Annotated in this window: 58 protein-coding genes and 1 pseudogene (2 of these 59 only partly in view); 19 read left to right on the forward strand and 40 right to left on the reverse strand. The window is 59.8% G+C overall.

What is annotated here, in order from left to right; genetic code table 11:
• The 7 genes from lpdA to sdhC all read right to left on the reverse strand — a co-directional run.
• Positions 1–1,135, reverse strand: partial view of a dihydrolipoyl dehydrogenase gene (gene lpdA, locus BVK86_RS22260; RefSeq protein WP_075948470.1) — the 5' portion only. Its footprint begins 302 nt before the window's first position; 1,135 of the gene's 1,437 nt are visible here — the first part of the coding sequence; the start codon lies at positions 1,133–1,135; its stop codon lies off the left edge, out of view.
• A 98-nt stretch (positions 1,136–1,233) separates the two neighbouring features.
• Positions 1,234–2,454 carry a 2-oxoglutarate dehydrogenase complex dihydrolipoyllysine-residue succinyltransferase gene (gene odhB, locus BVK86_RS22265; RefSeq protein ID WP_056852960.1) on the reverse strand — a complete coding sequence of 407 codons (1,221 nt, stop codon included), beginning with the start codon at positions 2,452–2,454 and terminating at the stop codon, positions 1,234–1,236.
• Between the two features lie 42 nt (positions 2,455–2,496).
• Positions 2,497–5,328 (reverse strand): 2-oxoglutarate dehydrogenase E1 component, encoded by a 2,832-nt coding sequence (locus BVK86_RS22270; RefSeq protein WP_075948471.1) that lies wholly within the window; start codon positions 5,326–5,328, stop codon positions 2,497–2,499.
• Positions 5,329–5,588: 260 nt separating this feature from the next.
• On the reverse strand, positions 5,589–6,293 hold the full coding sequence (locus BVK86_RS22275; protein WP_056852962.1) for a succinate dehydrogenase iron-sulfur subunit: 705 nt from the start codon (positions 6,291–6,293) through the stop codon (positions 5,589–5,591).
• A gap of 11 nt (positions 6,294–6,304) precedes the next feature.
• The gene (gene sdhA / locus BVK86_RS22280; RefSeq protein WP_075948472.1) at positions 6,305–8,077 is read right to left on the reverse strand and encodes a succinate dehydrogenase flavoprotein subunit; all 1,773 of its coding nucleotides are present in this window, start codon (positions 8,075–8,077) and stop codon (positions 6,305–6,307) included.
• Between the two features lie 3 nt (positions 8,078–8,080).
• Positions 8,081–8,449, reverse strand: coding sequence for a succinate dehydrogenase, hydrophobic membrane anchor protein (gene sdhD / locus BVK86_RS22285; protein WP_007919900.1), 369 nt, complete (start codon positions 8,447–8,449; stop codon positions 8,081–8,083).
• Positions 8,443–8,817: a succinate dehydrogenase, cytochrome b556 subunit gene (gene sdhC, locus BVK86_RS22290; protein ID WP_015096190.1), complete on the reverse strand. Its 375-nt coding sequence runs from the start codon at positions 8,815–8,817 to the stop codon at positions 8,443–8,445. The genes sdhD and sdhC overlap by 7 nt, the downstream gene beginning before the upstream one ends.
• A gap of 363 nt (positions 8,818–9,180) precedes the next feature.
• Here sdhC and gltA point away from each other — a divergent pair, with 363 nt between their 5' ends.
• Complete coding sequence (gltA, locus tag BVK86_RS22295; RefSeq protein ID WP_075948473.1) at positions 9,181–10,470, forward strand: citrate synthase; 1,290 nt, start codon at positions 9,181–9,183, stop codon at positions 10,468–10,470.
• 688 nt (positions 10,471–11,158) lie between these two features.
• On the opposite strand, the gene BVK86_RS22305 is transcribed toward gltA, so the two are convergent.
• The 4 genes from BVK86_RS22305 to BVK86_RS30340 form a co-directional block, all read right to left on the reverse strand.
• Positions 11,159–12,817, reverse strand: coding sequence for a cation acetate symporter (locus tag BVK86_RS22305; RefSeq protein ID WP_075948474.1), 1,659 nt, complete (start codon positions 12,815–12,817; stop codon positions 11,159–11,161).
• A complete protein-coding gene (locus tag BVK86_RS22310) occupies positions 12,814–13,125 on the reverse strand; it encodes a DUF485 domain-containing protein (RefSeq protein ID WP_056721673.1) in 312 nt (103 codons plus the stop codon). Before BVK86_RS22310 ends, BVK86_RS22305 begins: the two co-directional genes overlap by 4 nt.
• Before the next feature lie 241 nt (positions 13,126–13,366).
• On the reverse strand, positions 13,367–14,218 hold the full coding sequence (locus tag BVK86_RS22315) for a glycine betaine ABC transporter substrate-binding protein (protein ID WP_075948475.1): 852 nt from the start codon (positions 14,216–14,218) through the stop codon (positions 13,367–13,369).
• A 77-nt stretch (positions 14,219–14,295) separates the two neighbouring features.
• On the reverse strand, positions 14,296–14,424 hold the full coding sequence (locus tag BVK86_RS30340; protein WP_269458085.1) for a hypothetical protein: 129 nt from the start codon (positions 14,422–14,424) through the stop codon (positions 14,296–14,298).
• A gap of 94 nt (positions 14,425–14,518) precedes the next feature.
• Between BVK86_RS30340 and BVK86_RS22320 the strand changes: the two genes are divergently transcribed.
• The gene (locus BVK86_RS22320) at positions 14,519–16,114 is read left to right on the forward strand and encodes a glycoside hydrolase family 17 protein (protein ID WP_075948476.1); all 1,596 of its coding nucleotides are present in this window, start codon (positions 14,519–14,521) and stop codon (positions 16,112–16,114) included.
• A gap of 124 nt (positions 16,115–16,238) precedes the next feature.
• Here BVK86_RS22320 and BVK86_RS22325 read toward each other — a convergent pair whose 3' ends face one another.
• Positions 16,239–16,607 (reverse strand): hypothetical protein, encoded by a 369-nt coding sequence (locus tag BVK86_RS22325; protein ID WP_075948477.1) that lies wholly within the window; start codon positions 16,605–16,607, stop codon positions 16,239–16,241.
• A 223-nt stretch (positions 16,608–16,830) separates the two neighbouring features.
• Here BVK86_RS22325 and BVK86_RS22330 point away from each other — a divergent pair, with 223 nt between their 5' ends.
• Positions 16,831–18,129 (forward strand): serine/threonine protein kinase, encoded by a 1,299-nt coding sequence (locus BVK86_RS22330; RefSeq protein WP_075948478.1) that lies wholly within the window; start codon positions 16,831–16,833, stop codon positions 18,127–18,129.
• Positions 18,122–18,910, forward strand: coding sequence for an MlaA family lipoprotein (locus BVK86_RS22335; RefSeq protein ID WP_075948479.1), 789 nt, complete (start codon positions 18,122–18,124; stop codon positions 18,908–18,910). The genes BVK86_RS22330 and BVK86_RS22335 overlap by 8 nt, the downstream gene beginning before the upstream one ends.
• 126 nt (positions 18,911–19,036) lie before the next feature.
• Here BVK86_RS22335 and BVK86_RS22340 read toward each other — a convergent pair whose 3' ends face one another.
• A complete protein-coding gene (locus BVK86_RS22340) occupies positions 19,037–19,951 on the reverse strand; it encodes a DUF808 domain-containing protein (protein ID WP_075948480.1) in 915 nt (304 codons plus the stop codon).
• A gap of 134 nt (positions 19,952–20,085) precedes the next feature.
• Between BVK86_RS22340 and BVK86_RS22345 the strand changes: the two genes are divergently transcribed.
• Entirely contained in the window at positions 20,086–20,691 is a 606-nt protein-coding gene (locus tag BVK86_RS22345; RefSeq protein ID WP_075948481.1) for a TetR/AcrR family transcriptional regulator, read from the forward strand.
• A 112-nt stretch (positions 20,692–20,803) separates the two neighbouring features.
• On the opposite strand, the gene BVK86_RS22350 is transcribed toward BVK86_RS22345, so the two are convergent.
• Together BVK86_RS22350 and BVK86_RS22355 are read right to left on the reverse strand one after the other, a co-directional pair.
• Positions 20,804–21,262, reverse strand: coding sequence for an REP-associated tyrosine transposase (locus BVK86_RS22350; protein WP_075948482.1), 459 nt, complete (start codon positions 21,260–21,262; stop codon positions 20,804–20,806).
• Between the two features lie 197 nt (positions 21,263–21,459).
• On the reverse strand, positions 21,460–21,900 hold the full coding sequence (locus tag BVK86_RS22355; protein WP_075948483.1) for a GlcG/HbpS family heme-binding protein: 441 nt from the start codon (positions 21,898–21,900) through the stop codon (positions 21,460–21,462).
• A gap of 268 nt (positions 21,901–22,168) precedes the next feature.
• On the opposite strand from BVK86_RS22355, the gene gcl reads away from it, so the two are divergent.
• The 9 genes from gcl to BVK86_RS22400 all read left to right on the forward strand — a co-directional run bounded on the left by gcl (position 22,169) and on the right by BVK86_RS22400 (position 33,110).
• Positions 22,169–23,944: a glyoxylate carboligase gene (gcl, locus tag BVK86_RS22360; RefSeq protein ID WP_075948484.1), complete on the forward strand. Its 1,776-nt coding sequence runs from the start codon at positions 22,169–22,171 to the stop codon at positions 23,942–23,944.
• A gap of 76 nt (positions 23,945–24,020) precedes the next feature.
• Entirely contained in the window at positions 24,021–24,803 is a 783-nt protein-coding gene (gene hyi / locus BVK86_RS22365) for a hydroxypyruvate isomerase (protein WP_007971414.1), read from the forward strand.
• 150 nt (positions 24,804–24,953) lie between these two features.
• Positions 24,954–25,844: a 2-hydroxy-3-oxopropionate reductase gene (locus BVK86_RS22370; RefSeq protein ID WP_075948485.1), complete on the forward strand. Its 891-nt coding sequence runs from the start codon at positions 24,954–24,956 to the stop codon at positions 25,842–25,844.
• 148 nt (positions 25,845–25,992) lie between these two features.
• A complete protein-coding gene (locus BVK86_RS22375) occupies positions 25,993–27,267 on the forward strand; it encodes a glycerate kinase type-2 family protein (protein ID WP_075948486.1) in 1,275 nt (424 codons plus the stop codon).
• Positions 27,264–28,679: a pyruvate kinase gene (pyk, locus tag BVK86_RS22380; protein WP_075948487.1), complete on the forward strand. Its 1,416-nt coding sequence runs from the start codon at positions 27,264–27,266 to the stop codon at positions 28,677–28,679. The genes BVK86_RS22375 and pyk overlap by 4 nt, the downstream gene beginning before the upstream one ends.
• A 115-nt stretch (positions 28,680–28,794) precedes the next feature.
• Positions 28,795–29,709, forward strand: coding sequence for an urea transporter (locus tag BVK86_RS22385; RefSeq protein ID WP_075948488.1), 915 nt, complete (start codon positions 28,795–28,797; stop codon positions 29,707–29,709).
• Between the two features lie 21 nt (positions 29,710–29,730).
• A complete protein-coding gene (locus BVK86_RS22390) occupies positions 29,731–30,555 on the forward strand; it encodes an ion transporter (RefSeq protein ID WP_075948489.1) in 825 nt (274 codons plus the stop codon).
• A 92-nt stretch (positions 30,556–30,647) separates the two neighbouring features.
• Positions 30,648–31,643, forward strand: a complete 996-nt coding sequence (locus BVK86_RS22395; RefSeq protein ID WP_075948490.1) for a sulfate ABC transporter substrate-binding protein — start codon at positions 30,648–30,650, stop codon at positions 31,641–31,643.
• 261 nt (positions 31,644–31,904) lie between these two features.
• On the forward strand, positions 31,905–33,110 hold the full coding sequence (locus BVK86_RS22400; protein ID WP_075948491.1) for an MFS transporter: 1,206 nt from the start codon (positions 31,905–31,907) through the stop codon (positions 33,108–33,110).
• Positions 33,111–33,202: 92 nt separating this feature from the next.
• On the opposite strand, the gene BVK86_RS22405 is transcribed toward BVK86_RS22400, so the two are convergent.
• Complete coding sequence (locus BVK86_RS22405; RefSeq protein ID WP_075948492.1) at positions 33,203–33,607, reverse strand: type II toxin-antitoxin system HicB family antitoxin; 405 nt, start codon at positions 33,605–33,607, stop codon at positions 33,203–33,205.
• A complete protein-coding gene (locus tag BVK86_RS22410) occupies positions 33,607–33,819 on the reverse strand; it encodes a type II toxin-antitoxin system HicA family toxin (RefSeq protein ID WP_075948493.1) in 213 nt (70 codons plus the stop codon). Before BVK86_RS22410 ends, BVK86_RS22405 begins: the two co-directional genes overlap by 1 nt.
• Before the next feature lie 180 nt (positions 33,820–33,999).
• Between BVK86_RS22410 and BVK86_RS22415 the strand changes: the two genes are divergently transcribed.
• The 3 genes and pseudogenes from BVK86_RS22415 to BVK86_RS22425 all read left to right on the forward strand — a co-directional run bounded on the left by BVK86_RS22415 (position 34,000) and on the right by BVK86_RS22425 (position 36,006).
• Positions 34,000–34,887, forward strand: coding sequence for a LysR family transcriptional regulator (locus tag BVK86_RS22415; RefSeq protein WP_075948494.1), 888 nt, complete (start codon positions 34,000–34,002; stop codon positions 34,885–34,887).
• 78 nt (positions 34,888–34,965) lie between these two features.
• Positions 34,966–35,433: a helix-turn-helix domain-containing protein gene (locus tag BVK86_RS22420; protein ID WP_075948524.1), complete on the forward strand. Its 468-nt coding sequence runs from the start codon at positions 34,966–34,968 to the stop codon at positions 35,431–35,433.
• Positions 35,430–36,006: pseudogene (locus tag BVK86_RS22425) on the forward strand (PIN domain-containing protein). Before BVK86_RS22420 ends, BVK86_RS22425 begins: the two are co-directional and overlap by 4 nt.
• Positions 36,007–36,024: 18 nt before the next feature.
• On the opposite strand, the gene phnP reads toward BVK86_RS22425, so the two are convergent.
• The 23 genes from phnP to ccmA all read right to left on the reverse strand — a co-directional run bounded on the left by phnP (position 36,025) and on the right by ccmA (position 54,122).
• The gene (gene phnP, locus BVK86_RS22430) at positions 36,025–36,774 is read right to left on the reverse strand and encodes a phosphonate metabolism protein PhnP (protein WP_075948495.1); all 750 of its coding nucleotides are present in this window, start codon (positions 36,772–36,774) and stop codon (positions 36,025–36,027) included.
• Entirely contained in the window at positions 36,765–37,334 is a 570-nt protein-coding gene (phnN, locus tag BVK86_RS22435; RefSeq protein ID WP_075948496.1) for a phosphonate metabolism protein/1,5-bisphosphokinase (PRPP-forming) PhnN, read from the reverse strand. Before phnN ends, phnP begins: the two co-directional genes overlap by 10 nt.
• Positions 37,334–38,479 (reverse strand): alpha-D-ribose 1-methylphosphonate 5-triphosphate diphosphatase, encoded by a 1,146-nt coding sequence (locus BVK86_RS22440; RefSeq protein WP_075948497.1) that lies wholly within the window; start codon positions 38,477–38,479, stop codon positions 37,334–37,336. The genes phnN and BVK86_RS22440 overlap by 1 nt, the downstream gene beginning before the upstream one ends.
• The gene (phnL, locus tag BVK86_RS22445; RefSeq protein WP_075948498.1) at positions 38,469–39,188 is read right to left on the reverse strand and encodes a phosphonate C-P lyase system protein PhnL; all 720 of its coding nucleotides are present in this window, start codon (positions 39,186–39,188) and stop codon (positions 38,469–38,471) included. Before phnL ends, BVK86_RS22440 begins: the two co-directional genes overlap by 11 nt.
• Positions 39,189–39,216: 28 nt before the next feature.
• Entirely contained in the window at positions 39,217–40,023 is an 807-nt protein-coding gene (phnK, locus tag BVK86_RS22450) for a phosphonate C-P lyase system protein PhnK (protein ID WP_075948499.1), read from the reverse strand.
• Positions 40,020–40,889: an alpha-D-ribose 1-methylphosphonate 5-phosphate C-P-lyase PhnJ gene (locus BVK86_RS22455; RefSeq protein ID WP_075948500.1), complete on the reverse strand. Its 870-nt coding sequence runs from the start codon at positions 40,887–40,889 to the stop codon at positions 40,020–40,022. Before BVK86_RS22455 ends, phnK begins: the two co-directional genes overlap by 4 nt.
• Entirely contained in the window at positions 40,882–41,958 is a 1,077-nt protein-coding gene (locus tag BVK86_RS22460; RefSeq protein WP_075948501.1) for a carbon-phosphorus lyase complex subunit, read from the reverse strand. Before BVK86_RS22460 ends, BVK86_RS22455 begins: the two co-directional genes overlap by 8 nt.
• Positions 41,958–42,548, reverse strand: a complete 591-nt coding sequence (gene phnH / locus BVK86_RS22465) for a phosphonate C-P lyase system protein PhnH (RefSeq protein WP_075948502.1) — start codon at positions 42,546–42,548, stop codon at positions 41,958–41,960. The genes BVK86_RS22460 and phnH overlap by 1 nt, the downstream gene beginning before the upstream one ends.
• Positions 42,548–42,997 (reverse strand): phosphonate C-P lyase system protein PhnG, encoded by a 450-nt coding sequence (phnG, locus tag BVK86_RS22470; protein ID WP_075948503.1) that lies wholly within the window; start codon positions 42,995–42,997, stop codon positions 42,548–42,550. The genes phnH and phnG overlap by 1 nt, the downstream gene beginning before the upstream one ends.
• An 11-nt stretch (positions 42,998–43,008) precedes the next feature.
• The gene (gene phnF, locus BVK86_RS22475) at positions 43,009–43,713 is read right to left on the reverse strand and encodes a phosphonate metabolism transcriptional regulator PhnF (RefSeq protein WP_075948504.1); all 705 of its coding nucleotides are present in this window, start codon (positions 43,711–43,713) and stop codon (positions 43,009–43,011) included.
• A 36-nt stretch (positions 43,714–43,749) separates the two neighbouring features.
• Complete coding sequence (phnE, locus tag BVK86_RS22480; protein WP_075948505.1) at positions 43,750–44,532, reverse strand: phosphonate ABC transporter, permease protein PhnE; 783 nt, start codon at positions 44,530–44,532, stop codon at positions 43,750–43,752.
• A 132-nt stretch (positions 44,533–44,664) separates the two neighbouring features.
• Positions 44,665–45,675 (reverse strand): phosphonate ABC transporter substrate-binding protein, encoded by a 1,011-nt coding sequence (gene phnD, locus BVK86_RS22485; protein WP_075948506.1) that lies wholly within the window; start codon positions 45,673–45,675, stop codon positions 44,665–44,667.
• A 43-nt stretch (positions 45,676–45,718) separates the two neighbouring features.
• Positions 45,719–46,552, reverse strand: a complete 834-nt coding sequence (gene phnC / locus BVK86_RS22490) for a phosphonate ABC transporter ATP-binding protein (RefSeq protein WP_075948507.1) — start codon at positions 46,550–46,552, stop codon at positions 45,719–45,721.
• A 195-nt stretch (positions 46,553–46,747) separates the two neighbouring features.
• The gene (locus BVK86_RS22495; RefSeq protein WP_075948508.1) at positions 46,748–47,158 is read right to left on the reverse strand and encodes a hypothetical protein; all 411 of its coding nucleotides are present in this window, start codon (positions 47,156–47,158) and stop codon (positions 46,748–46,750) included.
• Positions 47,159–47,171: 13 nt separating this feature from the next.
• On the reverse strand, positions 47,172–48,374 hold the full coding sequence (gene ccmI, locus BVK86_RS22500; protein ID WP_075948509.1) for a c-type cytochrome biogenesis protein CcmI: 1,203 nt from the start codon (positions 48,372–48,374) through the stop codon (positions 47,172–47,174).
• Complete coding sequence (locus BVK86_RS22505) at positions 48,371–48,841, reverse strand: cytochrome c-type biogenesis protein (RefSeq protein WP_075948510.1); 471 nt, start codon at positions 48,839–48,841, stop codon at positions 48,371–48,373. Before BVK86_RS22505 ends, ccmI begins: the two co-directional genes overlap by 4 nt.
• On the reverse strand, positions 48,838–49,374 hold the full coding sequence (locus BVK86_RS22510; protein ID WP_075948511.1) for a DsbE family thiol:disulfide interchange protein: 537 nt from the start codon (positions 49,372–49,374) through the stop codon (positions 48,838–48,840). Before BVK86_RS22510 ends, BVK86_RS22505 begins: the two co-directional genes overlap by 4 nt.
• The gene (locus BVK86_RS22515) at positions 49,371–51,359 is read right to left on the reverse strand and encodes a heme lyase CcmF/NrfE family subunit (RefSeq protein WP_075948512.1); all 1,989 of its coding nucleotides are present in this window, start codon (positions 51,357–51,359) and stop codon (positions 49,371–49,373) included. Before BVK86_RS22515 ends, BVK86_RS22510 begins: the two co-directional genes overlap by 4 nt.
• A 3-nt stretch (positions 51,360–51,362) precedes the next feature.
• The gene (gene ccmE / locus BVK86_RS22520; protein WP_075948513.1) at positions 51,363–51,818 is read right to left on the reverse strand and encodes a cytochrome c maturation protein CcmE; all 456 of its coding nucleotides are present in this window, start codon (positions 51,816–51,818) and stop codon (positions 51,363–51,365) included.
• Positions 51,815–51,991, reverse strand: coding sequence for a heme exporter protein CcmD (gene ccmD / locus BVK86_RS22525; protein WP_008055370.1), 177 nt, complete (start codon positions 51,989–51,991; stop codon positions 51,815–51,817). The genes ccmE and ccmD overlap by 4 nt, the downstream gene beginning before the upstream one ends.
• Positions 51,988–52,743: a heme ABC transporter permease gene (locus tag BVK86_RS22530; RefSeq protein ID WP_075948514.1), complete on the reverse strand. Its 756-nt coding sequence runs from the start codon at positions 52,741–52,743 to the stop codon at positions 51,988–51,990. The genes ccmD and BVK86_RS22530 overlap by 4 nt, the downstream gene beginning before the upstream one ends.
• 78 nt (positions 52,744–52,821) lie before the next feature.
• Positions 52,822–53,490 carry a heme exporter protein CcmB gene (ccmB, locus tag BVK86_RS22535; protein WP_007980754.1) on the reverse strand — a complete coding sequence of 223 codons (669 nt, stop codon included), beginning with the start codon at positions 53,488–53,490 and terminating at the stop codon, positions 52,822–52,824.
• Positions 53,487–54,122 carry a cytochrome c biogenesis heme-transporting ATPase CcmA gene (gene ccmA / locus BVK86_RS22540; RefSeq protein ID WP_075948515.1) on the reverse strand — a complete coding sequence of 212 codons (636 nt, stop codon included), beginning with the start codon at positions 54,120–54,122 and terminating at the stop codon, positions 53,487–53,489. Before ccmA ends, ccmB begins: the two co-directional genes overlap by 4 nt.
• Positions 54,123–54,320: 198 nt before the next feature.
• Between ccmA and fliK the strand changes: the two genes are divergently transcribed.
• Positions 54,321–55,895: a flagellar hook-length control protein FliK gene (gene fliK / locus BVK86_RS22545; RefSeq protein WP_075948516.1), complete on the forward strand. Its 1,575-nt coding sequence runs from the start codon at positions 54,321–54,323 to the stop codon at positions 55,893–55,895.
• Positions 55,892–56,166, forward strand: partial view of an EscU/YscU/HrcU family type III secretion system export apparatus switch protein gene (locus BVK86_RS22550; RefSeq protein ID WP_075948517.1) — the 5' portion only. Its footprint extends 55 nt past the window's final position; the window shows 275 of its 330 coding nt (coding positions 1–275); the start codon lies at positions 55,892–55,894; its stop codon lies off the right edge, out of view. Before fliK ends, BVK86_RS22550 begins: the two co-directional genes overlap by 4 nt.

Consider the following 56,166-nt stretch of genomic DNA (forward strand, 5'->3'; position numbering starts at 1 on the left):
CAACGCCTTCAGCTTTCAAGGCCTGCTCGGTTTTACCAACCCACGCGATTTCCGGGTGAGTATAAATAACCGAAGGGATCAAATCATAGTTCATCTGGGCCTTGTGGCCCTTGATACGCTCGACAACCATGATGCCTTCTTCGGACGCCTTGTGCGCCAGCATCATGCCGCGAACCACGTCACCGATGGCGTAGACGCCCGGTACAGTGGTAGCGCAGTGATCATCAACGTGCACGAAACCGCGCTCGTCCAGGGTCACGCCACAGTCGGCAGCCAACAGATCAGTGGTCACCGGACGGCGACCAACGGCTACGATCAGCTTGTCGAACGTGATGTTCTGTTCGCCGTTGGCATCGGTGTAGTTCACAACGACTTCGTCGCCGTTCACTTTCGAGCCAGTGACGCGAGCGCCCAGCTTGATGTCCAGACCCTGTTTGGTCAGGGTCTTCAGCGCTTCCTTGGAAACGGCTGCGTCGGCGGCCATCAGGAAGGTGTCCAGGGCTTCCAGGACAGTCACTTCTGCCCCCAGACGCGACCAGACCGAACCCAGTTCCAGACCGATTACGCCAGCGCCGATCACGCCCAGACGCTTAGGTACGGATTGGAATTCCAGAGCGCCAGTCGAATCGACGATCACATTCTGGTCAACCGGAGCGGGTGGAATGTCGATCGGACGCGAACCTGGAGCCAGGATGACGTTTTCGGCTTCGATGATTTCTACCGAGCCGTCTGGCTTGGTGACTTCAACTTTCTTGCCGGCCAGCAGTTTGCCGTGCCCCTGGATCGAGGTCACACCGTTGGCTTTGAACAGGGTCGCAACGCCGGAGGTCAGGCCTTTGACGATGTTGGCTTTACGGCCAACCATTGCCGGCACGTCCATGGTCACGCCAGCGTGATTGATACCGTGGATCGCGAAACCGTCCTGGGCTTCGTGGAATTTCCACGAGCTGTCCAGCAGGGCCTTGGATGGAATGCAGCCGACGTTCAGGCAGGTACCGCCCAGCGCCAGTTTGCCTTCCTTGTCGGTGTACTTCTCGATGCAAGCAGTGCTGAGGCCCAGTTGGGCAGCCTTGATGGCAGCCACATAGCCGCCAGGGCCAGCGCCGATCACTACTACGTCAAATTTCTGCGACATTCAAAAAATCCTCTTTTGCGAAAAGCTTCAAGCCGCAAGCTGCAAGCCAGGCTGCGGGTTTTCCGACGGCCCGGGCTTGCAGCTCATGGCTGCTTCTATCAGATATCCAGCAACAGACGAGCCGGATCTTCCAGCAGGTTCTTGATGGTCACCAGGAAGGTCACAGCTTCTTTGCCATCGATCAGACGGTGATCGTAGGACAGAGCCAGGTACATCATCGGACGGATAACGACCTGGCCGTTGATGGCCATTGGACGCTGGATGATGTTGTGCATGCCCAGGATAGCGGCTTGTGGCGGGTTGACGATCGGGGTCGACATCATCGAACCGAAAGTACCACCGTTGGTGATGGTGAAAGTACCACCGGTCATTTCGTCCATCGACAGTTTGCCGTCGCGGGCTTTCTTGCCGAAGGTGGCGATGCCGCCTTCGATTTCAGCCAGGCTCATCAGCTCGGCGTTACGCAGAACCGGTACTACCAGGCCGCGATCGCTGGAAACTGCAACGCCGACGTCAGCGTAGCCGTGATAAACGATGTCGCCGCCGTCGATCGAAGCGTTGACAGCCGGGAAGCGTTTCAGCGCTTCGGTGGCCGCTTTCACGAAGAACGACATGAAGCCCAGGCGCACGCCATTGTGGGACTTCTCGAACAGATCCTTGTACTTCGAACGCAGAGCCATGACTTCGGTCATGTCGACTTCGTTGAACGTAGTCAGCATCGCCATGTTCGACTGAGCTTCAACCAGACGCTTGGCCACGGTGGCACGAACGCGGGTCATCGGTACGCGCTTCTCGATGCGGTCGCCAGCGGCGAACACAGGAGCGGCAGCCGAAGGTGCAGCAGCCTTGGCAGGCGCGGCAGCCGGAGCGGCTTTCTTGGCGGCAACAGCTGCTACCACGTCTTCCTTGGTCACACGACCGCCTTTGCCAGTGCCGGCAACGGAAGCGATGTTGATGCCGTTTTCTTCAGCCAGCTTGCGAGCAGCCGGTGCAGCAACAGGATCGTCTTCGCCTTCGGCAGCCGGGGCAGCAGCTTGTGCAGCGGCCGGAGCAGCAGCGGCCGCCGGGGCAGCAGCAGCGCCGCCGGCTTCGATGGAGCCCAGGACTTCGTCGGACAGAACGGTGTCGCCTTCGTTCTTGACGATAGCGCCCAGCACGCCATCAGCAGTGGCCAACACTTCCAGCACAACCTTGTCGGTTTCGATGTCGACGATCAGGTCATCACGCTTTACAGCGTCGCCCGGTTGTTTGTGCCAGGTGGCAACGGTGCCATCGGCAACCGATTCCGGGAAAGTGGGGGCTTTGATTTCGATAGCCATTATCTGTGGGTCCTTAAATTCGGTTTCAGGTGCGCGAAGGCGTTAAACAGTAAAGGCGTCTTGCAGCAGTTTTTCCTGCTGCTCAGCGTGCATCGATGCATAACCGCATGCCGGTGCAGCAGAAGCCTCACGGCCCGCGTATTCGAGTACGAGAGACTTGTCGAGGTTGCTGATGCTGCGACGCATGTGGTGTTGGCTGCAGTACCACGCACCCTGGTTCATCGGCTCTTCCTGACACCAAACGGCAGCTTTGACGTTGGTGTAAGGAGCCAGGACGTCTTTCAAGTCGTCCTCAGGGAATGGGTACAACTGCTCGATACGCACGATGGCGATATCGTCACGGCCTTCGGCACGGCGTTTTTCCAGCAGGTCGTAGTAGACCTTGCCGCTACACAGCACAACGCGCTCGACCTTTTTCGGGTCCAGGGCATCGATTTCCGGGATCACGGTCTGGAACGAACCTTCGGCCAGATCTTCCAGGGTCGAAATGGCCAGTTTATGACGCAACAGCGACTTCGGAGTCAGAACGATCAATGGCTTGCGCAGTGGGCGAATCACCTGACGGCGCAGCAAGTGATAAATCTGAGCCGGCGTGGTCGGTACGGCGACCTGAATGTTGTGCTCGGCGCACAGTTGCAGGTAGCGCTCCAGACGAGCCGACGAGTGCTCCGGACCCTGACCTTCATAACCGTGCGGCAGCAGCATGGTCAGACCGCAGAGACGGCCCCACTTGTGCTCGCCACTGGTGATGAACTGGTCAATAACCACCTGAGCGCCGTTGGCGAAGTCGCCGAACTGGGCTTCCCAGATCACCAACGCATCCGGCGTGGTGGTCGAGTAGCCGTATTCGAATGCCAACACTGCTTCTTCGGACAGGAACGAGTCGTACAGATCGAAACGTGGCTGGCCGTCGAACAGGTTCTGCAGCGGGATGTAGGTGCCCGCGTCTTTCTGGTTGTGCAGGACAGCGTGACGGTGCGAGAACGTACCGCGACCGATGTCCTGACCCGTCATGCGAATCGGGTGACCTTCGAACGCCAGGGTCGCGTACGCCATGGTTTCGGCGTAACCCCAGTTGATCGGCAGGCCGCCGGCTTGCATCTTCTGACGGTCTTCGTAGATTTTCGAGACCTGGCGCTGAACCACGAAGCCTTCCGGGATTTCCAGCAGCTTGGCGGACAGTTCCTGCAAGGTCTTGAGGTCGAAGCGAGTGTCGTGACGCGCAGTCCAGGCGTGACCCAGATACGGACGCCAGTCCACGAACAACTCTTTGTTCGGCTCTTTGACCAGGCTTTTCACTACGTGCAGACCGTTGTCCAGCGCGTTGCGGTATTCGTCGACTTTCGCCTGAACACGCTCTGCGTCGAGCACACCGGCCTGGGTCAGATGATCGGCATACAGCTCACGGGTAGTGCGCTGCTTGGTGATCTGCTGATACATGATCGGCTGGGTGCCGCTTGGCTCGTCGGCCTCGTTATGGCCGCGACGACGGTAGCAGACCAGATCGATCACCACGTCACGCTTGAACTGCATGCGGTAGTCGATGGCAAGCTGGGTCACGAACAATACGGCTTCCGGGTCATCACCATTCACATGGAGGATCGGCGCCTGGATCATTTTCGCAACGTCGGTCGCGTACTCGGTGGAACGCGAGTCCAGCGGGTTGCTGATGGTGAAACCGACCTGGTTGTTGATCACGATGTGCACAGTACCGCCGGTTTTGAAACCGCGGGTCTGCGACATCTGGAAGGTTTCCATCACCACACCCTGACCTGCGAAAGCAGCGTCACCGTGGATGGAGATCGGCAGAACTTTCTCACCGGTAGGGTCGTTACGACGATCCTGACGGGCACGGACCGACCCCTCGACCACTGGCGATACGATTTCCAGGTGGGACGGGTTGAAGGCCATGGCCAGGTGAACTTCACCGCCGGTGGTCATCACGTTGGACGAGAAGCCCTGGTGGTATTTAACGTCACCGGAACCCAGTTCGACCTTTTTCTTGCCTTCGAACTCGTCGAACAACTCGCGCGGGTTCTTGCCGAAGGTGTTGACCAACACGTTCAGACGGCCACGGTGGGCCATGCCGATAACGATTTCCTTGGTGCCGTAGGAACCGGAACGCTGGATCAACTCGTCGAGCATCGGAATCAGGCTCTCGCCGCCTTCCAGACCGAAACGCTTGGTACCCGGGTATTTGGTGCCCAGGTATTTTTCCAGGCCTTCACCGGCAGTCACGCGCTCAAGCAGATGGCTCTTGATGTCGGCGGAGTACGTCGGACGGCCGCGCACGCTTTCCAGACGCTGCTGGAACCACTGGCGCTGCTCGGAATCGGTGATGTGCGTAAATTCAGCGCCGATGGTGCGGCAATATGTCTGCTGCAACGCTTCGTGAATTTCGCGTAGGCTCGCTTCCTCTTTGCCGATGAACAGGTCGCCGGCACGGAAGGTCGTATCAAGATCGGCATTGGTCAAGCCGTAATGATTGATCGACAGGTCTGCAGGTGCAGGACGCTGCCACAGCCCCAGCGGGTCAAGCTGGGCTGCCTGGTGGCCACGCATACGGTAGGCCTGGATCAATCGCAGCACTTCAACTTGCTTCTTCTCGTGCTCACTGCTCACGCTGCCGGCGGAAACCGGTTGGGCGCGGCGCTGGTTCTTTGCCAGCAAGACGAAATGATCGCGAATTGTGGAGTGCGAAACATCGGTGGCAGAGTTGCCGTCAGCAGGCAACTTCTGGAAGTAGGTGCGCCACTCTTCTGGCACAGCGTTAGGGTCGTGCAGGTAGAGCTCGTAGAGCTCTTCCACATAGGCAGCGTTACTACCGGACAGGTAGGCGCTGTTCCACATGCGCTGCATCACGCTTTCTTGCATGCTTGGTCACCCTCGGTTAGGGGAACACCACCGGCGTCGACACCGAGCAAACTTGCAGAAGTCCGAATGCAGCGACCAAAACAAGCCACCTAGGATCACGCTGATAGTCCGGGTACCAGCCCGGATGCCCCTGCTTGTCTCATTTCTTCAAAATAAGAGCGGCAGCCTTATAAGCTGCTGCTCAGGTTAAAACTACGGCGCCGGTTGAAGCCTGCGCCGCAGCATCTACGGTACAGCGGTCTACGGGTACAGCAGCTGAATCACACGCCGCTTTGCAGCAACATGTTACGAATGTGACCGATGGCCTTAGTCGGGTTCAGGCCTTTCGGACATACGTTGACGCAGTTCATGATCCCGCGGCAGCGGAATACGCTGAACGGGTCATCCAGCGAAGCCAGTCGCTCGGTCGTCTTGGTGTCACGGCTGTCTGCCAGGAAGCGGTACGCTTGCAGCAAAGCAGCTGGCCCCAGGAACTTGTCCGGGTTCCACCAGAAGGACGGGCAAGAGGTCGAGCAGCAAGCGCACAGGATGCACTCGTACAGACCGTCGAGCTTTTCGCGCTCTTCAGGGGACTGCAGACGCTCGATGGCCGGAGCCGGCGTGTCGTTCTGCAGGAATGGCTTAACCTTCTCGTATTGCTTGTAGAAGATGCTCATATCGACGACCAGGTCACGGATAACCGGCAAACCTGGCAGAGGACGAACGATCAACTTGTTACCTTTTACAACAGCAGACAGCGGCGTGACGCAGGCCAGGCCGTTCTTGCCATTGATGTTCATGCCATCGGAACCGCATACGCCTTCACGGCAAGAGCGACGATAAGAGAAACCTTCGTCCTGCTCTTTGATCAGGGCCAGTACGTCCAGCACCATCAGGTCTTTACCACCGGTATCGACCTGGAATTCCTGCATGAACGGCGCGGCGTCCTGATCAGGGTTGTAACGATAAACGCTGACTTGCAACATGGCGGCCACCCTTAATAAGTCCGAATCTTAGGTTCAAAAGTCGGAACAGTCTTCGGCGAGAAGTTCACAGCACGCTTGGCCACGCGCTTGTCACCCGGGAAGTACAGGGTGTGGCACAGCCAGTTTTCGTCGTCACGATCTTCGAAGTCTTCACGGGCGTGAGCGCCGCGGGACTCTTTACGAACTTCAGCAGCAATGGCGGTAGCTTCAGCTACTTCCAGCAGGTTCTGCAGTTCCAGAGCCTCGATACGTGCGGTGTTGAACGCCTGCGACTTATCGTTGATCTTGACGTTGGCGATGCGCTTGCGCAGGTCAGCCAGCTGGGCAATACCCTTCTGCATGTATTCGCCGGTACGGAATACACCGAAGTAGTTCTGCATGCAGTTTTGCAGTTCGCGACGCAGGGTAGCCACGTCTTCGCCTTCTGTACGCTCGTTCAGAGCGGACAGACGCGCCAGGGCAGCTTCGATGTTGGCGTCGGTGGCGTCATCGTATTCGATGCCGTCGGTCAGTGCTTTTTCCAGGTGCAGGCCGGCAGCGCGACCGAATACCACCAGGTCGAGCAGCGAGTTGCCGCCCAGACGGTTGGCACCGTGAACCGATACGCAAGCCACTTCGCCCACTGCGAACAAGCCTGGGATGATTGCGTCTACGCCGTCGGCGTCCTGAGTGATCGCCTGGCCATGAATGTTGGTGGCAACGCCGCCCATCATATAGTGGCAAGTCGGAACAACAGGAACCGGAGCAACCACCGGGTCAACGTGTGCAAACGTCTTGGACAGTTCGCAGATGCCTGGTAGACGGCTGTGCAGCACTTCCTCGCCCAAGTGGTCGAGTTTGAGCATTACGTGGTCGCCATTCGGACCGCAACCGTTACCGGCAATGATTTCCTTAACCATCGAACGGGCAACGACGTCACGACCGGCAAGGTCTTTGGCGTTCGGAGCATAACGCTCCATGAAACGCTCGCCGTGCTTGTTGATCAGGTAACCACCCTCACCACGGCAACCTTCTGTAACCAGTACACCGGCACCGGCGATGCCGGTCGGGTGGAACTGCCACATTTCAATGTCTTGTACCGGCACGCCGGCACGCAGTGCCATACCAACGCCGTCACCGGTGTTGATCAGGGCATTGGTGGTCGAAGCGTAGATACGACCTGCACCGCCGGTAGCCAGTACGGTGGCCTTGGCGCGAATGTAGGTGGTTTCACCAGTTTCGATGCAGATGGCGATAACGCCGACGAATTCGCCTTGAGCGTTTTTCACCAGGTCAACCGCGTAGTACTCGTTCAGGAACGTGGTACCGGCTTTCAGGTTGCCTTGATAAAGGGTGTGCAGCAGAGCGTGACCGGTACGGTCGGATGCCGCGCAAGTACGCGCAGCTTGGCCGCCTTTACCGTAGTCCTTGGACTGACCACCGAACGGACGCTGATAGATGCGGCCTTGCTCGGTACGGGAGAACGGCAAACCCATGTGGTCCAGTTCGAAAACTGCGGCCGGGCCTTCCTGACACATGTATTCGATAGCGTCCTGGTCACCGATGTAGTCGGAACCCTTGACGGTATCGTACATGTGCCAGCGCCAGTCATCGTTCGGGTCAGCCGACGCGATGGCGCAGGTGATGCCGCCCTGGGCGGATACAGTGTGCGAACGAGTCGGGAAAACCTTGGTGATCACGGCAGTCTTGTGACCGCCCTGCGCCAGTTGCAGCGCAGCGCGCATGCCGGCACCGCCACCACCAATAATGATGGCGTCGAAAGAAATCGTTGGAATGTTAGCCATGAATCAGATACCCCAGAGAATCTGCACACCCCAGACGAAGTAAGCGAACATCGCAATGCCGCATACTGCCTGGAAAAGGAAACGTACTGCAGTCGCGGACTTGCCCAGCGCCATCGGCGTCAGGTAGTCGGTCGCGATGGTCCACATGCCGACCCAGGCGTGAGCGCCCAGGGCCACAAGGGCCAGCAGACTGAAGATACGCATCCCGTTGTGGGCGAACAGGCCGTGCCATTGGTCGTAGCCAATGCCCGGGTTCGCAGCGAGGTATCCGATCAGGAAGATAAAATAAGCCGCGAGAACGACCGCAGACACACGTTGCGCCATCCAGTCATAAAGACCGGAACGCGAAAGGTTCGTAACGCTGGTTACCATATCCAAACTCCTGCCAGAACGATCAACACCACGGAAACGGCGATGATAATTTTCGAGCCCAGGCGGCCGCCTTCAAGCGTCTCACCGATGCCCATATCCATGATCAAGTGGCGCACACCGGCTACCAGGTGATAGAGCAGAGCGGACAGGAGGCCCCATGCTACGAACTTGGCCAGCGGGCTGGTCAAGCATGCCTTCACCTCGGCAAAACCTTCCTCGGAACCCAAAGACTTGCCCAATGCATAAAGCATGAAGCCAAGGCCCAGGAAGAGAATGATGCCGGAAACACGGTGAAGAAACGACGTAACGCCGGTGATGGGGAGTTTGATGGTCCTTAGGTCTAGGTTTACAGGTCGTTGGCTTTTCACGGCTTTTTTTTCACACTGAAGAGCCCCTAACAATCAGGGCAAAGTTGTTGGGGAGTGCACTGGTCAGGTAACCACCACCCTGGGATGCGACCCCCAATAAAGCAGGCCCAAAAGCCCTTGGCGGTCGGTGGCCGAGTATAGACAGTTAGGCTACTAATGACAACGCAAAGACCTAACCCAAACAGCGGATTGCGCAACGGACATAAAAGGCGTAAATGGCAGGCAATTTCGAGAAAAAAGTACGGTTAAAGCCTTCTGGAGCAAGACTTTAGGCAAATTGACATTCGAATTTATCTCACTATAGTGGTGCGGGCCCTGCGTGGGGGGTCTGTCTGATGATTTCAAGCATAAATAGGAGGCCACATGGCTGACAAAAAAGCGCAGTTGATCATCGAGGGCGCAGCCCCCGTCGAGCTGCCCATTTTAACCGGCACCGTTGGTCCCGATGTTATCGATGTTCGGGGCCTGACGGCCACGGGCCGTTTCACCTTTGACCCAGGTTTCATGTCGACCGCCTCTTGCGAATCGAAGATCACCTATATCGACGGCGACAACGGCATCCTGCTGCACCGCGGCTACCCGATCGAACAGCTGGCTGAAAAGTCGGACTATCTGGAAACCTGCTATCTGCTGCTCAACGGCGAACTGCCGACTGCAGAACAGAAGGCCCAGTTCGTCAGCACCGTGAAGAACCACACCATGGTTCACGAGCAGCTGAAGACCTTCTTCAACGGCTTCCGTCGCGACGCTCACCCGATGGCCGTGATGTGCGGCGTAGTCGGCGCCCTCTCGGCGTTCTATCACGACTCCCTGGACATCAATAACCCGCAGCATCGCGAAATCTCCGCGATCCGCCTGGTTGCCAAGATGCCAACCCTGGCAGCGATGGTTTACAAGTACTCCATGGGCCAACCCATGATGTACCCGCGCAACGACCTGACGTACGCGGAAAACTTCCTGCACATGATGTTCAACACCCCGTGCGAGATCAAACCGATCAGCCCGGTACTCGCCAAGGCCATGGACCGGATCTTCATCCTCCACGCCGACCACGAGCAGAACGCATCGACTTCCACCGTGCGCCTGGCAGGTTCTTCGGGTGCCAACCCGTTCGCCTGTATTGCCGCCGGTATCGCCGCACTGTGGGGCCCTGCCCACGGCGGCGCCAACGAAGCCGTTCTGACCATGCTCGATGAAATTGGCGATGTTTCGAACATCGACAAGTACATCGCCAAGGCCAAGGACAAGAACGATCCGTTCAAACTGATGGGCTTCGGTCACCGCGTTTACAAAAACCGCGACCCACGCGCCACCGTGATGAAGCAGACCTGCGACGAAGTGTTGAAGGAACTGGGCATCCAGAACGATCCGCAACTCGAACTGGCCATGCGCCTGGAAGAGATCGCCCTGACCGACCCGTACTTCATCGAACGCTCGCTGTACCCGAACGTCGACTTCTACTCGGGGATCATCCTCAAGGCGATCGGCATTCCAACCAGCATGTTCACCGTGATCTTCGCCCTGGCGCGGACCGTTGGCTGGATCTCCCACTGGAAAGAAATGCTCTCCAGCCCGTACAAGATTGGCCGTCCGCGCCAGCTGTACACCGGCTACGAGTCGCGTGACATCACCAAGCTGGAAGACCGCAAGTAAGATCAGTCTTGCTGTAGCGTGTTGAGTTGCACCGGGAACGGCCTCTATTTATATAGGGGCCGTTTTTGTTTGTGCGCTTTTTTTGGTGGTGTACATATCCGTTTTTGCGGTAATGGCGACCATTGGTTTCGCTCTTACAACGAGTTACTTGGAAAAACGGAACGCCGCCCGGCCCCAAGTAATCAAGGGCTCTTGCCCCTTTCGTTCGGTGCCTCGCCAAGGCTCGGCATGCCCTCGCTCTTCACCACTCATCAGGCCGAGCGTTAGCTCGCCTGCAGCTCTTGATCTTGATCCACCCGCCCCATCGGGAGGCTGATTGGAGGTGTTCATCCGGGGATGGGCGCGCAGCGCCGTTCGACGCAGTCGAACTCATCGCATGTAGGTACCAGCGAAGCCAACCGGAGGGCGATGCCCCCGGATGAATGCCGGAGCGAAGGAACCCCAAGCCCAGGCGAGGGGCCGGACGCTCGGGGCGAGCGCTTTTTTTGCTTACTTTTTTTGAGGCGCTTGTTAAAAAAGTGAGTCGCCGTAAGGGCGAAACCCTAAGCCGCCGTTACCGCAGGAATGGATATGTACGCGATCAACAAAAAACCGGTCGGCTGACCGATAACCGCCCAATAAAAAATGCCCCGATCTTCCGACCGAGGCATTTCTGTTCAACACAAATTACACAGACAAACTCTAAGCCTTAGTGCGAAACCGCCCCACTCGCCCCCAACCCAGTCTGCGAACGAACAAACTGCGGGAAGAACAGTGCGCGTTCGTTATCAGCCGCAGTCGACTTGTCGGTAATCGAGAAGAACCAGATCCCGACAAAGGCAATGATCATCGAGAACAGAGCTGGATACTCATACGGGAAGATAGCCTTCTCGTGATGCAGGATCTGCACCCAGATGGTCGGACCGAGGATCATCAAGCCAACAGCACTCACCAGACCCAACCAGCCCCCGATCATCGCACCGCGGGTGGTCAGCTTTTTCCAGTACATGGAAAGCAGCAGCACCGGGAAGTTGCAACTCGCCGCGATGGAGAACGCCAGGCCCACCATGAACGCAATGTTCTGGCTTTCGAACAGAATACCCAGGCCGATCGCCAGCACCGCCAGCGCGATGGTGGTGATTTTCGAAACGCGGATCTCATCCTTCTCGTTGGCCTTGCCTTTCTTGATCACGCTGGCGTACAGGTCGTGAGACACCGCCGAAGCACCGGCCAGGGTCAGACCGGCAACCACTGCCAGGATGGTCGCGAACGCTACCGCCGAGATGAAGCCCAGGAAGATACTGCCACCGACCGCGTTGGCAAGGTGCACCGCCGCCATGTTGTTACCGCCCAACAGTGCGCCAGCCGCATCTTTGAAGGCCGGGTTGGTGCTGACCAGCAAGATCGCGCCGAAGCCGATGATGAAGGTCAGGATATAGAAGTAGCCAATGAAACCGGTTGCGTACAGCACGCTCTTGCGGGCTTCTTTTGCGTCACTCACGGTGAAGAAGCGCATCAGGATGTGCGGCAGGCCAGCAGTACCGAACATCAGTGCCAGGCCAAGCGAGAACGCCGAGATCGGATCTTTCACCAAACCGCCCGGGCTCATGATCGCTTCACCTTTGGGGTGAACCTTGATCGCCTCGGAAAACAGCATGTTGAAGTCGAAGTTGACGTGTTTCATCACCATCAGCGCCATGAAGGAAGCGCCGGATAGCAGCAGGACAGCCTTGATGATCTGCACCCAGGTGGTCGCCAGCATGCCGCCGAACAATACGTAGGCGCACATCAGGATACCGACCAGGATCACCGCGACGTGGTAGTCGAGACCGAACAGCAGCTGGATCAGCTTGCCGGCACCGACCATTTGAGCGATCAGGTAGAACGCCACCACCACCAGCGAACCGCAAGCGGACAGCGAGCGAATCTGGGTTTGCCCGAGGCGATAGGACGCTACGTCGGCAAAGGTGTATTTACCCAGGTTACGCAGGCGCTCGGCGATCAGGAACAGAATGATCGGCCAGCCCACCAGGAAGCCGATCGAGTAGATCAGGCCATCGTAGCCGGAGGTGAACACCAGCGCGGAAATACCCAGGAAAGACGCCGCGGACATGTAGTCACCGGCAATCGCCAGACCGTTCTGGAAACCGGTGATCTTGCCACCCGCCGCGTAGTAGTCGGAGGCCGAGTTGTTTTTCTTGGACGCCCAGTAAGTGATGTACAACGTTGCGCCGACAAACGCCACGAACATGAGGATCGCAGCGACGTTCAGCGGTTGCTTTTGTACGGCGCCGGTCAGGGCATCTGCCGCCCAGGCGCCAGGTGCGAAAGCTGCGATGCTCAAAAGAGCCATTAGACGCCGGATCATTGCTGAGCCTCCTTGAGAATCGCATTGTTCAGGTCGTCGAATTCGCCGTTGGCGCGTCGCACGTAAATGCCGGTCAGGATAAAGGCCGACAGAATCAGCCCGACACCAATCGGTATGCCCCAGGTAATCGATGACTCAGGACTGATTTTCGCCCCCAGCACATGCGGCCCGTAAGCAATCAAAAGGATGAATCCGGAGTAAAGCCCTAGCATGATCGCCGATAGAATCCAGGCGAATCGTTCCCTCTTGCTAACCAGCTCCTTGAAGCGCGGGCTGTTTTGAATCGAGAGGTAAATGCTGTCGTTCATTGTTTTTATCCTCGCAGCACAGATTAAGTTGGAACGGTATCCACTCTATGCGGCTGCGGGGCAGGTTCCAGACGACCTTAGTATTAGAACGACATGACGTAGTTGCCAAAATCCAGCAAGAATAAATAAATGTGGGAGCGAGCCTGCTCGCGAAGGCGTCAGGTCAGGAGACATCTTGGTCAACTGACAGACCGCTTCGCGAGCAGGCTCGCTCCCACAGGGTCAAGCGTGCTCTATGTAATTACTTGATCCAGTCAGCCACGCGGTCCGGGTGCTTGGCGACCCAATCCTTCGCTGCTGCATCAGGCTTGGCGCCTTCCTGGATGGCCAGCATGACTTCACCGATTTCGTCTTTCGAGGCCCACTGGAAGTTCTTCAGGAACTTGGCCACTTCCGGCGCCTTGGTGGCCAGTTCTTTGCTGCCGATGCTGTTTACAGTCTCAGCCGCGCCATACACGCCTTTCGGGTCTTCGAGGAAACGCAACTTCCACTTGGCGAACATCCAGTGCGGCACCCAACCGGTCACGGCAATGGATTCGTTCTTTTTCTCGGCACGGGTCAGCTCGGCAATCATGCCGGCGCCGGAACTGGCCTTGAGCTGGTAGCCGGTCAGGTCGTAATCCTTGATGGCCTGCTCGGTCTTGAGCATCACGCCTGAACCGGCGTCAATGCCGACGATGCGTTTTTTGAAACTGTCATCGGTCTTCAGGTCTTCAAGCGATTTGGCTTTGACGTAATCCGGCACGATCAAACCGATTTTTGCGTCTTTGAAGTTCGGACCGTAGTCGACAACCTGATCCTTGTTCTTGGTCCAGTAATCGCCGTGGGTCACTGGCAGCCAGGCCGATAGCATGGCGTCGAGCTTGCCGGTGGCCACACCCTGCCACATGATCCCGGTGGCGACGGCTTGCAGCTTCACGTCGTATCCGAGCTTCTGCTTGATTACCTCGGCCGCAACGTGAGTCGTCGCGACGCTGTCGGACCAGCCGTCAACGTAACCGATGCTCAGGGTCTTGCTGTCGGCATTGGCGAATGTCGAGCCAATCGCGAGTACCAGTGCGGCACCTGCGCCTAAAAGTCGTCGCATCTTCATCGTTACTTCCCCGAAAGTGCTGCGCTCGACGGGTGCCGAGTCGCGTCAACGTATTGTTATGGTGCACAGCGTCCCCATCACGCCTCACCGCAAACCCGATCGATCATCAGCGCGATATCAACGAGGATACTGACGCCTTTGATAATCAACCTGACGCTATCAGCGACCTGCTCTGCCAGCGACCTCAAGGCATCGAGAAACGACATCAGAACGCCATTAACCCGGAGGGCGACAAACGCACCGGACAATCCGCCCGAACTTTGCATGTCAAAATTATGCGAGCCACCAGGCACGGGACAAATGCAGGTAACATGCGCCGCTTTGCTCCCAGACGGCCTGATCATGCCCGCGACATCACGCTTTCCTTTTTTTGCTTATCTATTCGCCTGCCTGCTGGGGCTTTTTGCCCTTTGTGGCTTTTGGTACGGCATCGGTAAACCAGTGACCCTGCCGGACGTCGCCAGCGCGACACATAAGTTGCAATGCGCTTCCTACACCCCGTTCGACAAAGACCAATCGCCATTCGACGTGCCCTTCAACCTGCGCCCCGAGCGCATGGACGCGGACCTCGCGCTGCTGTCCAAAAGCTTCGAATGCATCCGCACCTACTCAATGACCGGCCTTGAAGCCCTGCCCGACCTGGCGCGCAAACATGGCTTGAAACTGATGATCGGTGCCTGGGTCAACAGCAACCCGGTGGACACCGAAAAAGAAGTCGACCTGCTGATTGCGTCGGCCAACGCCAACGCCGACGTGGTGACCGCCGTGATCGTCGGCAACGAAACACTGCTGCGCAAAGAGATCACCGGGCCACAATTGGCTCGACTGATCAACAAGGTGAAAAGTCAGGTCAAGCAGCCTGTCACCTATGCCGACGTCTGGGAGTTCTGGCTCAAGCACCCGGAAATCGCCCCGGCTGTGGATTTCCTGACCATCCACTTGTTGCCGTACTGGGAAGATGATCCGTCGAACATCGATGCCGCGCTGCAACACGTGGCCGAAGTGCGCCAGGTGTTCGGCAACAAGTTCGCGCCCAAAGACGTGATGATTGGCGAAACAGGCTGGCCGAGCGAAGGCCGCCAGCGCGAAACCGCCCTGCCGAGCCGGGTCAACGAAGCCAAGTTTATTCGCGGTTTCGTCACCATGGCCGAGCAGCAAGGCTGGCACTACAACTTGATCGAAGCCTTCGACCAGCCGTGGAAACGCGCCAGCGAAGGTGCAGTGGGCGGTTACTGGGGATTGTTCGACGCTGATCGACAGGACAAGGACGTGCTGGCCGGTCCGGTGACAAACGTGCCGTACTGGTCGCAGTGGCTGGTGGTTGGTGGCTTGATCTTCCTCGGTACGCTTATGCTGGGCGGCCGCGTTCGCAACACCCGCGCAGCCTTGGTTCTACCGTTGTTTGCCGCCGTGGCTGCATGCTTTCTCGGCGTATGGGGCGACCTTGCCCGCGTCACCACGCGCTTCACCAGTGAATGGTTGTGGGTGGCATTGCTGACGGCGCTGAACCTGTTGGTGCTGGTGCACGCCGCACTGACGCTGAGCCCTCGTTCAGGATGGCGCGGGCAGGCTTTCAATGCGCTGGAGCGCCGAGCGGGCTGGCTGGTGGCGGTGATCGGGTTTGCTGCTGCGGTGAGCATGCTGGAACTGGTGTTCGATCCGCGTTATCGCAGCTTCCCGAGTGTGGCGTTCATCGTGCCAGCGCTGGTGTATCTGTGCCGCCCGGTGAGCGCACCACGTCGGGAAATTGCGCTGCTGACCTTCATTATTGGAGCGGGCATTGCGCCGCAGTTGTTCCAGGAAGGGTTGCAGAATCAGCAGGCTTGGGGTTGGGCGTTGGTGAGTGGGTTGATGGTTGTTGCGTTGTGGCGCTGCCTTCGAATTCGCAAGGCTTAACCGCTCAGCGAAGCTAATGGCCTCATCGCGAGCAGGCTCGCTCCCACAATAGATCTTCAGTGAACGCAATTCCTGTTCGACGTAGATCAAAGGTGGGAGCGAGCCTGCTCGCGAAAGCTGACTCTCAGACGCTACGAGGCGCCCTGACCAACCGCAACCCCGCAATCACCACCGCAAAAACAGCCAGCGTCGTGTTGTACAACGCCAGTGCCGGGAACCCGATCGCCAGCGCCAGCACCGCCAGCCACCACCCTGCCCGTCCCGGTAGCACGAAGCCGATCACTGCAGCAGCCAGTGCGCCATAGCCGAGAATCTTGAAGTGAATCATCAGACCCAGGTTCGAACGAACCTGGCATTCCCAGCGGCTTGCCTCATCCACGCAGATACCGACCCACTGCGCATCTTCCATGAAGCCATACCGCGCGCCATAACTGGCGGCCAGCCATAGCGGCAACAAAACGAGCAGCAGAATCACAGACAGACGGCGGGACATGAAGCACTCCAATAAACGAAAAACGGCGGCCAGCTTAATCCCCCACCAGTCTTACGCAAGCGATAACAACTGTTAACTGGTCATTCAATCGCTGCAAAGTGTATCGTCCAGCTACTATTACCTCGAATTCAGCCTGTTTGGTGCCGTTGCGTGGCACTTTGGCGCAAATCCAGTGGTCATAGCCTGCGAACTTCATTCGGCACCTTATCTAAGGGATCTAGTCATGCTCCGTTCCTTGCGCTTCGCCGCCCTGTTTGGCGGCCTTATATTGAGTGCGTCCGCACTGGCGGTCGACATCGACGCCGCCAGTTATGGCTATCCCTTGACCAACCCGTTCGAGGCAACCATTGCCACGACGCCACCGGATTTGCGCCCGGAACTGCCCCTTGACGACGACATCAATCAGTCGGATCGCAGCATCACCTTGCGCCCGGAGCGAGCCTTCGAACTGCCGGACAACTTTTGGGCGGTAAAGAAACTCACCTATCGCATCGCCACCCAGGACAAAGCGGCGCCGCTGATTTTCCTGATCGCCGGCACGGGCGCACGCTATGACAGCAGCCTCAACGAATACCTGAAAAAGCTCTACTACAAAGCCGGCTACCACGTGGTGCAGTTGTCGTCGCCCACCAGCTTCGACTTCATCAGCGCCGCTTCACGTTTTGCGACCCCGGGCATCACCAAGGAAGATGCCGAAGACATGTACCGGGTGATGCAATCCGTGCGGGCACAGAACCCCAACGTGCCAGTCACCGATTACTACCTGACCGGTTACAGCCTCGGCGCACTGGATGCCGCTTTCGTCGCGCACCTGGACGAAACCCGCCGCAGCTTCAACTTCAAGAAAGTGTTGCTGCTCAACCCACCGGTCAATCTCTACACCTCGATCACCAACCTCGACAAGCTGGTGCAAACCGAGGTCAAGGGCATCAACAACTCCACCACGTTCTATGAGCTGGTGCTGAACAAGCTGACGCGCTACTTCCAGCAGAAAGGCTACATCGACCTCAACGATGCACTGCTTTATGACTTCCAGCAATCCAAGCAGCACCTGACCAATGAACAGATGGCCATGCTGATCGGCACCTCGTTCCGCTTCTCGGCGGCCGATATCGCCTTCACGTCGGATCTGATCAACCGTCGCGGGCTCATTACTCCACCGAAAACCCCGATCACCGAGGGCACCAGTCTCACGCCGTATCTCAAGCGTGCTCTGCAGTGCGATTTCGACTGCTACATCACTGAACAAGTGATCCCGATGTGGCGCGCCCGCACCGACGGCGGCAGCCTGCTACAACTGATCGACCAGGTAAGTTTGTACGCCCTGAAGGATTATCTGCGCGACAGCCCGAAAATTGCCGTCATGCACAACGCCGACGACGTGATCCTCGGCCCCGGCGACCTCGGTTTCCTGCGCCAGACTTTCGGCGATCGCTTGACCGTTTACCCGCTGGGCGGCCATTGCGGCAACCTTAACTACCGCGTCAACAGCGACGCCATGCTGGAGTTCTTCCGTGGCTAAATACCTCCTGCTTATCGCTGCGTTACTCTGTGCAGGCGTCGCCAATGCCGACAACAGCAAAGCCAACGCCCCGGTCGTCATCGATAATGACGGTTTCAAGGAACCGTTGAGCAAGCTCAAATTCAACCCGGGGCTGGATCAGCGCGAGTTCGAACGCTCAACGCTGAGTGCGCTGAACGTCTACGACCCACTGGAAGAGTGGAACCGTCGCGTTTATCACTTCAACTACCGGTTCGACCAATGGGTGTTCCTGCCAGTGGTCGACGGCTATCGCTACATCACGCCGAGCTTTTTGCGCACCGGCGTCAGCAACTTCTTCAACAACCTGGGTGACGTGCCGAACCTGCTGAACAGCCTGTTGCAGTTCAAAGGCCAGCGTTCGATGGAAACCACGGCACGGTTACTGCTGAACACCACCATCGGCATCGCCGGCCTGTGGGACCCGGCTACCGCCATGGGCCTGCCGCGCCAAAACGAAGACTTTGGCCAGACCCTGGGCTTCTACGGCGTTCCGGGCGGTGCCTATTTCGTGCTGCCAATTCTCGGCCCGTCCAACCTGCGAGACACGGGCGGTTTGTTGGTCGACTACAGCGCCGAGAACGCAATCAACTTGCTCAATGTGGCCGAAGTCAGCTCCAACCATCCCGAGGTCTGGATTCTGCGAGGCGTCGACAAACGCTATCAAACGAGCTTCCGCTACGGCCAACTGAACTCGCCGTTCGAGTACGAGAAGGTGCGTTACGTGTACACCGAGTCGCGCAAGTTGCAGATTGCCGAGTAATTCGACTACACAAAAAAACTGTGGGAGCGAGCCTGCTCGCGATGAGGCCATCACATTCAACACCTGTGTTGACTGTTACACCGCTATCGCCAGCAGGCTCGCTCCCACATTGGTTATTGGTGGTTCTTAGCCTTTCAGGGCTTTCCAGATTTTGCTGACTGCCAAAACCCCAGCCAACACCACCGCCCCCGCCAAAATCCCCGCTACCCCATTGAGCAACGTCGGCACGATAAACCCGGCGCCGCCCGCCCCTGCGCTGACACTTTCGATCCAGTGATGCACCACCGGCACGCCGTGGGTCAGGATACCGCCGCCCACCAGGAACATCGCCGCCGTGCCGATCACCGACAGGCTTTTCATCATGTACGGCGCTGCGCGCAAAATCCCGCTGCCGATGCTTTTGGCCACTGGCCCCGGCTTCTGGGTCAGCCATAACCCCAGGTCATCGAGCTTGACGATGCCTGCCACCAATCCATAGACGCCAACGGTCATGACGATTGCGATACCCGACAGTACGACGACTTGCTGGGTCAACGCCGAGTCCGCCACGACACCCAGGGTGATGGCGATGATTTCTGCCGAAAGAATGAAATCGGTGCGGATCGCGCCCTTGATCTTGTCCTTCTCGAACGCCACCAGATCCACCGCCGGGTCCGCTACCGCCTCGACCAGTTCGGCATGCTCGGCCTGATCTTGCGCCTTGCTGTGCAGGAATTTGTGGGCGAGCTTCTCGAATCCTTCAAAACACAGGTAAGCTCCGCCCAGCATCAACAACGGCGTGACCAGCCACGGGATGAACGCGCTGATGGCCAGTGCCGATGGCACCAGAATCAGCTTGTTGATGAACGAGCCCTTGGCTACCGCCCAGACCACGGGAATTTCCCGATCGGCACGCACGCCGCTGACCTGTTGGGCATTGAGCGCCAGATCATCGCCCAGCACGCCGGCAGTCTTCTTGGCGGCCATTTTGGTCATCAACGCCACATCGTCCAGGACGGTGGCGATGTCGTCGATCAGCACCAGCAAACTGCTTCCTGCCATGAATCGGGTTTCCTTCTTGAGTGAATGCGGTGCAGCATAGCGTGGCCGAGCGTCGCATGGAGCATTCTTGAGCGCTGTCGAAAGCCGGTGCTACCATGCGCAACCGCCAGAACAGGCAAGGAACCCCCTGGTTTATGAGCACCATCCGCGAGCGCAACAAACAACTGATCCTGCGTGCCGCCAGTGAAGAATTTGCCGACAAGGGCTTCGCTGCGACCAAAACCAGCGATATCGCAGCCAAGGCGGGATTGCCCAAGCCCAACGTCTACTACTATTTCAAATCCAAGGAAAACCTCTACCGCGAGGTCCTGGAAAGCATCATCGAACCGATCCTGCAGGCCTCGACGCCGTTCAACCCCGACGGTGTGCCCGGCGAAGTGCTGAGCGGCTACATCCGCTCGAAAATCCGCATTTCCCGCGACCTGCCATTTGCCTCCAAGGTGTTCGCCAGCGAAATCATGCACGGCGCCCCGCACCTGAGCACCGACCTGGTCGAACAACTCAACAGCCAGGCCAAGCACAACATCGAGTGTATCCAGACCTGGATCGACCGCGGCCAAATCGCCCCGATCGACCCCAACCACCTGATGTTCAGCATCTGGGCCGCGACCCAGACCTACGCCGACTTCGACTGGCAAATCACCGCCATCACCGGCAAGGCCAAGCTGGATGAAGAGGATTACGAAGCGGCGGCGCAGACGATTATCCGGTTGGTGTTGAAGGGGTGTGAGCCGGACTGAATTACCGAGGTGGATTTATCGCTAGCAGGCTAGCTCCCACAGGGGATTTATGTACACCATGGATCCAGTGTGGGAGCTAGCCTGCTAGCGATGAAGGCAACACAATTTCAGTTCAAACCCAAATGGCATCCCACAGCGGATAGTCGCCCAGTTTTTCAACCAAACCTGCCCGCAACGGGTTGGCCACGATATATCGAGCCACCTTCACCAGCTCTTCTTCCCTTCTTAAGGCCCGGTCATGAAAGCCTTTTTGCCAGAGAGTGACCTTGCGGCCAGTAAACTGATTTACCGCTTTGGTACTCATCGATTTGGTCCTCTGCATGAGGTCACACAATGATCCCTGTTGTAACTCGACCAACCAATGAAAATGATCGGGCATGACGACCCAAGCCAGTGAGTTAGCGAAACCTTGGTCCTGAGCGCAGCGAAATTGATTGACCACTGCTCTCCCCGAGTTGAAGTCTTTGAATATCGGCTCTCGGTCACGTGTATTGGTAGTTATCAGGTAAATGCGGTTGGATTCGGCATAGCGGCCGATGCGCAAGCGATTTGAGGCGGGTAGATCAGGCATTCCTTTGCCCTTGCATGATTAATTCATGAGTAAGGCTAGTCCTGATATTCCCCAATGGAGGGACAGACATTTAGCGGGATGTGTCTGGGAGATAGCCATCGCTAGCAGGCTAGCTCCCACACTGGATCTGCGGCGTTCACAAATCCCCTGTGGGAGCCAGCCTGCTGGCGATGGCTATAGATCAATCAATACAAAACTTAAGCCACAACCCCCGCATCCGCCCTCAACCCCAACGCTTCAATCGCAGTGATCGCGCATTGCTCATCAACATCCGACAGATCCCCGCTGATTCCCACCGCCCCCAGCACATTCCCCGCGTGATCGCGGATCAACACGCCGCCCGGTGCCGGCACGACACTGCCCTGCCCCAGGCTATTCAATGCGGCGATGAAGGCCGGGCGTTGTTGGGCATCCAGTGCCAGCAGGCGCGAGCCCTTGCCCAGAGCAATGGCGCCCCAGGCTTTGCCGATGGCGACCTGCGGGCGCAGCAGGCTGGCGCCATCTTCGCGTTGCAGGGTAATCAGATGTCCGCCGGCATCCAGCACGGCGATGGTCAAGGGGGCTGCGGAGATTGCGCGCCCTGCGGTGATGGCCTCGTTGACCAGGTTGACTGCGACTTTCAAGGTTAAAGCGCTCATGGTGCCGTCCTCATTTTGTTTTTCGGAAAGCCGTGGGACTGCGCCGTTGTGCCGCAGTCCGATGCAACAAATAGAACACAATGAATTATTTTTTTGTATACAATAATTCTCGAAAAGCGCCACATGCGACGAAAAGCCACAGTAGATTGGGCTTCCGACGAATGAAACGACCGCTTGAGAAAATGGATTGACCTGCGCCGTCCGCCGTGAATACACTCTGCGCAAAGCCACTTGTATACAATTACAAAACGTAAAGAGGCACAAAACCATGAGCAAAATGAGAGCAATCGAAGCCGCCGTTCTGGTGATGCGCCGTGAAGGGGTTGATACCGCTTTTGGCATCCCGGGTGCCGCAATCAACCCGCTGTACTCCGCCCTGCAAAAGGTCGGCGGCATCGATCACGTACTCGCTCGCCACGTTGAAGGCGCCTCGCACATGGCCGAGGGCTACACCCGCACCAAGGCCGGCAACATCGGCGTGTGCATCGGCACTTCCGGCCCTGCCGGCACCGACATGGTCACCGGGCTCTACAGCGCCTCGGCCGATTCGATTCCAATCCTCTGCATCACCGGCCAGGCACCCCGCGCCCGTATGCACAAGGAAGACTTCCAGGCTGTCGACATCACCAGCATCGTCAAGCCAGTCACCAAGTGGGCAACCACCGTTCTGGAACCGGGCCAAGTGCCCTACGCGTTCCAGAAAGCTTTTTATGAAATGCGCTCCGGCCGTCCAGGCCCTGTGCTGATCGACCTGCCGTTCGACGTGCAGATGGCTGAAATCGAATTCGACATCGACGCTTACCAGCCACTGCCGCTGGCCAAACCGACCGCCAGCCGCGTTCAAGTCGAGAAGGCTCTGGCCTTGCTCGATCAAGCCGAGCGCCCATTGCTGGTGGCCGGTGGCGGCATCATCAATGCCGACGCCAGCGACCTGCTGGTCGAGTTCGCCGAGCTGACCGGTATCCCGGTCATCCCGACCCTGATGGGCTGGGGCACGATTCCGGACGATCACCCGCTGATGGTCGGCATGGTTGGCTTGCAGACGTCGCACCGCTACGGCAACGCGACCCTGCTCAAATCGGACGTAGTGCTGGGCATCGGTAACCGTTGGGCCAACCGTCACACCGGTTCGGTCGACGTGTACACCGAAGGCCGCAAGTTCATTCACGTCGACATCGAAGGCACGCAGATCGGCCGCGTGTTCACACCGGACCTGGGCATCGTGTCCGATGCCGCTGCCGCGCTGACCGTGTTCATCGAAGTCGCTCGCGAATGGCAAGCCGCCGGCAAGCTGAAAAACCGCAGCGCCTGGCTGCAAGACTGCCAGCAGCGCAAAGCCAGCCTGCAGCGCAAGACTCACTTCGACAACGTGCCGGTCAAGCCGCAGCGCGTTTACGAAGAGATGAACCAGGTGTTCGGCAAAGACACCTGCTACGTCAGCACCATCGGTCTGTCGCAGATTGCCGGCGCGCAGTTCCTGCACGTCTACAAGCCGCGTCACTGGATCAACTGCGGTCAGGCCGGCCCGTTGGGCTGGACCATTCCGGCAGCGCTGGGCGTGGTCAAGGCCGATCCGAACCGTAAAGTCGTGGCCCTGTCGGGGGACTATGACTTCCAGTTCATGATCGAAGAATTGGCAGTGGGCGCGCAGTTCAAGCTGCCGTACATTCATGTGGTGGTCAACAACTCGTACCTGGGTCTGATCCGTCAGGCACAGCGCGGTTTCGACATGGACTACTGCGTGCAGCTGTCCTTCGACAACCTCAACGCGCCGGAACTCAACGGTTACGGTGTCGACCACGTCGCAGTTGCCGAAGGCCTCGGTTGCAAGGCACTGCGTGTGTTCGAACCGGCTCAGATCCAGCCTGCCCTGCGCAAGGCCCAGGAGCTGATTGAAGAGTTCAAGGTGCCCGTCATCGTTGAGATTATTCTGGAACGGGTGACCAACATTTCCATGGGCACCGAGATCAACGCCGTCAACGAATTCGAAGACCTGGCGCTGGTCGGCAACGACGCACCGACCGCGATTTCGTTGCTGGATTAATTGCTTGATCGCTCCCCTGTAGGAGCCGGCTTGCCGGCTCCTACAGGGGAAGCTCACACATAATTGGGAGACCACCATGCCGCGTTTCGCAGCCAACCTGTCCATGCTGTTCACCGAACAGGACTTTCTTGCCCGTTTCGAAGCGGCCGCCAAGGCCGGTTTCAGTGGTGTCGAATACCTGTTCCCGTACGACTTCAGCTCCGCCGAAATCAAGGCCAAGCTCGACGCCAACGGTCTGACCCAAGTGCTGTTCAACCTGCCGGCCGGTGACTGGGCCAAGGGCGAACGCGGTATCGCGTGCCTGCCGGACCGCGTTGAAGAATTCCGCGCCGGCGTCGACCTGGCCATCGCTTACGCGCAAGTGCTGGGCAATACCCAAGTCAACTGCCTGGCCGGTATTCGTCCGCAAGGCTTTGACGACGCCACCGTCGAGAAAACCTTCGTCGCCAACCTCAAATACGCGGCCGACAAATTGCAAGCGGCGGGTATCAAACTGGTGATGGAAGCGATCAACACCCGTGACATTCCAGGCTTCTACCTGAACAACACGGCGCAAGCCCTGTCGATTCGCGAGCAGGTCGGCAGCGCCAACCTGTTCCTGCAATACGACATCTATCACATGCAAATCATGGAAGGCGACCTGGCCCGCACCCTGCAATCGCACCTGGGCGAGATCAACCATGTACAGCTCGCGGACAACCCGGGGCGTAACGAACCAGGCACCGGTGAAATCAACTACCGCTTCCTGTTCGAACACCTGGACCGCATCGGTTACCAGGGCTGGGTCGGTTGCGAATACAAGCCGCTGACCACCACCGAAGCGGGCCTCGGCTGGCTGAAAACCCACAACGCGATCTGACACAAATCCTGTGGGAGCGAGCCTGCTCGCGAAGAGGCCGGCACATTCAACATCTATGTTGCCTGGCACACCGCTATCGCGAGCAGGCTCACTCCCACAAAAAGCAGTTCCCTATTTGCTTGAGCAAGACAAAAACAAGAGGATTTTCTCATGGCTAAAATCGGATTTATCGGCACCGGCATCATGGGCCACCCAATGGCGGCGAACCTGCAGAAAGCCGGTCACAGCCTGTTCCTGTCGGCGCACCACGATGCCGCCCCTGCTGACCTGGTTGCCGCTGGCGCCGTTGCCCTGGCGAACCCGCAAGAAGTTGCCCAGGAAGCCGAATTCATCATCGTCATGGTGCCGGATACCCCGCAGGTCGATGACGTGCTGTTCCGCGCCGATGGCATTGCCGCCGGTATCGGCAAAGGCAAAGTGGTGATCGACATGAGCTCGATCTCGCCAACCGCCACCAAGGCCTTCGCCGCCAAAATCAACGAAAAAGGCGCCCAGTACCTCGACGCGCCAGTGTCCGGCGGCGAAGTCGGCGCCAAGGCGGCGACCCTGAGCATCATGGTCGGCGGCGATGCCGATGCCTTCGAACGCGCACTGCCGCTGTTCCAGGCCATGGGCAAGAACATTACCCTGGTCGGTGGCAACGGCGACGGTCAGACCGCGAAAGTGGCGAACCAGATCATCGTGGCGCTGAACATTCAGGCTGTGGCTGAAGCACTGTTGTTCGCTGCGAAAAACGGTGCCGATCCAGCCAAGGTGCGTGAAGCGCTGATGGGCGGTTTCGCTTCGTCGAAGATCCTCGAAGTGCACGGCGAGCGCATGATCAAGGGCACCTTCGATCCAGGCTTCCGCATCAGCCTGCACCAGAAGGACCTGAACCTGGCCCTGCAAGGCGCCAAGGAACTGAACATCAATCTGCCGAACACCGCCAACGCCCAGCAAGTGTTCAGCACCTGCGCGGCTATCGGTGGCAGCAACTGGGATCACTCGGCACTGATCAAAGGCCTGGAGCACATGGCGAACTTCTCGATTCGCGATAAGTAAGTCCTGCCGCAAAACCTGTGGGAGCTAGCCTGCTAGCGATGAAATCGACGCGGTGTGTCTGATAGACCTCAGTGCCTGAATCGCTAGCAGGCTAGCTCCCACAGAGGTTCTAGCCGTTCTCCAATAACAAGAATTCCGGGAGCCCGCCATGTCGGTCGATCCGCAACAACTGCTGCGCGAGCTGTTTGCCACAGCCATCGACGCGGCCCATCCGCAGCAAGTCCTCGAAGCCCATCTGCCTGCCGACCGCAGCGGTCGCGTCATTGTCATCGGTGCCGGCAAAGCCGCCGCGGCCATGGCCCAGGTGGTCGAGCGCTGCTGGCAGGGGCAAGTATCCGGTCTGGTGGTGACCCGTTACGGTCACGGCGCCCCGTGCGAAAAAATCGAAGTGGTCGAAGCCGCGCATCCGGTGCCTGATGCTGCCGGTCAAGCCGTGGCCAAACGGGTATTCGAACTGGTCAGCAACCTGACCGAAGACGACCGCGTGATCTTCCTGCTCTCGGGTGGGGGTTCGGCGTTGCTCGCCCTGCCCGCCGCCGGCATCACCCTGGCCGACAAGCAATCGATCAACAAAGCCCTGCTCAAATCCGGGGCGACCATCGGCGAGATGAACTGCGTGCGCAAGCACCTCTCGGCGATCAAGGGCGGCCGTCTGGGCAAAGCCTGCTGGCCTGCCACTGTGTATACCTATGCGATTTCCGATGTGCCGGGCGACCTCGCCACGGTCATCGCCTCCGGCCCCACCGTGGCCGACCCGAGCACGTCCGCCGAAGCACTGGCGATCCTCAAGCGCTACAACATCGACGTGCCGGCCTCGGTGCGCACCTGGCTGCAAAGCCCGGAATCGGAAACGGTCAAACCTGGCGATCCGAGCCTGGCCCGCAGTCATTTCCAGTTGATCGCCAAGCCTCAGCAATCGCTTGAAGCGGCAGCGGTGAAGTGCCGTCAGGCGGGCTTCAGTCCACTGATCCTCGGCGATCTGGAAGGTGAATCCCGGGACGTGGCGAAAGTCCACGCGGGCATCGCGCGGCAGATCGTCCTGCACGGCCAGCCGCTGGCAGCGCCCTGCGTGATTCTTTCCGGCGGGGAAACCACCGTCACCGTGCGTGGCAATGGCCGTGGCGGACGCAATGCCGAATTCCTGCTCAGCCTGACCGACAGCCTCAAGGGCCTGCCCGGTGTCTACGCGCTGGCCGGTGACACCGATGGCATCGACGGCTCCGAAGACAACGCCGGCGCGATCATGACCCCGGACAGTTACGAGCGTGCCGCCGCCCTTGGCCTGAGTGCCAGCGACGAACTGGACAACAACAATGGTTACGGCTACTTCGAGGCGCTGGACGCACTGATCGTCACCGAGCCGACCCGCACCAACGTCAACGACTTCCGCGCCATTCTGATTCTCGAGAGCCCAAAACCATGACGCCTGATAAAAAGGTCAAAATCCTCGCCACCCTCGGCCCTGCCACCGACGGAATAGATGACATCCGCGAGCTGGTACTGGCCGGGGTCAATATCTTCCGCCTGAACTTCAGCCACGGCGATCACGCCGACCATGCCCAGCGCTATCAGTGGATTCGTGAAGTCGAGCGCCAGCTCAATTACCCACTGGGCATTCTGATGGACCTGCAAGGCCCGAAACTGCGGGTTGGCAAGTTCGCTGAAGGCAAGGTGCAACTGGTACGTGGCCAGGCCCTGCGCCTGGACCTGGATGCCACACCAGGTGACGAGCGCCGGGTCAACCTGCCGCATCCCGAGATCATTGCTGCGCTGGAGCCAGGCATGGACCTGCTGCTGGACGACGGCAAGCTGCGCCTGCGCGTGGTCACCAAGTACGCTGACGCCATCGACACCACGGTGCTCAACGGCGGTGAACTGTCGGATCGCAAAGGCGTGAACGTGCCACAAGCCGTGCTCGACCTCAGCCCGCTGACCGCCAAGGATCGTCGCGACCTGAGCTTCGGTCTGGAACTGGGAGTGGATTGGGTGGCGCTGTCATTTGTGCAGCGTCCGGACGACATCCGCGAAGCCCGCACGTTGATCGGCGACAAAGCGTTTTTGATGGCCAAGATCGAGAAACCATCGGCCGTTGAGCAACTGCGCGAGATCGCCGAGTTGAGTGACGCCATCATGGTCGCTCGTGGTGACCTGGGTGTGGAAGTGCCAGCCGAAAGCGTGCCGCAGATCCAGAAAAACATCATCAGCACTTGCCGCGAACTCGGAAAACCGGTGGTGGTGGCGACGCAGATGCTGGAGTCCATGCGCTTCTCTCCGGCCCCAACCCGCGCCGAGGTCACCGATGTGGCCAACGCCGTGGCCGAAGGTGCGGACGCGGTGATGCTGTCGGCAGAAACCGCGTCCGGCGAATACCCGCTCGAAGCCGTGCAGATGATGAGCAAGATCATCCGCCAGGTGGAAAACGGCCCGGACTATCAGGCGCAACTGGACGTCAGCCGGCCGAAAGCCGAGGCCACCGTTTCCGATGCCATCAGCTGTGCGATTCGTCGTATCAGCAACGTGCTGCCGGTGGCGGTATTGGTGAACTACAGCGAGTCGGGCACCTCGAGTTTGCGCGCCGCACGTGAACGCCCGACGGTGCCGATCCTCAACCTGACGCCGAACCTGCAAACCGCGCGCCGCCTGACCGTGGCGTGGGGCGTGCACTCGGTGGTCAACGATCGCCTGCGTCAGGTTGATGAAGTGTGCTCGACGGCGCTGGAGATCGCTCAGGCCCAGGGCATGGCGCAGCGTGGCGATACGTTGTTGATCACCGCGGGTGTGCCGTTTGGGCAACCGGGGTCGACTAACTCACTGCGTATCGAGACGTTGATCTAGAGCGCCCACCGGCCTCATCACCAGCAAGCCGGCTCCTACAGGGACAGCGTATTTCTGTAGGAGCTGGCTTGCCAGCGATGCAGGCGACCCGGTTCCACTGAATTTTAGAACTGCCATGCCTGCCAACCACTTCAACACCCACTGCCCCGACTGGGCGGAAGCTTTGCTCAACGGTTTCAGTCAAATATTCCTCCAGCGCAATCCGCTGTGCGGCCTGCTGTGCCTCGGCGCCATCCTGTTTACCGCGCCTGCGTTGCTCGGCGGTGCATTGCTCGGCGGTGTCGCCGGACTGCTCACCGCGCAACGCCGCCACTATGCCAAGGCTGATCGCCAAGCCGGACTTTTCAGCTACAACGGCGTCCTGCTGGGCCTGTTGCTGAGCCTGTATTTTCCCTGGTCGGCAATGATGCCGCCGCTGATTCTGGCCGCCGGCGGCCTGAGCGCGATGATCACGCAACAGTGGCTCAAACGCGTGCGCATCAGCCAATACCTGCCGGCCTGCACCGCGCCCTTCGTCGTGCTGGGCTGGTTGCTGCTGTGCTTCGCCGAGCCCTCGAATTCAGCGCATCTGATCGAAGTCAGCGCGCTGAACATCCTCGCCGCGCCGCTGAAAAGTATTGGCCAGGTGATGTTCCTCGGTCACCCACTGGCCGGTGCGATGATTGCCGCCGGATTGCTGATCGCTGACCGCCGCGCATTCTTTTGGGCATTGCTGGCAGCGATCGCGGGCATGGGCTGGAGCCTGTTGCATCAGGACTTCTACAGCGCCTTGATCGGCCTCGGCGGCTATAACGCGGTGCTCGCCGCCCTCGCCCTCAGCTCACAACGCCAGCAGCCGTGGTTGCCGCTGGTCGGCATTGCCTTGGCACTGGTGCTGACACCGATGTTTGCCGCCATCGGTCTGCCCACGCTGACCGCGCCATTCATTCTCACCTGCTGGCTGGTTCGCAGTGCGGTGCAACTGTTGACCAAGGCCACGATCACCCGTACGCCTTGCACTCTTGAGGAGAATCAACCTAGGCTGCGCTGATCATTGAGTCAGGCGTTATCCATGGACAGCAGCAAAAATTGGCGTGAAGAGCTTTACGTCATGATTTTCCAGAGCGACACCAAGGCCGGCAGGCGTTTCGACGGGATTCTGCTGTTGATCATCCTCGCCAGCCTGGTGATCGTGATGCTCGACAGCATCGACAGCATTCACAAAAACTACGCCGATGTACTCGCCTACATCGAATGGGGTTTTACTGTCATCTTCCTCGGCGAATACATCCTGCGCCTCTACTGCTCGCCCAAGCCCTTGCGCTATGCCTTCAGTTTTTATGGACTGGTGGACTTACTGGCGATCGTGCCCGGAATCCTCGCGCTGTATTACGCCGATGCGCAGTACCTGCTGATCATCCGCATCATTCGGATGCTGCGGATTTTCCGCGTGCTCAAGCTCAGCCCTTACCTCAAGCAAGCCAATTATTTAATGTCGGCGCTGCGGGGCAGCAAGCAGAAGATCGTGGTGTTTCTGGTCAGCGTCTGCACCCTGGTGACGGTGTTCGGCACGCTGATGTATGTGATCGAAGGCCCGGAGCACGGCTTCACCAGCATTCCCAAAGGCATCTATTGGGCTATCGTGACCCTGACCACCGTGGGCTTCGGCGATATCGTGCCGAAGACGCCGCTGGGCCAGGTGATTTCGTCGTTGGTGATGATCACCGGTTACTCGATCATCGCGGTGCCCACCGGGATTTTCACCGCTGAACTGGCCAATGCCATGCGCGGTGAACAGCTGCAACACGACTGCCCGGTGTGCCGGAAAAACAGCCACGAACACGGCGCCGCTTTCTGTTCCCGGTGCGGTAACGCACTGTTCAAAAAACTGGAATAAGCAAAGTCCTTTTTAATCTTTAAAGGCCTATGCAAGCCCGGCTATAGTCGCTGGCAAATTGCCTCATTTTTAGATAGAACAAGGAATTCGCAGTGAAAAAACTCTTTGCCGCCTCACTTCTGGCCGCTGGCCTGGCCCTGACCAGCGTGGCTCACGCTGCACCGACCTTGCTCAACGTTTCCTACGACGTAATGCGCGATTTCTACAAGGACTACAACACTGCGTTCCAGAAACATTGGCAAGCCGAGCACAACGAAAACATCACCCTGCAGATGTCTTTCGGCGGCTCCAGCAAACAGGCGCGTTCGGTCATCGACGGCCTGCCGGCTGACGTGATCACCATGAACATGGCCACCGACATCAACGCCCTGGCGGACAACGGCAAACTGATCCCGGACAACTGGGTCACCCGCCTGCCGAACAACAGCGCGCCCTTCACGTCGGCCACCGTGTTCATCGTCCGCAAAGGCAACCCCAAAGCCCTGAAAGACTGGCCCGACCTGCTCAAGGACGGCGTGCAAGTCATCGTGCCGAACCCGAAAACCTCGGGTAACGGTCGCTACACCTACCTGTCGGCGTGGGGCTATGTGCTGAAAAACGGCGGCGACGAAAACAAGGCAAAAGACTTCGTCGGCAAGCTGTTCAAGCAAGCACCCGTACTGGATACCGGTGGCCGTGCCGCTACCACGACGTTCATGACCAACCAGATCGGCGACGTGCTGGTGACCTTTGAAAACGAAGCGGAAATGATCGCCCGCGAATTTGGCCGCGACCAGTTCGAAGTCATCTATCCAAGCGTCTCCGCCGAAGCAGAGCCACCGGTATCGGTCGTCGACAAAACCGTCGACAAAAAAGGCACCCGCGCCGCCGCCGAGGAATACCTGAAATATCTGTGGTCGCCGCAAGGCCAGGAAATCGCTGCCGCCAACTACCTGCGCCCGCGTGACCCGGCCGTGCTTGCCAAGTACACCGACCGCTTCCCGAAAGTGGACTTCCTGTCGGTGGAGAAAACCTTCGGTGACTGGCGCACCGTGCAGAAAACCCACTTCAATGATGGCGGGATTTTCGACCAGATTTATGCAAACTAAGTAAAACGGTTGATTGCCTGCAGGAGCCGGCTTGCTGGCTCCTGCAGGTTTCAACGTCTGTTTCGCAACACGCTATCGAACAAAATGTCAGTGAATGTATCATCGGCCTCGCTTCTTCTGAGATAACACCGATCGGCTGACGCCACGCACGTTCGCCACTCATTCCGCAATGGAATGACTGCTATCACTCCAATCTCTCTTCCGCCGTTTCGACCAGGCCATTAGCCTGCGCGCATTCCATTCTGTACAGCGAGACACGTTATGAACCCAGCGACTCAGGTGCCCCACGGCGCCGCGACAATGACCCGAGGCATGGTGCTGCTGTTCGCCTTTTGCTGCGGCGCTATTGTGGCCAACATCTACTATGCGCAACCGATCATCGGCCTGATCGCGCCTGACATCGGCCTGACCAACACCATGGCCAGCCTGATCGTTTCGCTGACCCAGATCGGCTATGCGCTGGGTCTGTTTTTCCTGGTGCCGCTGGGTGATCTGCTGGAGAACCGCCGGCTGATGATCATCACCACACTGGTGGCGATTGCCAGCTTGCTCGGCGCGGCATTCACCGACCAGCCGAATGTGTTCTTGCTGATCTCGCTGTTGGTGGGGTTCAGTTCGGTGTCGGTACAGATATTGATTCCATTGGCTGCGCACCTGGCGCCGGAGGAATCCCGTGGCCGGGTCGTCGGCGGGATCATGGGCGGATTGTTGCTGGGGATTCTGCTGGCGCGTCCGGTGTCCAGCGTCATCGCCGATCATTTCGGCTGGCGCGCAATGTTTGTGATCGCTGCAGTGTTGATGGCAGCCATCAGCATCGTCCTGGCGGTGACCATCCCCAAGCGCCAGCCTGATCACAGTGCGTCGTATAGCCAATTGCTGGGCTCGTTGTGGACGCTGTTGCGCAAGCAACCGGTGTTGCGCCAACGGGCGTTTTATCAGGGTTGCATGTTCGCCACGTTCAGCCTGTTCTGGACCGCCGTGCCGCTGGAACTGGCGCGCAATCACGGCTTGTCGCAAAGCCAGATTGCGATCTTCGCCCTGGTGGGAGCCATCGGCGCCATCGCCGCACCCATCGCCGGTCGCCTGGCCGACGCTGGCCATACCCGTGTCGCCTCGCTGCTGGCGCTGCTGTTCGCCAGCCTGAGCTTTTTGCCCGCCTTCATCCACCCGGTCTACAGCGTCATCGGCCTGGCCGTGACCGGCGTGGTGCTCGACTTCTGCGTGCAGATGAACATGGTCCTCGGCCAACGCGCGGTCTACGCCCTCGACGCCAAAAGCCGCAGCCGCCTTAATGCGCTGTACATGACCAGCATCTTCATCGGCGGCGCATTCGGCTCTTCGGTGGCCAGCCCGGTGTACGAACACGGAGGCTGGTTGTGGATCGTGATTGTCGGCAGCGCTTTTCCGCTGTTAGCGTTGCTACGATTCCTGAGTGTTTCGCAGAAGGCTTCACTGGCGACGGCCTGACTGAAAAAGCTTCGCGAGCAGGCTCGCTCCCACAGGGTTCAAGAAGGACCTGTGGCAGCGAGCCTGCTCGCGATTGCGCTGACGTTTAACATTTACTGCCGAACCAGCTTCTCCATGGCCGCATCCGCCAGGAAGGACGAGCGGCTTTTGACATTGTGCTCACGCACATATCGATCGATGCGCTGGATCACATAGCCGGGCAGCGTGACGTTCACCTTCTCGGTCTTGCCCATGTAGGGCGAGATGTCCAATTCCAGCATCCCCCAGCCCATGTCGGCAAATTCCGGATTACCACGATGCACCGCCGCTGAAGTCGGCATCGGAATCGTATCGCCGTCCGCCGCGATCTCCTGCAGCATGATGTGAGCGATCTCGACCGCTGCGTTGTAAGCATCTTCAAAGGTATCCCCGGCCGTCACCGCACCAGGAATATCGGGGATCTGGATACCGATGGCAGTGTTCTCGTCGCCCCATTCGATACAGATTGGATATTGCATTATGGATCTCCTGCGTAACTGGCTGTCGGGCAGTACAGCCCGGCTCGCCTCCTGATGCTTTTGACCGTCCCGATGGGTAAATCCTTTTTCGGATGAGGAACGGGAATCGTGTACGGGTTGTAACGGTGAGTGAAGATGTGATGACTGCCAGTGACCCGATCCAGGGTCCAACCCGCCTCTATCAATTCCTTGATCAATACCCTGCTCTGCACCACCCGCCTCCTTGCTTCGGCTCAAACAAAAATAACTCTAGAGTTATCTTTACTCAAGCACAAAAATCCATAGCACGACGTTCGGTTGTATTGCAGCGTGTGATGAAGCGATGCTGAAGGCGATCTGCGGCTTGATCTGAGAACATCGCTTCCACACTGGATTTTTACTTGGGATTGCAAATGGACCGCCTTGGCGCAATGGAAACCTTCGTCTACGTGGTGGAAACCGGTTCGTTTTCCGCGGCGGCCCGACGCTTGAATATCGGCCAGCCGGCCGTGTCGAAAACCATCGCGCAACTCGAATCGCGGCTGGCGGTGCGACTACTGTTGCGCTCGACGCGCGGCCTGACGCCCACCGAGGCCGGGCTGGCGTTTTTCGAGCGGGCCAAACGCGCCCTCGAAGAAGCCGACGAGGCCGACAACGCCGCTCGCGGAGCGGCCGGCGGACTGACCGGCAACCTGCGCATCTGCGCTGCCGTGACCTTCGGCCGGATGCATATCGTGCCGCACCTTGGGCCATTTCTTGAGCAGAACCCGGCGCTGAACATCGACCTGATGCTCGATGATCGCAACGTCAATCTGGTGGAAGAAGGCGTCGATATCGCCCTGCGCATGGGCACCCTGAGCGACTCTGGACTCACCGCCCGCAAGATCTCCGAATGCCGGCGCGTGGTACTGGGTACGCCGGCGTACTTCGAAAAATACGGAGAACCCACCTGCCCCGCAGACCTGAGCAAGCATCAAGCGATCGTCTACACCCTGGGCGGCCATGCCAACTGGCTGTTCCAGAAGGCTGGAGAGGAGCAATCAGTGACCATCAACGGCCGGATCCGCATCAGCGCTGCTGAAGGAGTTCGTGCAGCCGTGCTGTCCCACCAAGGCCTGACCATGGCCTCGGAATGGATGTTCGCCCCGGAACTCGCCAGCGGTGCGGTCCGGGAAGTCATGAGCGAATGGACCCTGCCGAATCAGGACCTGTGGGCCGTGTTCCCCACCGGCAGAATGGCCAGTGCCAAGGCACGGGCGTTTGTGGAGTATGTGCAGGGGTTGTTGGTGAAGGAGGCGTGAGTGACGTTTCGTTTATTGCGAATTTCGATTAATTCGCATAGCCTGATGGCGTCGATTATTCAGAATATTGGAACCGCCATGTCGACAGCCATTCATCCACCGATCCATTTGCCTGCAGAACACGAGGTACAAATTGCCAAGGCAGGACAGCACGCGCTCGCAGCTTATCTCTGCACCCAAATCGAAACCCAGCGCATCCAGATTTTCGACAAGCAAAATGAAGCTCACAACGTCGAACTACCGACCTCGGCACTGCGGATGCTGGTCGATATCCTCGCTGAGTTAGCGGCGGGCAATGCCGTCAAAGTGGTTCCGGTCCACGCAGAACTGACCACACAGGAAGCGGCGGACTTGCTCAACGTCTCACGCCCGCACCTGATCAAACTGCTAGAGTCCGGCGAACTCTCCTACCACAAAACCGGCAAGCACCGACGTGTGCGTTTCGCCGATTTGATGGACTATAAAACCCGGCGCAATGCAGCCAGCGAGCAGGCAATGATGCGACTCGCCGAGCAGGCACAGGCGTTAAGGAAAGGATACGAGTGAGGCACTCCGCTTTTACCGCTGTATATGACGCTTGCGTGCTTTACCCTGCGCCCTTGAGAGACTTTCTTATGTGGCTTGCGCTCTCCGGTCGGTTTCGGGCGAAATGGTCGATGAAGATACACAATGAATGGAAACGCAATCTGCTGAAAAACCGACCGGACCTGACGATAGAGCAACTGAATCGAACATCTGAACTGATGGATGTGGCCGTTCCAGATGCATGTGTCACAGGTTATGAAGAACTGATTGCAGGACTAACGCTACCCGATGCCGATGACCGACATGTTCTGGCGGCAGCCATCCGCTGCGACGCGAGCGTTATCGTCACGTTCAATCGCAAAGATTTTCCCTGCTCGGCTTTGGGAGTTTATGACATCGAAGCCCAGCACCGCGATGAATTCGTTAGCAACCTCTTTGACCTGGATCCTGCCGGCAGTGGTCTCTGCGGCTCAACGCCAACGAAAACAGCTGAAGGTGCCGCCCATGGATATCAGCACTTACCTCGACCTTATGTTTCGACAAGGTTTGGTTCAGTCAGCCAAAGCGCTGAACGATTACCGACCGATGCTTTAAGAAGAGACACCGAGGCCACTACAACACACACCCATCAAACCCGACACTGACATTCCCCGGCAACTCCATCCGATGCGCCATCAACCACGTATCGAAAGTGTGCCCCACGTGGGTCAACACCGCCGATTGCGGCTTGAGCTCTTCAATGCACTGCAAAGCCAGGTTCAGGTCGTTGTGGTTACGCGGTGTCTGGGGTTGTGGCGGCATCGAGCAGTCCAGCACCAGCAGGTCCAGCGCTTGACGCTGCAACCACGCCGTGGTGTCAGGTGGCAGGCCCATGGTGTCTGTCAGGTAGGCGATGCGTCGCCCATGGCCTTCGAGCAGATAGCCGAAGGTGGGTTTTGAATGCTGTAACGGCAGCGCGGTGACATTGAGTGTGCCGAAGGCGCGGGTTTCGAAGCTGTCGAACGGTTGGCTGAAATCAAGGATGCCGGGGTGTTTGTAGAGATCGGCCAGGCCTTCCGGATCGACCGGCCCGTGCACTGGAATCACCAGCCCCTGCCCCCAACGCAGGTGCAGCAGGCCTTGGGCGTGATCGGCGTGGTAGTGCGTCTGCAAAATGCCGTTGAAGCTGCGCGGTGCAAAGCGCTCGGTCAGGTCTGGCAGGCCGCTGTCGATCAACCAACGCTGGTCGCCGCACTCGACCAGCGCGCAGCACGGTTGACGTCGCCAGCGCTCGTCGATGCGTGAGCGCGTACAAGCCGCGCACTCACAGCCATAGACCGGCACCTGCCGCGCATCACCGGTACCCAACAACGTCAGGCGCATGCTGATTGCTCGTCGATGCTGGCGAGCAAGCGTTGCACCGTATTCTCCAGTGCACCGGAGTTGTCGAGCACCAGCAGCGTGGAATCGTTGTCGGCAAGGACGCGTTTGTTGAAGCGGTCATTGCGCGCCAGCCGCGCATCAATTTCCGCCACGGACTCCCGACCTCGCGCCAGCAAACGCTCGCACAACACGGCCTGGTCAACGGTCAACAACACCACCAGCATGTGCGGATAGCGCTCGCGGGCGTAGTGCAAATGCCCGCGCGAGCCATTGACCAGCACATCATTACCCGCAGCCAGCCAGTCGTCGATTTCCCGCGGGATGCCATAGGACAGGCCATTGGCATGCCAGCTCAGGGCAAACGCGCCCTGAGCCTCCATGTCGGCGAACTGCTGCGCGCTGACGCCCAGCGCCGCCTCGCCGACCGCTTCCGCCGAACGGGTGATGACCCGTCGCACGATGCGGCAGCCGCGTTCGGCCAAGCGCCCGCGCGCGGCATCCAGCAGGCTGTCCTTGCCCGAACCGGAAGGCCCGATGAGATAGATCAACCTGGCTGCCATCAAAACACCCTCGTCGCTTGTCGCCATACTTGTCGGACCACTGGCAAACCCTCCTGACTGCGCGCCTGCACCAGGTCGGCACGCAACCCCGGGGCAATCTCGCCGCGATCAATCAAACCAGCCGCCCGGGCCGGGTTCAGGCTGACCATGCGCACCGCCTCGGCCAAGCCGATCCGCTCGCTCTGCGCAGCCAGCGTAAATGCCGACTGCAACAGGCTCGCCGGGTAGTAGTCGCTGGACAGAATATCCAGCAAGCCCAGGGCAGCCAGGTCAGCGGCGGCCACGTTACCCGAGTGCGAACCACCGCGCACGATGTTCGGTGCGCCCATCAACACTTTCATGCCGTGGTCGCGACACCCCTTCGCCGCTTCGACCGTCGTCGGAAACTCGGCGATGGTCATGCCGTAGCGCGCCGACTCTTCGACGTGCGCCAGCGTCGCGTCATCGTGACTGGCCACCGACAGGCCAAGGGCCAGGCAGTGCTCGACAATCGCCGCGCGATACCGGTCGCTGTAGGTGCGCGAGTTGGCCATCTGCAACGTGATGAACTCATCCATCTGCGTCGTCGTCAGGTGGTATTTGCCCATGTAGTACTCACGGTACTTGGATTGGAGCACGAACTGGCGCTGACCCGGCGAGTGGTCCATCACCGACACCAGTTGCACCAGCGGGTTTTCCACCAGATCGCGGAACACGGTCAGGGTGTCCGGATGGCACAACTCGCAACGCAGGTGCAGACAGTGTTCGGCCCGGGTCAATCCGGCGCTGGAAGCTTTGGTAATGGCGTCGAGCATCGCCGGCAGTTTCTGCATGCGATTGCCCTTGGGGTTCACGTCGCCGATGGACACCGCATCGAAGACCGTGGTGATACCCGCCGCGACGATCTGGGCGTCATGGCTGAGCACCGCCGGCACCGACGGCCAATCGACGCCGGGACGCGGGGTCATGTGGCGCTCCAGGTTGTCGGTGTGCAATTCCACCAGACCGGGCAGCAGGTAATCACCGTTGAGGTCCAAGGCCTGAGGCAAACGGCTCGGGCCTTCGTTGACCTCGGCGATCACACCGTCGCGCAGCAACACGTTGCCGTAGAACACCCGGTCAGCAGTGACCAGTTGCGCATTGCTGAGGATCTGTTCAACGGGCATCGGCGTATTCCTCTTGGCTGACTGCAGCGGGGGTCATGTCGAGCTGGCGATCGGCAACCGCGTCGCGGGCGATGCGGTCGTGGAAGATGCCGATCAGCGCGGCACCGGCGGCTTTGGCTTCGTTCATCAGTTCCAGCACCACCTGACGATTGTTGTCGTCCAGCGACGCCGTTGGTTCGTCGAGCAACATCACTGGCCACGCGACCATGAACCCGCGGGCGATGTTGACCCGCTGCTGCTCGCCCCCGGAGAACGTGCCGGGCGCCAGCTGCCAAAGGCGTTGCGGTATGTTCAGACGGCTGAGCAACCATTCGGCGCGCGATTGCGCGAGCTGTTTCGACCAGCCACGGGCCAGGGCAGGCTCCATCACCACGTCCAGGCACGCCACGCGCGGGATCACCCGCAGGAACTGGCTGACATAGCCCAAGGTGCGCTGGCGCACTTGCAGGATGTCCCGGGGTTCAGCACCCACCAGCTCCAGCCATTGTCCATCGTGCTGCACGCGGATACTGCCGCCGGCCGGCAGATAGTTGCCATACAAGGTGCGCAGCAACGTGCTTTTGCCGGCACCGGACTGGCCGTGCAGCACCAGGCATTCGCCGCCCGCCACACTGAAATCCACCCCGCGCAGCACGTTGAGGACCACGCCGTTCTGCTGATGCAGGGTGAAGGTTTTCGAGAGGTCACGGACCTCGATCAACGTATTCATCGCTCGGTTTCCACAGTTGGACGGGGCTTCACGGCTGCAACACCGAAGACACCAGCAGTTGCGAATAAGGGTGCTGCGGATCGTCGAGGATCTGGTCCGTCAGCCCGGTTTCCACCACCCGCGAGCGGCGCATCACCATCAAGCGATCGGCCAGCAAACGCGCCACCGCCAGGTCGTGGGTGACGATCACCACCGCCAGATCGAGCTCCCGCACCAGGCCGCGCAACAGGTCGAGCAAGCGCGCCTGCACCGACACATCGAGGCCGCCGGTCGGCTCGTCCATGAACACCAGACGCGGGCTCGACACCAGGTTGCGGGCAATTTGCAGACGCTGCTGCATGCCGCCAGAAAAGGTCCGGGGCAAGTCGTCGATGCGTTGCGGATCGATTTCCACCTGGCTCAGCCAGTCGAGTCCGGCACCGCGCAATTGCTGGTAATTGCGTACGCCTTGGGCCATCAAGCGCTCGCCGATGTTGGCCCCGGCGGACACGCCCATGCGCAAACCGTCACGCGGGTTCTGTTCGACGAAGCCCCACTCGGTTCGCAGCAAGGTGCGGCGTTCGGCTTCACTGGCGCTGTAGAGGTCCAGCCATTGGTCCTGTTTGTCGCGGTAACCGATGCGGCCGCGTTGCGGCGGCAGGCGTCCGCTGAGCAGCGAGAGCAACGTGGATTTGCCCGAACCGGACTCGCCGACAATCCCCAGGACTTCACCTGGGTACAAATCAAAACTGACGTCCTGGCAGCCCTTCTCCGGACCGTACAACAGCGACAGGCCGCGCACTTGCAGCAAGGGTTCGGTAGACACGGACAACTCGTTTTTCAATGCCTGGTTCATTGGCCTTGCTCCTGCTGGCTGACGCGCTGGGCGCAGTAATACGTGTCGGAACAGACGAAGCTCTGGGTGCCGGCATCGTCGAGAATCAACTCGTCGAGGAACGATTCGCGGCTGCCACAAATGGCGCAGCACTCGTCCCACGTCTGCGCTTCGAAGGGGTGATCCTCGAAGTCGAGGCTGGTGACTCTGGTGTACGGCGGCACCGCGTACAGACGCTTCTCGCGACCGGCGCCGAACAGCATCAATGCCGGACTCATGTCGAGTTTCGGGTTGTCGAATTTAGGGATCGGCGACGGATCCATCACGTAGCGCTCGTCGACCATCACCGGGTAGGCATAGGCCGTGGCGATGTGGCCGAAGGTGGCGATGTCCTCGTAGAGCTTGACGTGCATGACCCCGTAATCGTTGAGGGCGTGCATGGTCCGGGTCTCGGTTTCCGACGGTTCGATGAAGCGCAGCGGCTCGGGAATCGGCACTTGGTAAACCATGATCTGATCAGCGTGCAGCGGCGTTTCCGGAATGCGGTGGCGGGTCTGGATCACCGTCGCATCCGGGGTGCTTTCAGTCGTGGCGACGCCAGCGGTGCGGGCGAAGAAACGGCGGATCGACACAGCGTTGGTGGTGTCATCCGCGCCCTGGTCGATGACCTTGAGCACGTCGTCGGCGCCGAGAATCGCGGCGGTCAATTGCATGCCGCCGGTGCCCCAGCCGTAAGGCAGCGGCATCTCGCGACCGCCGAACGGCACCTGATAACCGGGAATCGCCACGGCCTTGAGCAAGGCGCGGCGGATCATGCGTTTGGTCTGTTCGTCGAGGTAGGCGAAGTTGTACGCTGCGTCGCGCACGGGGGCCTTAAGGTCATTCATGGCTTTGGCCCTCGGCAGGCTTGCGCAGTTTGCGGATCAGTTCCAGTTCAGCCTGGAAGTCCACGTAGTGAGGTAATTTGAGGTGCGAGACGAAACCGGAGGCTTCGACGTTGTCGCAGTGCATCAGCACGAATTCTTCCTGCTGCGCCGGCGAGACGATTTCTTCGTTGTACTCATCGGCACGTAGCGCACGGTCGACCAGCGCCATGCCCATGGCCTTGCGCTCGGCATGCCCGAAAGCCAGGCCATAACCGCGCGTGAACTGCGCCAGCTCCGTGGCCGAGCCGACGAACTGGTTGACCATCTCGCATTCGGTGACTTCGATGCTGCCCAGATTGATTGGAAAACCCAGCTCTTCAGGCTCGATCCAGACCTCGACATCGCCGATGCGAATCTCCCCGGCGAACGGATGATTGCGGCCATAGCCACGCTGGGTCGAGTAACCCAACGCCAACAGGAAACCTTCGTCGCCGCGGGCCAACGCTTGCAGGCGCTGGGCACGGCTGGCAGGGAACTCCAGCGGCTCGCGAGTGATGTCCGCGACCGATTCGCCGTTGTCGGACTCGTTCTTGATCAGGCCTTCCCTGGCCAGCAAACCCAGCACTCGAGGGCACGGTTCAAGGCTGGCATTCGCCGTCGTTTGCGGCCCCGGGTACTCACCTTCGGCAAGCAGCGCAAAGTCCAGCAGGCGATGGGTGTAGTCGAAGGTCGGCCCCAGCAGTTGCCCGCCCGGTACATCCTTGAACGTGGCAGAGAGGCGTCGGCTGAGCTGCATGTCTTGCGTGTCGATCGGCAGGCTCGGGCTGAAGCGCGGCAACGTGGTGCGATAAGCGCGCAGCAGGAAAATCGCTTCAACCATGTCCCCGGCCGCTTGTTTTATCGCCAGCGCGGCCAGTTCTTCGTCGTACAGCGAGCCTTCGCTCATCACCCGCGCCACTGCCAGCGGCAGTTGTTGACGAATCTGCTCGACGCTCAGCTCAGTGACCGACGTATCGCCCCGGCGTTTTTTCGCCAGCAGACGGTGTGCATTGTCGATGGCCTGTTCGCCACCCTTGACGGCTACGTACATCAGGCACGCTCCTCTGCGATGCGGGTGCTGCGCGGCAAACCGATCAGGTCATGGCCGGCAGCGAAAAACAGGTCCAGGCCCCGCGGGAATTCATTGCGGCGTTCACGCTCGGCCCAAAAGCCATCGGCCACCGGCAGCGCCACGCCGTGTTCGGTTTCGATCCCCGGTCCGCGCCACAGCCGCCCTGCCCCGCCGTCGAGCGTTGGCAGTTGAACCAGCAGGGTGCAGGACTGGTCCGGAAAACGATCGTTGCCGTGATCGAAGCCGCTCAGGTCGAACAGATCGTCGGCGCCAAGCAAGGCGAACCGTGCTTCTTCGCGCCTGATGGTCAGCGGGCAGCCACAGTGAAAAGCCAGGTTGGCGCGGATCAACGGGGTGTCGAAGGTCGGCGCCAGCCACAGCGGCGTGTCGCCATCCAGCAGCGCCAGGCACAAGGCGTAAGTCGCGGGCTCCAGCCCTTCGAGGCTCGGCGACGCTTGCAGCGTCTGGATCAAACCGGGACCGGCCAAGGCTTTCAGTGCCGCGCGAAAACCGCGTTGGGCATCCAGCACCGGGTCGGCGAACGCTGGTTGCAACAGCTGTGCGCTCATCAGTTTTCTCCTCGCACGAGGGTGAAGAATTCAACTTTGGTGGCGGCGGTTTCCGCCTCTTTTTGTGCCCGGCGTTCGGCCTGCGCGTGCGCCAGCGGCGTGATCATTTCCGTCAGCCAGTGACGCTGTTGCGCGCCCTGCAAATGCGCGTCGGCCAGGGCGGCGAGTTCGGCGTGGACCTTGTCGCGTCCCGCCAGGTAGCTGTAGCCGGTACGGCCATCGGCCAGGCGCACCACGCAACGGGTCACGCTCATTTCGCCGACGTTGAACGGCGCACCGTTGCCGCCCATGCGCCCACGCACCAGGGACATGCCGATTTCCGGGGCGCGAATCAGTTGGTACTCGATGTCGCGCAGTGCAGCTTCATGGGGCTGCAATTCATCGCGACGGGCGCGGGCCAGCACGCCGATCCAGTGCTGGCGTTCGGTGTGAGGAACAGGGTTTTGCATGGCGCTCTCCATCAGGTGACAACCTGGTACTGGAAGCGATCGGAACGGCTGGTGGACTGGGCAAGCTCCACCGCACGGCCATCGCGATCGCGGGAAAGGGTGAACACACTCAGCGCCGGCAAATGCCGGGGCATCATCAAAAGCGCGGCTTCTTCGCGGTTGGGCAGGCGGGCGCCGATCAGACTTTGGGTGCGGGTCAGGGGCATGTCCCGTTCGCTGAGGTACTGGCGCAGCGAACCACCGATGTAGTCCGCCAGCAGCGGCGCATGGCTGGCGCAGTAACGATGGCGGATCAGGCTGACCGGTTGGCCGTCGAGCTTGCGCAAGGTCTGCAGCTCGATCATCGGCGCCATTTCGGCGAGGCCCAGATGCTGCGCCTCTTCACGGCTGGCGAAGCAGTACCGGCGCTTGAGCAGCACGGCCTCGACGCCCAAACCCTGGGCTGAGAGCGACTGGCTATAGGCACTGTCAGCGGCCATTGGGTAAATCAGTGGCCGTTCCAGAACTTGCGTGCCTTTGCCCTGGCGGCGCAACAGGCTACCTTCGAACACCAGCTCATCGATGGCACGGCGCAAGGTGTGGCGGTTGACGCCGAAGCGTTCGGCCAACTGCACCTCGGCCGGCAGGAAGTCTCCGGCGCGGTAGTCACCCAGTTCACGACGCAGGATGTCGGCGAGTTCGCGGTACACCGGTTCATCTTGTCTAGACAACTGCATGCTTTAAAAAAGCGCCCGCAAGCACCCCTCCGAAAATCAGATGAACTGCTTGCGCAGGCGTTGCGACAGGATGTCGATCAGGCTGACGACGACGATGATCACCAGCAGCACCGCACAGGTCTGAACAAACTGGAAGGCGCGGATGTTCTCCCACAGGATCACGCCGATCCCTCCGGCACCGACCATGCCCACCACTGTCGCCGAGCGCACGTTGGCCTCGAAGCGGTACAAAGCGTACGAAACCCACAGCGGCATCACTTGCGGGATCACGCCGTAGATCACTTCTTGCAGCGCGCTGGCACCGGTAGCGCGAACGCCTTCAACCGGGCCTGGATCAATCGCCTCGACCGCTTCGGCGAACAGCTTGGCGAGTACGCCGGTGGTGCTGATCCACAGCGCGAGCACGCCGGCAAACGGGCCGAGGCCGACCGCCACCACGAACAACATGGCGAACACCATTTCGTTGATCGAACGGAACGCATCCATCACCCGGCGCAGCGGTTGGTGAATCCACCAAGGGGTGATGTTTTCCGAGCAGAGGATGCCCAGCGGCACCGAGCAGACAATCGCCAGCACCGTGCCCCACAGGGCGATTTGTACGGTGACGATCATTTCCTTGAGGTACGAGCGCCATTCATGGAAGTCAGGCGGGAAGAAATCGGCGGCGAACGTCGCCATGTTTCCCGAATCGCGGTACAGCGCCATCGGATTCATTTCAGCGCCGTGCCAGGCCCAGGCGAGCAGGACCAGAAACAGGCCCCAACCGGCGTACTGCGGCCAGCTACGTTTGCCGACGGCTTCAGCGTGGAGAGTGGTCATGTGGGTTCTCTGAAAAAGTTATGCCGAGTACAAAAAACTGTGGGAGCGAGCCTGCTCGCGATGAGGCCGGCACATGCACCTGCGATGTCGACTGACACATCGTCATCGCGAGCAGGCTCGCTCCCACATGGATCAACCGGCGTTGGCGGTCTTCTTTTCGCTCTTCTCGAGCAAGGTGATGCGCTCTTGCAGCTTGGCCAGTTCGGCGTCGATGTCGGCCAGCTTCTTGGCCTTGTCCGCCGCCTCAAGCTTGGTGTCGGCGCTGATCGTGGTGCGCTGCTTGAACAGCTCCAGCTGACGGATCGGCAACAACTGGTCGTCGTTCGATTTCAGGAACTTGCCCAGCTGCATGCCGGCAAGCACGGCCTTCTCGGCGTCGGTGTCGCCGTAGCTGAAGATGAAGTCGCGGATCTTCTGCTTCTCGCTGTCGCTCAGCGCCTTGCTCCACACCAGCGGGTCGGCGGGGATCAGCGGCGACTTCCAGATCACTTTCAGCAGCGCGGCCTTATCCGGTTGGGTGACTTCCAGACGATCCCAGCTTTCGGTGTTGAAGGTCGCCACATCCAGTTGCCCTTTGGCCACGCTCAGTGCGTTGACTTCATGGCTGGAGTTGAGGGTGCGCTTGAACGCGGTAGCGGCATCGACATGGTTCTTGGCGAACACGTAGTAGCCCGGCACCAGATAGCCGGAAGTGGAGTTCGGATCGCCGTTGCCGAAGGTCAGGTTCTTGGCGTTTTTCAGCATGTCGTCCACGGAGTTGATCGGGCTGTCCTTGCGCGCGATCAACACGCTCCAGTAACCGGCGGCGCCACTGGCGGCTGCGGTCTGGGCGAAGATTTCGCCGTTGGAACGGTCCACCGCTTCAATGGCCGCCTTGTTGCCCAACCAAGCAACGTCGACCTTGTTGAAGCGCATGCCCTGGATCAGGCCGGCATAGTCGGACGCGAACGTGGCGTTGATCTTCAGGCCGGTTTTCTTGTGCATGTCATCCAGAAACGGCTGCCAGATGCTCTTGAGATTCTGCGAGGACTCGGTGGACATGATGCCGAAGTTGATGGCTTTTTCTTCAGCCTGGGCGGTGCCCATTACGCAGCTGGCAAGCAGTGCTGCACCAGCAAAAACACGACCGATACGGTTCAACATGGAAGGCTTTCCTGAGGGTGAACGGTTGGGAATTGAGGGATGGTTATGCGCGGGCCAGTACCAGCCGGGGCGTGGCTTCGTTGGCGCGGATGTGGTCAGAACACATCAGGCTGGTGTCGATGTCGGCACCATACAAATCGTTGAGGAACTGACCACTCAGTTCGCTGGCGCGACCATCGAAATGGATACGTCCGCCCTTGAGTGCCACGGCGCGCGGGCAATAACGGGTGGCGTAGTCAACTTGATGCAGGGTCACCACCACGGTCTTGCCGTCACGGCGGTTGATGTCGGCGAGGATTTCCATGACCTTGCGCGCTGACTCGGGGTCGAGGGAGGCGATCGGTTCATCCGCCAGAATCACTTCGGCTTGCTGGGTCAGCGCTCGGGCAATGGCCACGCGTTGCTGCTGACCACCGGACAGAGTCGAAGCACGCTGTGCCGCCAGATCAGCCAGGCCGACCCGATCCAGGGACTCCAGGGCGAACCGTTTTTCTTCGGCATTGAACAGCCCCAAATTGCCACGCCAGCGCGGCATGCGCCCCAGGCAACCGAGCAGCACGTTGTCGAGTACGCTCAAACGGTTGACCAGGTTGAACTGCTGGAAGATGTAGCCGATGTCGGCACGCAAGCGGCGCACCTTGCCGTTCAAACGGCCAGACGCCTGCACTTCGCGGCCGAGTACCTTGACGCTGCCGCCGTTGTTTTTGTCGCAACAGGCCAGGCCCGCGAGATGGCGCAGCAGCGTGGACTTGCCGGAGCCGGACGCGCCGATCAGCGCGACCATTTCACCGGCCGCGATGGTCAGTTCGAGGTCGACCAGTGCGGTTTTGCGCGCAAAGGTCTTGTTCAGATGATCGACATGGATAGCTGCGTTCATGGGCTTCTCTGTCTGGTTGAACAGCCGTCCGTGGCTGCATATGAGTTCAACCGACTTTAGGCACCAGGCATGTCAGCCCTATGACTCGCACAAGTCGCTGGAATAACTGTTTGATGAAGGTTTTGTGAAAGGTTGAGCGGTGGACCAATACGTCAGCACCCACAAAAAAGGCGACCCCGAAGGTCGCCTTTTGCATCACTGCCCGAACTGCCGCCCCAAACCACCCGGCACGCCATGAATATCCGTCTCCTCCCAGGGCCCCTTCGGACTGATCGAACGGCTCCAGCCATTATCCCAACGGTAATAGGTACGCTGGCGGTAGAACGTGTTCGGTTGATCGTCGAGCACATAGACACCCATTTTAGGGTCCCAGTGACTATTGCCCCCCGGCGGCGGCGCAAAACTCGCAGAAGTCCGCGGCAGCGGTTTGGCAGGCTTGGCCGGAGTGGTCGGTTTGCTCGGCGCAGTCGAGGGAGCAGGCTTGGTGCTCGGCTGCGACGGGGGAATCGGTGGCCGCGTCGGTTGCTCCACAGGAGGCCGTTGGACCGCACAAGCGCTCAGCCCTAAAACAACGCTGAGCAAGGTGATACGAGCGATGGCGGTCATGATGGCGTTCCTGTTATTTATCCGGGCTGTCGATGGTCAGTGTTTGCGGCGCGGTAGTGTTGCTGGCCAAAGGCTGGCTGCGACCGATCCACTCGCCAGCCGTCGGTTGGCCAGCGCGGGAGATGCGCGCAACCAGTTGGACTTCAGGGAAGTTCGACAGTTTCAACTGCGGCATCATCGCGTCGGCATCGCTCAGTTCGACGGTTGCCGGCAGGTCAGCCACCGTCAGGCGCTTGGCTGCCAAAGGCGCTGGAGGGCCGTTGGTGGCGCGAGCGAAGATGAACACGCTGTCACTCGGCTGGACCTTCGCCTTGAGGTCCGGCGCCAAATCAACCCGCACCTTGAGCAACGCAGCAACCTTGGTCGCCGGAGCCTCGGCCACCTTGCCGCCACTGGCCACCAGCTTCTCGGTGGCACGGGTAATCCCGCCTTGCAGCGCGATCCGCGATTTATCGTCCGCTGGCAGTTGCTCCAGCAGGCGATTCCAGTAATCGATCGCCTGCTGATAACGCTCGCTTTCGAAAGCGGCGATGCCCAACAACCCGAGGCTGGTGACTTCTTTCGGATCGGCTTTCAACGCTTCGTCAGTCAGCGCCTGAATCTTGTCCGACCACTGCTTGCCCTCCGCGAAATACAACGCCTGCGCCCACTGCCCCAACAACTCAGGCTGACGCCCGGCCAGGTTCACGGTACGCTCGAAAATCTTCGCTGCATCTGCCGGACGGTCCTGAGTCATATAAGTGCGACCCAGGAAATACAACGCCTCTGCGGAGTCCGGCTGTGCCGCCACCGCGCGTTCCAGACGCAGGGTCATTTCTTCCATCGACTTCGGCGCCTGGGAGAATTCCCGGGTCAGCTCGACTTTGTCGCTGGCACCGAAATGCAGGTACAACCCCAACCCCAGGACCGGCACCAGGATCGCCGCCAGCAGTGGCGCCGCTTTGCCCAGACGGGTCACACGCGGCGCGGCAACGCCTTCGGTGTCGGCGAGCAATTCACGGGCCGCTTCGGCGCGGCCGGCGTCCATTTGCGCGGTGTCGAGCACGCCCTCTTGCTGCTGAGTCTGCAACTCAGCCACGCGCTCTTGATACAGCGCCACGTTCAGGGCAGTACGATCCTCTTCGAGCTGGGCGCGACGGCTGCGCAGAACGGGGATCAGCAGAAAACTCAGGGCCACCAGGAGGAGCAGACCTGCAGCGAGCCAGAAATCAATCATTCTTGGTTTTTATCCAACAGTTGATCGAGGCGCTTGCGCTCCTCGGCAGAAAGCGTGTCCGGGGTGTCAGCGCGTTGCACGCGACGACGGCGGACGATCACCGCGATGATCACAAAACCACCCAGCAGCAGGCCGGCAGGACCGAACCAGAGCAAAGCGGTCTTGGCATTGAGGGCGGGCTTGTAGCGGACGAAATCACCGTAGCGATCGACCATGAAATCGATGATCTGCTGGTTGTCCTTGCCCTCGCCGAGCATGCGGAAAATCTCTTTGCGCAGGTCGGCGGCGATCGGTGCGTTGGAATCGGCGATGTCCTGGTTCTGACACTTGGGGCAGCGCAGTTCCTTGGTCAATTCGCGAAAGCGCTCGCGATCACCTTCCTTGGCGAACTCATAGGTGTCGATGGCCGCGTGCGCAACGCCAACCATGCTCAAGCCCAGAACAACAGCAGCCAACCAGCGCTTCATGGCTTGGCCTCGTCGACCAGCGCCTGATACTTGGCCGCCAGTTTTTCGCGCCAGACCTGCTCGTCGATCACGCCAACGAATTTGTCGCGGATGATGCCCTTGGCGTCGATGAAGAACGTTTCCGGCGCGCCGTAGACACCGAGGTTCAAGCCCAGGGTGCCGGCGTCGTCGCGAATGTCCAGTTGATACGGGTTGTGGAATTCCGCCAGCCACTTCAAGGCATCGGCGTTGACGTCCTTGTAGTTGATGCCGTAGATCACCACGCCCTTCTCGGCCAGTTTGTTCAGCACCGGGTGCTCGACCCGGCAGGAAATGCACCAGGTGCCCCAGACATTGACCAGAGCCGGTTTACCGACGATGTCAGCGCGGGTCAGGGTTTTGTCGCCCTGCACGGCCGGCAGGGAAAACTCCGGGAACGGCTTGCCGATCATCGCTGAAGGCAGCTCGGCCGGGTCCAGGTACAAACCGCGATAGAGGAACACGGCAACCACCAGAAAAATCCCCAGTGGCAACACCATCAACCAACGTCTCATGCAGTGGCTCCCGACATGCCCAGTGCTTCGCGCACGCGGCTTTTCACCTTGACTCGATATCGGCGATCCAGCGCCGCCAGCAAACCACCGAACCCAGTAAGCAGACCGCCGAACCAGATCCAGCGCACGAACGGTTTGACGTGCACACGCACCGCCCAGGCGCCGTTGCCCAGGGGCTCACCCAATGCGACGTAGAGGTCACGGGTGAAACCGGCATCGATCCCGGCTTCGGTCATGACCGAATTCTGCACGGTGTAGAGGCGTTTTTCCGGGTGCAGCACGCTGATTTCCTTGCCGTCGCGAATCACCCGTACGGTGCCCTTGTCGGAGGTGAAGTTGGGGCCTTCGAAGTGCTTGGCGCCTTCGAAGACGAACTGGTAACCGCCCAGGTCCATGGATTCGCCGGGCGCCAGGCGCAGATCGCGCTCGGCACTGTTCTGGCTCGACAAAACGACGCCCAGCGCGCACACGGCAATCCCCAGGTGCGCGACCTGCATGCCCCAATAGCTGCGGGTCAGGGTCGGCAAGCCTTTGATCAGGCCTTTGTGGCGCGTCTTGTCGAAGATGTCACGCACACCGGCCAGCAACACCCAGGCCGCGAGCATGAAAGTCGCCAGCACCGCCCAGTTGAAATCGCCGTAGGCAACACCCGCCACCACGGCCAACGCGGCGCTGCCCAGCAGCACCGGGGTCAGCATGCCCAGCAGCCATTTCACCGGGGTGTCTTTCCAGCGCACGACCACACCGACCGCCATCACCAGCATCAGCAACGCCATCAACGGAATGAACAGCGCATTGAAGTACGGCGGGCCGACCGACAGCTTGGCGCCGGTCATCGCATCGAGAATCAACGGGTACAGGGTGCCGAGCAGGATCATCGACGCGGCCACCACCAGCACCAGGTTGTTACCCAGCAGCAGGGTTTCCCGCGACCAGAGGTTGAAGCCGACCTGACTCTTGACCACCGGTGCGCGCAAGGCGAACAGCGTCAGCGAACCACCGACCACGAACAGCAGGAAGATCAGGATGAACACGCCGCGCTCCGGGTCGGAGGCGAAGGCATGTACCGAGGTCAGCACGCCGGAACGCACGAGGAAGGTACCCAGCAGGCTCAACGAGAAGGCGGCAATCGCCAGCAATACGGTCCAGCTCTTGAACACGCCACGTTTTTCCGTGACCGCCAACGAGTGAATCAACGCGGTGCCCACCAGCCAAGGCATGAACGAGGCGTTTTCCACCGGGTCCCAGAACCACCAGCCACCCCAGCCGAGTTCATAGTAGGCCCACCACGAGCCGAGGGTGATGCCGATGCCGAGGAACGCCCAGGCAACGATGGTCCACGGACGCGACCAACGCGCCCACGCGGCATCGAGACGACCGCCCATCAACGCGGCGATAGCGAAGGCGAACGCCACGGAGAAGCCAACGTAGCCCATGTACAGCATCGGCGGGTGCACGATCAGGCCGATGTCTTGCAGCAACGGATTAAGGTCAGCGCCATCGCCGGGCACTTGCGGCAGGATGCGTTTGAACGGGTTCGACGTGAGGATCAGAAACAGCAGGAAACCGGTGCTGATCATGCCCATTACCGCCAGCACGCGGGCCAGCATGACTTGCGGCAACTGCCGGGAGAACACCGCCACCGCGAAGGTCCAGCCGCCGAGAATCAGTGCCCACAACAACAACGAACCTTCGTGGGCGCCCCACACCGCGCTGAACTTGTAGTACCACGGCAACGCGCTGTTGGAGTTGTTGGCGACATAGGCCACGGAGAAGTCGTCGACCATGAAGGCGTAAGTCAGGCAACCGAAGGCAAACAGCAGGAACGCGAATTGCCCCCATGCGGCCGGCTGGGCCAGGCTCATCCAGAAACGGTCACCGCGCCAGGCACCGACCAATGGCACCACGGCCTGAACCAGCGCGAAACACAGCGCCAGGATCATGGCCAAATGGCCCAGCTCGGGAATAAAGATGCCGGATGTCATGGATCAACCCTCCTTCGCGGGCGTTGGAGCCGATTGACCGCTGTCTTTCAACGCCTTGGTCACTTCCGGCGGCATGTACTTTTCGTCGTGCTTGGCCAGCACTTCATCGGCCACCACCACGCCATCGGCGTTGAGCTTGCCCAGGGCAACGATGCCCTGCCCTTCGCGGAACAGATCCGGGAGGATGCCACGATAGGTGATGGGCACGGATTTGTTGAAGTCGGTGACGACGAATTTCACGTCCAGCGAGTCGCCGGAACGCTGCAGGGAACCCGCCTCAACCATGCCGCCGGCGCGGATGCGCGTGTCTTGCGGGGCTTCGCCATTGGCGATCTGGGTCGGTGTGTAAAACAGATTGATGTTCTGCTGCAGGGCGCTCAGGGCCAGGCCGACAGCAGCGCCGACCCCGACCAGAATCGCCAGAATGATGATAAGACGCTTTCTACGCAGCGGATTCACTTGCCGTTCTCCCGGCGCAGACGACGCGCCTCTTGTTGCAGATACCGCTTGCGGGCCAGGATCGGCGCCGCCACGTTGAGGGCCAGCACCGCCAGGCAAATGCCATAGGCCGACCAGACATACAGGCCGTGATGGCCCATGGCGAGGAAATCGCCGAATGACGCAAAACTCATCGAACGACCTCCAGGCTGTTTTCGACTTCAGCTTTCACCCAACTGGCCCGCGCTTCGCGCTTGAGCACTTCGAGGCGCATGCGCAGCAGCAGGACCGCGCCGAAGAAACAATAGAAACCCAGCGCCGTCAGCAGCAATGGCAGCCACATCTCGGCGGGCATTGCCGGTTTTTCGGTGAGGGTGAAGGTCGCGCCCTGATGCAGGGTGTTCCACCACTCCACCGAGTACTTGATGATCGGGATGTTGATCACGCCGACAATCGCCAACACCGCGCACGCCTTGGCCGCACTGTCACGATTGCTGATGGCGTTGCCGAGCGCAATGAGACCGAAGTACAGGAACAGCAGAATCAGCATCGACGTAAGGCGTGCATCCCAGACCCACCAAGAGCCCCAGGTCGGTTTGCCCCAGATCGCCCCGGTGACCAGCGCCACGGCGGTCATCCAGGCGCCGATGGGCGCCGCGCATTGCAGGGCGACGTCGGCCAGTTTCATTTTCCAGACCAACCCGACGACGCCGCACACGGCCAGCATCACGTAGATGGACTGCGCCAGCATCGCGGCCGGAACGTGGATGTAGATGATGCGGAAGCTATTGCCTTGCTGGTAGTCCGGCGGCGCGAATGCCAGACCCCAGACCACGCCAACACCGATCAGCAGCAACGCCGCCACGCTCAGCCATGGCAGCATTCTACCGCTGATGCCGTAAAACCATTTGGGCGAGCCGAGCTTGTGAAACCACGTCCAGTTCATACTGTTTCCATCACGGTTGCTGTTCGTCATTACGAAACAGCCAAGGGTCTTTACTGATCAATTTTTGATCAGACCTCATTATTCGCCGACGCTGATCTTCAGGCCAGCAGCTATTGCAAAAGGTGTAAGCGTTATCGCCAGGGCGGTCAGGCTACCCAGCCACAGCAAATAACCGGTCGCCGGCATGCCTTGCAAGGCTGCCTGCAAGGCGCCACTGCCAAGGATCAACACCGGGATGTACAACGGCAGAATCAGTAACGCCAGCAACAGACCGCCGCGCTTCAAACCCACCGTCAGGGCTGCGCCCACCGCACCGAGCAGGCTCAGCACCGGTGTACCCAGCAACAACGAAAGCAGCAACACCGGCAGACAGGCGGCTGGCAAACCGAGCATCAACGCCAGCAAGGGCGCGAGCAAAACCAGCGCCAGGCCGGAAAAGGCCCAGTGTGCCAGCACCTTGGCCAAAACCAGAAGAGCCAGGGGGTGCGGCGAAAGGACCCACTGTTCAAGGGATCCGTCTTCGAAATCACTGCGGAAAAGCCCGTCCAGCGAGAGCAAGACCGATAAAAGCGCTGCCACCCACACCAGTCCCGGGGACAAGGTTTGCAACAATTGAGACTCCGGACCGACCGCCAACGGGAACAGCGAAACCACAATCGCAAAAAATACCAGCGGATTAGCCAGCTCCGCAGGACGGCGGAAAAGCAGACGGGCCTCACGGGCGACCAACAGGCCGAAAACACTCATACGGCCCATTTCCCCAGATCAATGTCGCGATAACCGGCCGGCATCCGGCTCAGCGTGTGGTGAGTGGTCAACACCACCATGCCACCGCGTTCGCAGTGCCCCGCCAGGTGTTCTTCCAGTTGCGCCACGCCTTGCTTGTCGAGCGCCGTGAACGGCTCGTCGAGAATCCACAGCGGCGGGCTGTCCAGATATAAACGGGCCAGAGCAACACGGCGTTGCTGACCAGCGGACAGTGTGTGGCAGGGAACGTCTTCGAAACCGCGCAAACCGACCGCCGCCAGGGCTTGCCAGATAGTCTCCATGGACGCCGGCTGATGCAGGGCGCAAAGCCAGCTCAGATTCTCTTCCGGGGTCAGCAGGTCCTTGATGCCAGCGGCGTGGCCGATCCACAGCAGGTTGCGCGCCAGCTCCGTGCGTTGCTCGTTCAGAGGCTGGCCGTTGAGCAACACTTGACCGGCGGTCGGCTGCATCAGGCCGGACAGCAGACGCAACAGGCTGGTCTTGCCACTGCCGTTAGGGCCGCTGATCTGCACCATTTCGCCACTGGCCAGTCTCAAATCGAGATTTTCGAAAAGCAGCCGAAGGTCTCGCTCACAGGCAAGGGCAACGGTTTGCAGGACAGGACTGGTCAAGGGTTCAGGGGCCTTATGCGGTTCAAGTCGGCTCTGGCGCGGCCGTTAAAGAGGTGCAGAATAAATGTATTGGCGACCCGAACTAGCGAGCTGCGTCAAATAATTGCAATGTTTCCGGCACTCTGTATACAACTGCGCGGCATTATACATGCCAGCTCCTACTCTAAAGAGTGCATTTTCCCAAGGTTGTGACCGCGTATGACAGGCGAAATGAACATCCTCCCGCTACCGCAGACCACCCCGACCTCTGCGCGCCCGCAGGTAGTAAGCGGCGAGTTGCTCAAGCTGTTGACGCCCATTGAAGGCCTGATCACGGCAGGCCAGACCGCCAAGGCCGAAGTGCTGTCGCTCAAACAGGCGGACCAGACCTTTCAACTGTTGCTCAAGGTCACCCTCGACAGCGGTCGCCAGACCACGGTCCAGGCCACCAGTAACCAACCGCTGCCCCAGGGCACCAGCGTAGCCGTCACCCAGCCATCGGCCGGCAACCTGGCGATCACCGTGCAGCAGGCCATCGCCTCCAGTGTCGCCACCCTCACCCGCCTCGACACCGCGCAATTGCCGGTCGGTACGCTGTTGCAGGGCAAAGTGCTGACTTCCCAGGTGTTGCCGCAAGTGCCGGGGCAGCCGACGGTGTTTCGCTCGATGGTCAGCCTGCTCAACACCGCGCTCAGCGGCAGCACTCTCAGCGTCGACAGCCCGCAGCCGCTGCGCATTGGCACCTTGCTCAGTGCGCAAGTGCAGGACACGCAAACACTGAAATTCGTACCGTTGAGCAGCCGTCAGGAACAACTGGCGGTAACCCAGCAATTGCTCAGCCAGACCAGCCGCCAAGGCTCGCTGGAGGGTTTGCTCAAGCTCCTGCAAAACCTGCCGCCCTCGAACCAGACCTCCAGCGACCTGCGCGCGGCCGTGGACAAACTGCTCGCCGGCCTGCCGGACGTCCACCAACTGAGCACGCCCAAAGGCCTGGCGCTGGCGCTGGCCAGCAGCGGCGCGTTCCTCGAATCGAAACTGCTGACCGGCCAGAACCCTGCGCTGGCCCCCGACATGAAAGGCGACCTGCTGAAGCTGATCGCGCAACTGACCCCAAGCCTGCCGGCCAGTACCAATCTCGGAGCAATCATCGCCGCCAACACACTGGCCCAGGCGATGCCGAGTTTCGTGCGCAACGCGCTCGGCATGCTCGGCCAGGTCAGTGCCAAGCCGCCACCGACCGGTTTTCCGCTGCCCGAACGGATGCTGCAGAGCGCGGACGGCGAAGACGATCTCGAACACTTGCTGCGCCTGACTGCCGCAGCGGTTTCCCGCCTGCAAAGCCATCAGTTGTCGAGCCTGGAACAAACCGGCGTCACCAGCGACGGTCGCCTGATGAGCACCTGGCAGCTGGAAGTGCCGATGCGTAACCTGCAAGACATCGTGCCATTGCAGATCAAGTTCCAGCGCGAAGACGCGCCGGATAAAGACCCCCCCCAGGAACGCCGCGACGAGCGCGAACCGAAACAACCATTGTGGCGGGTCGAACTGGCCTTCGACATGGAGCCGCTGGGGCCGATGCAGGTCCAGGCGCAGTTGATCAAGGGCAGCCTGTCCAGTCAGCTGTGGGCCGAACGGCCGTACACCGCCAGCCTGATCGAGAGCAATCTGGCGGCATTGCGCGCGCGCATGCTCGATTGCGGGCTGAACGTCGGCGATCTCGATTGCCATCACGGCAAACCACCCCAAGGCCCACAAACCCGCCTCGAACAACGCTGGGTCGACGAAACCGCATGAAAAACCCCGACACCCCACGCCAGGTCATCGCCCTCAAATACGACGGCACCCACGCCCCGACCCTCACGGCCAAGGGCGACGAAGAGCTGGCGGAAGAAATCCTGCGGATCGCCCGCGACTATGAAGTGCCGATCTACGAAAACGCCGAGTTGGTAAGACTGCTCGCACGCATGGAATTGGGCGACAGCATTCCGGAGGACCTCTACCGAACGATTGCCGAGATCATTGCGTTTGCGTGGAATCTCAAAGGCAAATTTCCGGCAGGGCAAGA

It is taken from the genome of Pseudomonas reinekei (genome assembly GCF_001945365.1).
GTDB classification, from domain to species: domain Bacteria; phylum Pseudomonadota; class Gammaproteobacteria; order Pseudomonadales; family Pseudomonadaceae; genus Aquipseudomonas; species Aquipseudomonas reinekei.

Coding starts and splice junctions, on each gene's coding strand:
- odhB (WP_056852960.1), bottom strand. CDS start 2,454: ATGGCTATCGAAATCAAAGCCCCCACTTTCCCGGAATCGGTTGCCGAT.
- BVK86_RS22270 (WP_075948471.1), bottom strand. CDS start 5,328: ATGCAAGAAAGCGTGATGCAGCGCATGTGGAACAGCGCCTACCTGTCC.
- BVK86_RS22275 (WP_056852962.1), bottom strand. CDS start 6,293: ATGTTGCAAGTCAGCGTTTATCGTTACAACCCTGATCAGGACGCCGCG.
- sdhA (WP_075948472.1), bottom strand. CDS start 8,077: ATGGCTAACATTCCAACGATTTCTTTCGACGCCATCATTATTGGTGGT.
- sdhD (WP_007919900.1), bottom strand. CDS start 8,449: ATGGTAACCAGCGTTACGAACCTTTCGCGTTCCGGTCTTTATGACTGG.
- gltA (WP_075948473.1), top strand. CDS start 9,181: ATGGCTGACAAAAAAGCGCAGTTGATCATCGAGGGCGCAGCCCCCGTC.
- BVK86_RS22305 (WP_075948474.1), bottom strand. CDS start 12,817: ATGATCCGGCGTCTAATGGCTCTTTTGAGCATCGCAGCTTTCGCACCT.
- BVK86_RS22310 (WP_056721673.1), bottom strand. CDS start 13,125: ATGAACGACAGCATTTACCTCTCGATTCAAAACAGCCCGCGCTTCAAG.
- BVK86_RS22315 (WP_075948475.1), bottom strand. CDS start 14,218: ATGAAGATGCGACGACTTTTAGGCGCAGGTGCCGCACTGGTACTCGCG.
- BVK86_RS30340 (WP_269458085.1), bottom strand. CDS start 14,424: ATGTCGTTTCTCGATGCCTTGAGGTCGCTGGCAGAGCAGGTCGCTGAT.
- BVK86_RS22320 (WP_075948476.1), top strand. CDS start 14,519: ATGCAGGTAACATGCGCCGCTTTGCTCCCAGACGGCCTGATCATGCCC.
- BVK86_RS22325 (WP_075948477.1), bottom strand. CDS start 16,607: ATGTCCCGCCGTCTGTCTGTGATTCTGCTGCTCGTTTTGTTGCCGCTA.
- BVK86_RS22330 (WP_075948478.1), top strand. CDS start 16,831: ATGCTCCGTTCCTTGCGCTTCGCCGCCCTGTTTGGCGGCCTTATATTG.
- BVK86_RS22340 (WP_075948480.1), bottom strand. CDS start 19,951: ATGGCAGGAAGCAGTTTGCTGGTGCTGATCGACGACATCGCCACCGTC.
- BVK86_RS22345 (WP_075948481.1), top strand. CDS start 20,086: ATGAGCACCATCCGCGAGCGCAACAAACAACTGATCCTGCGTGCCGCC.
- BVK86_RS22350 (WP_075948482.1), bottom strand. CDS start 21,262: ATGCCTGATCTACCCGCCTCAAATCGCTTGCGCATCGGCCGCTATGCC.
- BVK86_RS22355 (WP_075948483.1), bottom strand. CDS start 21,900: ATGAGCGCTTTAACCTTGAAAGTCGCAGTCAACCTGGTCAACGAGGCC.
- gcl (WP_075948484.1), top strand. CDS start 22,169: ATGAGCAAAATGAGAGCAATCGAAGCCGCCGTTCTGGTGATGCGCCGT.
- hyi (WP_007971414.1), top strand. CDS start 24,021: ATGCCGCGTTTCGCAGCCAACCTGTCCATGCTGTTCACCGAACAGGAC.
- BVK86_RS22370 (WP_075948485.1), top strand. CDS start 24,954: ATGGCTAAAATCGGATTTATCGGCACCGGCATCATGGGCCACCCAATG.
- BVK86_RS22375 (WP_075948486.1), top strand. CDS start 25,993: ATGTCGGTCGATCCGCAACAACTGCTGCGCGAGCTGTTTGCCACAGCC.
- pyk (WP_075948487.1), top strand. CDS start 27,264: ATGACGCCTGATAAAAAGGTCAAAATCCTCGCCACCCTCGGCCCTGCC.
- BVK86_RS22385 (WP_075948488.1), top strand. CDS start 28,795: ATGCCTGCCAACCACTTCAACACCCACTGCCCCGACTGGGCGGAAGCT.
- BVK86_RS22390 (WP_075948489.1), top strand. CDS start 29,731: ATGGACAGCAGCAAAAATTGGCGTGAAGAGCTTTACGTCATGATTTTC.
- BVK86_RS22400 (WP_075948491.1), top strand. CDS start 31,905: ATGAACCCAGCGACTCAGGTGCCCCACGGCGCCGCGACAATGACCCGA.
- BVK86_RS22405 (WP_075948492.1), bottom strand. CDS start 33,607: ATGCAATATCCAATCTGTATCGAATGGGGCGACGAGAACACTGCCATC.
- BVK86_RS22415 (WP_075948494.1), top strand. CDS start 34,000: ATGGACCGCCTTGGCGCAATGGAAACCTTCGTCTACGTGGTGGAAACC.
- BVK86_RS22420 (WP_075948524.1), top strand. CDS start 34,966: ATGTCGACAGCCATTCATCCACCGATCCATTTGCCTGCAGAACACGAG.
- phnP (WP_075948495.1), bottom strand. CDS start 36,774: ATGCGCCTGACGTTGTTGGGTACCGGTGATGCGCGGCAGGTGCCGGTC.
- phnN (WP_075948496.1), bottom strand. CDS start 37,334: ATGGCAGCCAGGTTGATCTATCTCATCGGGCCTTCCGGTTCGGGCAAG.
- BVK86_RS22440 (WP_075948497.1), bottom strand. CDS start 38,479: ATGCCCGTTGAACAGATCCTCAGCAATGCGCAACTGGTCACTGCTGAC.
- phnL (WP_075948498.1), bottom strand. CDS start 39,188: ATGAATACGTTGATCGAGGTCCGTGACCTCTCGAAAACCTTCACCCTG.
- phnK (WP_075948499.1), bottom strand. CDS start 40,023: ATGAACCAGGCATTGAAAAACGAGTTGTCCGTGTCTACCGAACCCTTG.
- BVK86_RS22455 (WP_075948500.1), bottom strand. CDS start 40,889: ATGAATGACCTTAAGGCCCCCGTGCGCGACGCAGCGTACAACTTCGCC.
- BVK86_RS22460 (WP_075948501.1), bottom strand. CDS start 41,958: ATGTACGTAGCCGTCAAGGGTGGCGAACAGGCCATCGACAATGCACAC.
- phnH (WP_075948502.1), bottom strand. CDS start 42,548: ATGAGCGCACAGCTGTTGCAACCAGCGTTCGCCGACCCGGTGCTGGAT.
- phnG (WP_075948503.1), bottom strand. CDS start 42,997: ATGCAAAACCCTGTTCCTCACACCGAACGCCAGCACTGGATCGGCGTG.
- phnF (WP_075948504.1), bottom strand. CDS start 43,713: ATGCAGTTGTCTAGACAAGATGAACCGGTGTACCGCGAACTCGCCGAC.
- phnE (WP_075948505.1), bottom strand. CDS start 44,532: ATGACCACTCTCCACGCTGAAGCCGTCGGCAAACGTAGCTGGCCGCAG.
- phnD (WP_075948506.1), bottom strand. CDS start 45,675: ATGTTGAACCGTATCGGTCGTGTTTTTGCTGGTGCAGCACTGCTTGCC.
- phnC (WP_075948507.1), bottom strand. CDS start 46,552: ATGAACGCAGCTATCCATGTCGATCATCTGAACAAGACCTTTGCGCGC.
- BVK86_RS22495 (WP_075948508.1), bottom strand. CDS start 47,158: ATGACCGCCATCGCTCGTATCACCTTGCTCAGCGTTGTTTTAGGGCTG.
- ccmI (WP_075948509.1), bottom strand. CDS start 48,374: ATGATTGATTTCTGGCTCGCTGCAGGTCTGCTCCTCCTGGTGGCCCTG.
- BVK86_RS22505 (WP_075948510.1), bottom strand. CDS start 48,841: ATGAAGCGCTGGTTGGCTGCTGTTGTTCTGGGCTTGAGCATGGTTGGC.
- BVK86_RS22510 (WP_075948511.1), bottom strand. CDS start 49,374: ATGAGACGTTGGTTGATGGTGTTGCCACTGGGGATTTTTCTGGTGGTT.
- BVK86_RS22515 (WP_075948512.1), bottom strand. CDS start 51,359: ATGACATCCGGCATCTTTATTCCCGAGCTGGGCCATTTGGCCATGATC.
- ccmD (WP_008055370.1), bottom strand. CDS start 51,991: ATGAGTTTTGCGTCATTCGGCGATTTCCTCGCCATGGGCCATCACGGC.
- BVK86_RS22530 (WP_075948514.1), bottom strand. CDS start 52,743: ATGAACTGGACGTGGTTTCACAAGCTCGGCTCGCCCAAATGGTTTTAC.
- ccmB (WP_007980754.1), bottom strand. CDS start 53,490: ATGAGTGTTTTCGGCCTGTTGGTCGCCCGTGAGGCCCGTCTGCTTTTC.
- fliK (WP_075948516.1), top strand. CDS start 54,321: ATGACAGGCGAAATGAACATCCTCCCGCTACCGCAGACCACCCCGACC.